Source organism: Acinetobacter entericus, assembly GCF_026168575.1.
In the GTDB taxonomy this organism is placed as follows: Bacteria; Pseudomonadota; Gammaproteobacteria; order Pseudomonadales; family Moraxellaceae; genus Acinetobacter; species Acinetobacter bouvetii.
In genome coordinates this window covers 169,374-227,044 of sequence record NZ_JAPEQW010000003.1, presented here as the reverse complement: position 1 = coordinate 227,044, position 57,671 = coordinate 169,374, and the positions used below count along the sequence as shown (strand labels likewise).

The following is a 57,671-nucleotide window of genomic DNA, read 5'->3' as shown; positions in this document are numbered from 1 at the left end:
TTAAAATCTCCATAGCCCATGCCTTCTTTGCCGGTCACAATTTTAAAGAGGTAGTAGACAATCCAAAGGCAAAGGAAGCCAATGATATAACCCCAAATCGATGATACCGGAGAGGTATAGATAGCGAAGCTGTTGATGCCTAAACCTAGAGCCGCTAAGGGGAGGGTATAGCGGTCAGGAAGCAGCTGAGTATCAAAATCAATAAATGTCAGGGCGATTAAGACCCAAGTGAACAGCAAGCCGAACAGCATTTGCAGTGTTGGGCCAAAGACGGTGACGACAATCAATGAACACCCTGCAGTCAGCAGTTCAATCAGCGGATAGCGGATGCTGATCGGGTTTTGGCAGGCGCCGCATTTACCGCGCAATATCAGCCAGCTGATCACAGGGATATTTTGATACCAGTGAATCGGACTGTGGCACTTTGGACAGGTTGAAGCGGGTTTGCTCAGGGTGATTTTGCTTTCATCAATAATGGGCTGCTCAGGATGCAGCAGAAACTGGCAATCAGTGCGCCACTCCTGTTCCATCATTTTTGGCGTGCGGTAAATAACCACATTCAAAAAACTGCCTATGCACAGGCTGAATAGGCCAACAGCAATATAAAGTGCTGTTGGATTTTCGATAAAATAGGAAATGATATTGGAGAACAATTTTAATTTAAGCCTTTTTAGATTTAACCAACCACAGAGCCCATCTGGAAGATTGGCAGGTACATGGCAATCACCAAGCCGCCAACCAGCACACCCAGAATGGCCATAATTAAGGGTTCCATCATTGAGGTTAAGCCGTCAACGGCATTGTCGACTTCATTTTCATAATGCGTTGCCACTTTATCCAGCATGGCATCCAGAGCACCAGACTCTTCACCAATGGCCACCATCTGTACAGCCATAGAAGGAAACTTATCAGTCACCCGCATGGCAAACTGCAGCTGCTGGCCGGTTGCCACATCTTCGCGGATCTTCATGACCGCAGTTTCGTAGACGACGTTGTTGGTGGCGCCTGCTGTGGATTCCAGCGCATCAATCAGCGGAACGCCGGCAGCAAAGGTGGTTGCCAGTGTGCGGCTGTAGCGTGCAATAATCGCTTTATATACCAAGTCTCCAAAAATCGGCGCTTTCAGCGCAGCTTTATCCAGAAAATCTCGGAACTTCTTGCTGCGTTTTTTGGCTTCTAAAAAACATGCTATGACTGCAGCAACTACAATAATCAAGATAAACCAATATTGCTGGAACCAGTTTGACATGGCAACAACCATTTGCGTAAATGCGGGAAGTTCTGCACCGAAAGATGAAAAAAGCCCTTGGAATACAGGAACAACCTTGACCATTAGGATAATGGTGACAATAGCTGCGACAACAAGAACTGTAGCTGGATATTTCATGGCTTTTTTAATTTTTTGCTTCAGCAGTTCGCTTTTTTCTTTGTAAATCGCTACACGGTCCAGCATAGTTTCCAGTGCGCCGGACTGTTCACCTGATTCAACCAGAGAACAGAATAGGTTGTCAAAATACTGCGGATATTTACGCAGTGCGCCGGCAAAAGTATTACCGCCTTCCACTTCACCTTTAATACCTAAGACAACTTCACGCATAGCTGGGTTTTCAAGGCCTTCAGCAACAATTTCAAAACCTTGCACCAAAGGAACCCCCGCTTTCATCATCGTCGCAAGCTGGCGGGTAAAAATAGTGATGTCCAATGTAGACACTTTCTTTTTCATCAATCCTTCGAGAATGTTCTTGCGCTTCTCCCGAATATTCTTAATGGTGATGCCTTGCTTGCGCAACGTCACTTTTGCCAGCGCCATGTTGCGTGCCGGCAGTTCCCCCTTGAGTTTGGCCCCTTTACGGTCAATCCCTTCATAACTGAAGGTTGGCATCATCTGCGCTTTTTTGACAGCCATGAATTTATCCTTATTTTAAATATTAAAAACAGCCATTATTCACTGGTTACGCGATTGACTTCCTGAAGAGAAGTCACCCCCTGCATAACCTTAACTAAGCCTGAACGGCGCAAATTGTTAAATCCTGCTTGATTTGCAGCCTCTGCAATAAGAAGTGCGTTGCCGTCTTCCATAATAATGCGTGAAATCTCCGGCGTCACTTTCATTACTTCATAAATGCCGACACGGCCTTTATAGCCTTCACGGCATTCTGGACAGCCGACAGGCTGGTAAACTTGAAAGTCTGGATTTTTCAGATCATCTTCTGTAAAACCCATTTCCAGCAGGCTTTGCTGGGGAATTTCCGCTGCTTCTTTACATTGTGAGCACAGGCGGCGCGCTAAGCGCTGTGCAATCACCAGATTGACTGAGGTTGCGATATTGAATGAAGGCACACCCATATTGCGCAGACGCGTCAACGTTTCAGGCGCGCTGTTGGTATGCAGCGTCGACATCACCATGTGGCCTGTCTGCGCCGCTTTAATGGCAATTTCAGCTGTTTCTAGATCTCGAATCTCACCAACCATGACAATATCCGGATCCTGGCGCAGGAAAGATTTTAATGCAGCGGAGAAGGTTAAGCCCACTTTATTGTTGACATTGACTTGATTGATTCCTTCCAGATTAATTTCTACCGGGTCTTCTGCGGTGGATATATTGGTGTCTTCCCGGTTTAAAATATTCAGGCCAGTATATAAAGATACCGTTTTACCTGAACCCGTCGGGCCCGTAATCAGCAGCATGCCTTGCGGTTTTTCTAGAGCCTGCATAAACAGTTCTTTTTGATCAGGCTCATAACCCAGCGCATCAATCCCGAGCATGGCGCTGGATGGATCGAGGATACGCAGCACCAATTTCTCACCGAACAGCGTAGGCAGTGAGTTTACACGGAAGTCGATCGCCTTGCTTTTGGATAATTTTAGTTTAATGCGGCCGTCTTGCGGAACGCGCTTTTCAGAAATATCCATCTGCGACATCACTTTTAGGCGGGATGCCAAACGGTTCGCCAGCTGCAAGGGCGGGTTAGCAATTGATCTCAGCACGCCATCGACGCGGTAGCGGACACGGTAAGATTTTTCATAGGGTTCAAAGTGCAAATCCGAAGCGCCCATGCGGATGGCATCAACCAGCAGCTTATTGATGTACTTAACAATAGGCGCTTCTTCGCCTTTTTCTTCTTCATCATCATCGGCGTTTTGGTCAGGGGCATCTGTCGTAATATCAAGATCGAAATCATCATCAAAATCAAAAGTGCTTTCTTCCGCGAATTGCTGCTCAATCAGCTTTTCCAGTTTATGGTGCTCAACAATAATGGTTTCCGTGTTCATTTTGCTGCTGAAGCGGATCGCATCCACAGCTTCAATGTTGGTCGGATTGCTGGTTGCCACATACAGTGTGCTGGCATGTTTGTAAATCGGCAGCACGCGGTAGCGCGTGATCAGCTTCTCGTCAATATCTTCGCGGATAATCAGATTGGCATCATAAGCTGCAATGTCAAAAATCGGCTCGCCAAATTCTGCTGAAATAGTTTCCGCCACAGTCAATGACGGAATATTCAGCTCCTTGGTCAGGTACGCGACAATATCTTGATTGGCTTTTTGAGCGCTTAAGAGCGCTTCACGCATTTTTTCTGCAGATACGTGTCCTTCTTCGACCAGGCGCCGAATAAACCCTGTAAATCTTGGAGATCCCTGTAGTGCTGTCATGCTTGAATAGGCCTATACTTCAGTTTGTTTATAATTGGTATTTGAAAATTATACTTTTGTTATTTAAAAATACCATATCTTAAAGTGTTGTCACTACCTAAGTATTGATCAAAACTTTGAACCAGTCCTTAAATCGCTGCTTTTTTTTGGGAAAATTGTGCCGAAAATTGAATTTCTTATTTTTCAGCTAAAATTGTAAGCTGAAAATTATCATCAAAATTTTCAATTGCGTGTAGAATGTGCCCGTTTTCATCTAAAGTTTCTGCAGGTTATTTATGTCGGGTTCGGCGATTACACCTTGGGTTGTTGGCAATTGGAAAATGAACCCAATGCGGGCAGATGCCAAACAGCTGGTTCAAGAATTAAAACAATTGCTTCAAAATCAAAATATTGAAGAAGCTAAATGTCATATTGGCGTTGCGCCGGTTGCGCTTGCGCTAGAAACTGTTCAAACGCAATTTTCAGATTGCAGCCGTGCTGTCAGCATCTTTGCGCAAGATCTATCCCGTGTTGCCGGCACGGGCGCTTATACAGGCGAAATCAGTGCGGAATTATTGAAAGACAGTAAAATTGAATATGTGCTGATTGGCCACTCTGAACGGCGTGAAGTTTTTGGCGACAGCCCAGCGATAATTAATGAAAAAATTAAAAACGCTTTAAACGCTGGCTTAACAGTGATTTATTGTGTAGGTGAAAGCCTTGCGCAGCGTGAAAATGGTCAAGCTGAGCACACCGTGCTGCAGCAGATCTGTGACATTGCAGCCGTGGTCAAGAGCGAGCAATGGAGCAATATCATTGTGGCTTATGAACCGATTTGGGCGATTGGCACGGGCAAAACAGCTTCGCCGGAGGACGCACAGGCAATGCATGCGAAAATCCGTGAAGGCCTCAGTCAAATTACCCCTGCCGGCAAAGGCATCGCGATTTTATATGGCGGTAGTGTAAAACCTGAAAATGCAGTAGAGTTAGCAGCCTGCCCAGACATCAATGGTGCATTGGTTGGCGGCGCATCTTTAAATGCAGAGGCTTTTTATCAAATTGCCCAAGCATTTGCGAATACAAAATAATTAGGAGTACAGCATGCAAACTTTTGTGCTGGTGGTACATATTATCTTAGCCGTTTTGATGATTGTTTTGATTTTAGTTCAGCATGGCAAAGGGGCGGACGCAGGTGCATCTTTCGGCGGCGGCGGTGCAGCAACAGTATTTGGCGCATCTGGCTCGGCTAACTTTTTGACCCGCTTAACTGCTATTTTGACTGCATTATTCTTTGTGACCAGCTTAACGCTGGCTGTTTATGCGAAGAAGCAAACCGCCGATGCATACAGCCTGAAATCAATTTCTTCTGCGCCGGCAGCGCCTGCAAAATCGGCTGAAACTTCACCAACTGCGCCAAAAACAGCTGAATAATCCATTTAGTTCTTTCTTTTTTGAGGTGATGCGTCTAGAATGCGTCACAGCTGCGGTGGTGGTGGAATTGGTAGACACGCTACCTTGAGGTGGTAGTGCTTTCGGGCGTGGGGGTTCAAGTCCCCCCTTCCGCACCAACTTGTAATCCAGAACATAAGTTGGTGTGTGCAGCAAATCTGTTGATGCGGGATGGAGCAGTCTGGTAGCTCGTCGGGCTCATAACCCGAAGGTCGTTGGTTCAAATCCAGCTCCCGCTACCAATCAATCTTATTTTAGATGCAAACTGAAATAGGCGCTTTAAAGTATTTAGAGTGGGATGTTTTTTTGCATATTGATGCGGGATGGAGCAGTCTGGTAGCTCGTCGGGCTCATAACCCGAAGGTCGTTGGTTCAAATCCAGCTCCCGCTACCACTCAATCTTATTTTAGATGCAAACTGACATAGGCGCTTTAAAGTATTTAGAGTGGGATGTTTATTTGCATATTGATGCGGGATGGAGCAGTCTGGTAGCTCGTCGGGCTCATAACCCGAAGGTCGTTGGTTCAAATCCAGCTCCCGCTACCAATCTTATTTTAGATGCAGACTGAAATAAGCGCCTGAAGTTTGAAGGTGAATAAATTTTTGCATATTGATGCGGGATGGAGCAGTCTGGTAGCTCGTCGGGCTCATAACCCGAAGGTCGTTGGTTCAAATCCAGCTCCCGCTTCCAATTCTGATTAAGGTGCAACGTAATCGGGTACAGTTGATCAGTTTTCATTGAAAATGATAGGAAATATGTATATAATTTTTGCACGATGATGCGGGATGGAGCAGTCTGGTAGCTCGTCGGGCTCATAACCCGAAGGTCGTTGGTTCAAATCCAGCTCCCGCTACCAATTCTGATTAAGGTGCAACTTAATCGGGTACAGTTGATCAGTTTTCATTGAAAATGATTGGCAATTTGTATATAATTTTTGCACGTTGATGCGGGATGGAGCAGTCTGGTAGCTCGTCGGGCTCATAACCCGAAGGTCGTTGGTTCAAATCCAGCTCCCGCTACCAAGTTTCTAAAAGAGGCTCACAACTAGGTGGGCCTTTTTGCACAGTGGACTATGGTTTTCTGTGCACAATTGGGGCGATTTACGCCCTTTTTTATTGGCTATTGCGTAGTACTGGCATAAATTTGGTCAAATTGCCATATTTTACGACTACAATAGCTGGCATTGGTCTGCAGTGGTCATTCCGGCCATCAAATCTCATAATTTTGACGAGAGTAAATGAAGCTATCAAATAAAACTCAAGCACTTCAGGACTTAATTGCACCCGCTGTGCAGGCATGTAATGTAGAGCTCTGGGGCATTGATTTTGTGCCGCAAGGCAAGCGCTCGCTATTGCGTATTTATATCGACAAGCCGGTAGATGAAAATGCTGCGCCAATCATCAATGAAGAAGGCGAAGAAGAGCTGGGCCGCGGTATTGGCGTTCAGGATTGCGTGCGTGTGACGCAGCAAGTGGGCGCGATGCTGGATGTGCATGATCCGATTTCTGGTGAATATGCACTGGAAGTATCATCTCCAGGCTGGGACCGCCCATTCTATAAGCTGGAGCAAATGACCGGCTATATTGGTCAGCAGGTTGCATTGCGCCTTATCAGTGCTGTAGATAATCGCCGTAAATTCCAGGCAAAACTTGTGGCCGTTGACCTTGAAAATGAAATGATTCAGGTTGAAGTTGAAAAGCAGCAGGTGCTGGAAATCGACAGTCACAATATTGATAAAGCAAATTTAATCTACCAAGATTCATTCAATAAATAAGAATCTGAACGAATAGGTGACTTATGGCACGTGAAATTCTTACCGTAGTAGAAACGGTTAGTAACGAAAAAGGTGTAAGTCGCGATGCAATTTTTGAAGCGCTTGAACAAGCTCTGGTTGCCGCGACTAAAAAGAAATTCTATGAAGGCACAAATTCTGAAGAAGCGCGCCTTCGCGTAGAAATCGACCGCCGTACAGGTGACTACAGCACATTCCGTCAATGGGAAGTGGTGGCGGATGAAGATCATGAAATGCCTGCTTGTCAGGATGCGATTTCTGATGTTGATCCTGCAAAATGGTCAATTGGCGATATCCGTGAACTTGAAGTTGAATCCATTGATTTCGGCCGTATCGCTGCGCAGATTGCAAAGCAGGTTATCGTGCAGAAGATTCGTGAAGCAGAGCGCGCATTAATTGCCGATGCTTATGAATCTAAAGTCGGTGAGCTGATTTACGGTGAAGTGAAGAAGCAGACTAAAGACGGCTTCATTATTGACTTAGGTGATAATGCTGAAGCCTATCTTGCACGCGAGGAAATGATTCCAAAAGAAATTTTGCGTCCTAAGCAGCGTGTCAATGCGATTCTTTACAGCGTTAACCGTGAAGGCCGCGGCGCTCAATTGTTATTGTCGCGCTCTAAGCCTGAAATGCTAATTGCTTTGATGAAAAAGGAAATTCCTGAAATTTCTGAAGAAATCATTGAAATTAAAGCGGCTGCGCGTCAGCCTGGCGTCCGTGCTAAAATCGCGGTGAAAACCAACGATCACCGCATTGACCCAGTGGGCGCATGTATCGGCATGCGCGGTACGCGTATCCAAGCGGTTCAGCAGGAACTGAATGGCGAGCGTATTGATGTTGTGGTGTGGTCTGATGATGCTGCGCAGTATATCGCCAGCGCTTTGGAGCCTGCTGATGTATCCGGCATTGTGATTGATGAAGAAGAGCGTACTGCCGACATCATCTTTGCTGCCAGCGATCAGCTGGCGCGCGCGATTGGCTCTCAAGGTCAAAATGTGCGTTTAGCATCTGAATTGACGGGCTACAAGCTGAACATGATGCTGGAAGATGAGTATCACGCACGTCAGCAAAATGAAGCGCAGCAGTATTTAGACATGTTTGTAACACGTCTGGATATTGAGGAAGACCTCGCGATGGCGCTGGTGGAAATGGGCTTCACTTCAGTCGAAGAAGTTGCTTATGTTCCAGCGGAAACATTCGAAGAAATTGAACTTGATGCTGAAACTGTTGAATTGCTGCAAGGCCGCGCGAAAGAAGTCGCATTGGCGGATGCATTGAAACAGCAGGAAAACATTCAAGAGCCGAGTCCTGAACTTGCTGCAATGGAAGGAATGACTCAAGAGATCGCGTATGCGCTTGCTGCCCGCGGTGTAATCACAGTAGATGACTTGGCTGACCAAGCCACTGACGATATCGAAGATATTGAAGGCTTGGGCGCAGAAAAAGCAGGTCAACTAATTATGAAAGCGCGCGAATCATGGTTTAACTAGGAGGTAATATATGACGGACAAGTCGATTAAAGAGTTGGCGCTCAGCGTGGGTACCCCAGTTGAGAAGCTGCTGGAACAGGTTCGTGATGCAGGTTTGCCGCAAGGTAAAGCTGATGACATTATTACCGCCGAACAACAAAATGTACTCGTCAACCATTTGAAGAAAGTTCATGGTCAAGACGATGGACACGCAGGAAAAATCACGTTGAAACGTAAAACGACCAGTACAGCTAAAGTAGCAAGTACATCAGGTAAGGCGAAAACCATTAACGTAGAAGTTCGCAAGAAACATACGTTTACAAAGCCTGATCCAGAACAGATTAAAGCTGAAGCTTTGGCTAAAGCTCAGGCAGATCAAAAAGCGCGTGAAGAAGCGGCAAACCCGTCTTCTTCAGCGCAGCAAGAAGCGCCAAAACAGGGTGACTCTAAAGCTAAGCAGGCGCTTGAAGCTATGCGCGCTGCAGCCAAGCAGGAAACTGCGAAGCAGGAAGTGCCTAAAGCTGCAGTTGTGGTGAAGCGCAAGTCAAACAATAAGCCAATTGTGAAGCAAGTGGTTAAAGTGACTGAGACTGCTGAACAGAAGAAAGCGCGTGAAGCACAGACTGCACAGCTGAAAGCGACTGAAGAAGCAGTGCGCCGTAAAGCGGCTGAAGAAGCGCAGCAGCGTACGCTTGAGCAAATGCGTCAGATGGCGTCGAAATACACGTCTGAAGACACGACTGCTACGATTCGTGTTGTGGATGATTCTCCATTAGCCGCAGGCCTTGTAGGCCAAGCTTATGAAGACTCATTTGCCAAAGAAGACCGTGAAATCAAGCGCGGCGGCAACACCACAAATACGCGTTCGCCGAAAAAAGGCGGCCGCCGCGGTCAAGAAGAGCAATCTTTCAGTCACAATCAGCATAAACGCGGTTTGAAAACAAGCCAGGCAAACAAGCATGGCTTTGAAAAACCAGTTAAAAAGCAAGTGTATGATGTAGAAATCGGTGAAACGATTGTTGTTGCTGACCTTGCACAAAAAATGGCGGTTAAGGTTCGTGAAGTTATCAAGTCACTGATGAAAATGGGTGAGCTGGTAACGCAGAACCAAGCGATTGAGCAAGATATTGCAGCGCTGGTTGTTGAGGAAATGGGCCATAACCCAGTTCGCGTATCTGATACGCAAGCTGAAGACAACTTATTGGAAGCTGCTGAAGAAGCGCGCGGCGCACAAACGACGCGTCCTCCAGTAGTGACTATCATGGGTCACGTTGACCATGGTAAAACGTCGCTTCTTGACCGGATTCGCCGCACCAAAGTGGCTGCAGGCGAAGCGGGCGGCATTACACAGCATATTGGCGCTTACCATGTGAAAACTGAGAAAGGCATTATTACTTTCTTGGATACTCCGGGACATGCGGCATTTACTGCAATGCGTTCACGCGGCGCGAAAGCGACAGATATCGTAGTGCTGGTTGTAGCGGCGGATGACGGTGTTATGCCGCAAACTGCTGAAGCGATTGATCATGCCCGCGCTGCAGGCACGCCAATTATTGTTGCAATCAATAAAATGGATAAAGAGTCTGCAGATCCAGACCGCGTATTGAATGAATTGACTGCGAAGCAGATCGTGCCTGAACAATGGGGCGGTGATGTTCCTGTTGCCATGGTTTCTGCGCACTCAGGCATGGGAATCGATGAGCTGCTTGATTTGATTTCTATCCAAGCTGAAATGCTTGAGCTGAAAGCATCTGAAGAAGGCGCAGCGCAAGGTGTTGTTATTGAAGCGCGCGTAGACAAAGGCCGCGGTGCGGTTACGTCTATCCTGGTTCAAAACGGTACTTTGAAAGTAGGTGACTTGGTTCTTGCCGGTTCATCTTATGGCCGTGTTCGTGCAATGACAGATGAAAACGGTCAGCGCATCAAATCAGCGGGCCCTTCAATTCCTGTAGAAATCCTTGGCCTTCCAGAAGCGCCGATGGCGGGTGATGAAGTTCTTGTCGTTGATGATGAGAAAAAAGCGCGTGAAGTTGCCGATGCGCGTATGGACCGTGAACGCCAGAAACGTCTTGAGCGTCAAAGCGCAATGCGTCTTGAAAACCTGATGGCATCTATGGGCAAGAAAGATGTGCCTATCGTGAATGTGGTTCTTAAGACTGACGTGCGCGGTACTTTAGAAGCATTGCATGTTGCGCTGGCTGAGCTTGCAACAGATGAAGTGAAAGTGCGCGTCATCAGTTCAGGTGTCGGTGCGATTACTGAGTCTGACGTGACATTAGCCGAATCTTCTGAAGCTGTGCTTCTTGGCTTTAACGTTCGTGCAGATACAACTGCGCGTCAAAAAGCAGATGCAGACGGCATTGATATCCGTTACTACTCAATCATTTATGAATTGATTGATGATGTGAAAGCGGCAATGAGCGGTAAGCTTGCGCCAGAACACCGTGAAACAATTCTGGGTGTTGCTGAAGTGCGTGAAGTGTTCCACTCAAGCAAATTCGGCGCGGCAGCAGGCTGTATGGTGCTGGAAGGCATGCTGCACCGCAACAAGCCAATCCGTGTATTGCGTGATGATGTTGTTGTATTCCAGGGTGAGCTTGAATCTCTTCGCCGTTATAAAGAAGTGGTTGAAGAAGTTCGCGCCGGTATGGAATGCGGTCTGGCTGTTAAAGGCTACAAAGACATCAAAGTTCAAGATAAGATTGAAGTGTATGACGTTCAATTGATTAAACGGAGTCTTTAATGGCGGGTAGTCAGCGTCTTAAGCGTATGGCAGATACAGTTCAGCGCGAGTTGTCTGAACTGATCCGCCAGGAACTCAAAGATCCGCGTTTAGGTGGCCTTGTGACCATCTCTGCGGTGAAAGTCAGTCCAGACTTGGGTTATGCTGAAGTTTATGTCACTGTGATGGGGCGTGAATTAGGTGATGAGCAAAGCGAAGCGGCGAATAAAGAAACTTTAGAGGTCTTGAACAAGGCATCCGGTTTCTTGCGTCATGAGCTGAGCCGCAGCATCAAGACACGTATAACGCCGCGTCTGCGTTTCCACTACGACAAAACCAATGCATATGGCAACTATATGTTTGGCCTGATTGCAGAAGCAGTGAAGGACTTGCCTCCTGAAGATGCAAAAAAAGATACTGAAGAATAAGTCCTGCTAGGACACTAAAAAAGCCACCTTCGGGTGGCTTTTTTATGACTTATAATTAGATATAAAGTAGTGAGGGATCTTAAAAATGCTATATCTGAGTGAGTGCCAATTATTGGTGATCCGAAACCTTGATCCGTTAAATAAATCCAAATTTGAATATAATTCTAATCGATGGAGTAATCTACATCCAGACTTGAAATGTGCTGCACAAAATTATTGTGATAATGATATTTCAAGGGAACATGTGATTGAAAGTTTTAAAAAATATTTTGATCATAAAGTTGGGGTGGAATTCCCTTTTGTACTGACAATGATTTGGGGTTTTGCCGATACTGGCTATGGTACATATAGAACAAATAAATATTATACTTCAGAGAATGTAAAGCGCATGCAGTCAGCGTTTATGCATGTAAAAGAGGAGAATATTCAACAAGCATATAAAATATTAAAATCGATTAAAGGATTGAATATTAGTTATATTTCTAAATTACTTTATTTTTCAACCCGCGCTTTGGGGCACTCAGATTACTTTTTAATATTTGATATCCGAGTTGTTAGGTCATTAATCAGATTGAGTTGCCCGCCAACACTGGTAAATTTAATTGATGTGAAACCATCTGATAAATTTGAACATTACAGTCAGTACAATGTTCAGATGCACCAATTGGCGCAACAACACAAAGTTAGTGCTGAAGCGCTAGAAATGTATTTATTTTTGTACGATGAATAGCATTATCTTTTTTACAGCTGATTTTCGCTGTCTTCATGCTTATCGTGAAATGCGCGGCGGCGGGTACGCTGCCAAGGCAAAGGGCGGTTTAAGGTTTCCGGCACATCCCCGCTCATAGAGCGCAAACGCAAATGCAATGCCGCCTGTGCTATTAAATTGGCGGATACTGGCGCAGTAATAAACGCCAGCAGAGTCAGCAGCAATTCGGCAAAGCCAAGGCGGCCATGAAAGGCAGCATAAATAATGGCCGCAATTAGAAAACTGCCCAGACCTAAGGTACTGGATTTGGTTGGGGCATGCAGGCGCATGAACAAGTCAGGCAGCCTCACCATGCCGATGCCGCCGACCAGCATGAAAAAAGCGCCAATAATCAGAAAAATAGAAACGGTGATTTCCATTGCGAGCTGCATTGAATATTCTCCTAATCAATCACATGGCCAGTGGTGAAATAGCGTGCCAGCGCGGCGGTAGAGACGAAGCCCAGCATTGCAACCAGCAGCGCGCCTTCAAACATGGCAGTACTGGCCCAGTAAATTTCCAAAATCACGATGAGGCATGTTGCGTTCAAAAATAGAGTATCTAAGGCCAGCAAGCGGTCAACGATAGATGGCCCGATAATCAGCCGAATTAAGCAGAAAAGCATTGAAATCGTGACAGCGCCCAAGCAGATGGCCAGCGCATAAGGCAAAATGGTCATGATGACTCTCCTGACTGAACACCGAAAATCTGCATCAGCGGTTTTTCATAGCGGTCTTTGATATTTTGAATTTCAGCTTCAGTATCATCGGCACTTAGAGCATGCACTAAGATATCGCCGCGATCCTGATCAATGCCTGCAGACACCGTGCCTGGCGTAGTGGTGATGATCATTGCCAATAGGGTATTCACTTCTTCATGCTGTGTTTCCAATGGAATCCGAAACCATTTTGGGTGCATTTTATGCATTGGGCCTAAGACCAATTTTGCGACTTTGACATTGCTGACAATGATGTCCCACAGCACCACAAAAAATAATTGAATGGCTGGGAGCCAATCAATATTGGGTGTACGCGCAATAAATGGGCGAACCAAGCGTGGAATGCCGACCGCCAAAATCAGCGCCATTAAAATAGTGCCTGCATCTAAGCTGTGGTTCAGCATCAGCCAGCTGAGTCCGACAATGACAGAAACCAGCGGATGAGGGAACCAGCGTTCGAAAACTGAAGCGATTTTCATCTATTGCGCCTCCATGGGCTTAAGCTGAGCATCTGCAGCGGATTCTTCTTCAACCTTTTGCTGCAGCATCTGACGCTTTTTATATTCGGAAATATGTTCTCCATCCAAGGTTTCAGGCGCAATTAATTGCGGTATCAAATGCGCATTCGGATCGGCTGTTTCTCCGCCGTATTTGGTTTCTGGCAGGTTTTCAGGGTCAAATGGCTGGACACTGATTATCTCGCCATGCTCATCTTTTTTCAGCAGCACATTTTCATACATTACATTATTTTGGATTTGCTGCGCAGTACTCAGCACATACTGATAAATAGGCGCGGCGCATGCCATATAGGCAAGCAATCCTGCCAGCAGGATATAGATGGCTGTGTCATTGCGTTTCGGCGCTGTTGCGGGCAAAGCCTGATAAGCTTTGAATGCGATGGTTTCGGGGTTGTCTTCGGGCTTGCTGGCGCGCCAGAACAGAATGAAACCGACCCGCGTCATGGCAATAATGCTGAGCAGGCTGACAGCCAGCACCGTTAAAATAATCAGCAGCTGATGCGGTGATGAAGACGTTGCCTGTAAAATAAAAACTTTACCGAGGAAGCCGCTGAATGGCGGCAGGCCAGCCATCATCAGTGCAATAATGAAGTACGTGAGGGCGACAGTTTTGTGCTGTTTCATCTGCGGGGCAATTTTAAAATGATCTTTAAATTCACCGCGCTGAGAGGTAATCCACCCGCACAGCAGATAAAAAGCAGCCCCAGCCAAAGTGCTGTGCACCAGATAATACAGTGCTGCTGCCCAAGCCTGCGTATTGAACAGTGAAATGGCGATCAAGATGGTGCCGATCGAGGATAAAATCATAAAACCGACAAAACGGCGCAGGCGTTCTGCGCCAATTGCGCCAATCACGCCGTAAACTGAGGTGATTAAGCCAATTGGCAGCAGCCAGTTTTGCAAAATTTGCCGGCTGACCTCATCATCAAAGACTGTAACGTTGACCCGCAAAATGGCATAAATGCCGACTTTGGTCATAATGGTAAATAGTGCGGCCACTGGCGTTGCAGCCACAGCATAAGTTTTTGGCAGCCAAAACCCGACAGGAAGCATGGCGGCTTTAATGCCGAAAACCACGAAAAGCAAAAGCCCGCCTGCTACGGCCAGACGGTGCTGATCATGCTCCAATAATGGCATTAAGCGGGCAACATCCGCCATATTCAGGCTGCCGACACTGCCGTAAATCAGGCCTAAGCCAATCAGGAACAGCGCAGAAGCCAGCAGGTTAATGGTGACATAATGTACGCCCAGTTGAAACCGGGCCTTGCCTTGGCCATGCAGCAGCAGCACATAAGAAGCCATCAGCAGGATTTCAAAGAAAACAAAGAGGTTGAATAAATCTCCGGTGAGAAATGCGCCGCATAGCCCCATCAGCAGAAAATGGAACATCGCATGGAAATAGCGCCCGCGTTCGTCCCATTCTTTACTGGCGTACCACATGATGGGCACGGCCAAACCATAGGTCAGCACCAGCATGAACGCTGACAGCTGATCCAGCACCAAGACAATGCCAAATGGCGCAGCCCATTCGCCCAGATTATAAACACTGATTTGCCCCGAACTGGCAAAAATCAAATAGCTGACGGCAGTCAGCAGCCCGAGAATTGACGATACAAAACTGATGCCGCGCCGCCAAGGCTGACGCCAGTCTTGAGCGAGTGCGCCAGAACCGGGATTGCCTAATAGAACGAGCAAAAATGCAGTCAATGCCGGAATTAAAATACTGAAAATTGGAGTGTGCTGGGCCCAAAATTGGATGAAGTCATTCATTATGGCTCATCCTCCCGCGGATCAAACTGCGATATTTCCTCTTTAGCATCGACGTGATCTGTTCCTGATTCAAAACGGCTGCGCAACGCCAGCTGTACAATGAAGGCTGTTGTAGCAAATCCAATCACAATTGCCGTCAGCACCAGCGCCTGCGGCAATGGATCGGTGGATTTGGCTGTTTCAGTCAATACAGCAGGGGCGTTGATTTGAATGCGTCCCATGGCAAATAAAAATAGGTTGACGGCATAGCCGATCATCGCCAAGCCAAGCACCACAGGAAAAGTACGTGCCCGCAGGATTAAGTAAATGCCTGTCGCAGTCAGTAAGCCAATGGCAGTAGTCAATAAAAATTCTAAACTGATCATGTGCTTATCCTTTAGGTACTGGACCAGACATGCTGGAATGCCGGGAATCGCCCAGAACGGAAATCATCAGCATGGTTGCGCCGACAACTGTGATATAGACCCCGACATCAAATAAGGCTGCACTGGCTAAATGCATCTCGCCGATAACAGGCGGATGAACATAAATGTGCGCGCTGGTGAGGAATGGACGGCCCCAGAACCATGCGCCAAGGCCAGTGAAACCTGCAACCACAAGGCCTATGCCGATCCAGATTTCATACAGGCGTCCGGATTTGGCATGAAGCAGGCGTTCAGCCTGGTCCTGGCCGAGGGCAATATATTGGATGATCAGCGCCAATGAAGTGATCAGTCCTGCAATAAATCCGCCGCCGGGCAAATTGTGTCCGCGCAGGAAAATGTACAGACTGACCACCAAGGCCAGCGGCAGTATCCAGGATGCCGTGATGCGGAACATCAGCGGTGAGGGATTAAAACGGTAGCTCAGCCCTTGGGTAATCGTGGTGCCGTGCGCCCGCATGCCATCCATCAGGCAGAGCGCGCCAATTGCGGCGATCCCCAAGACCGTGATTTCACCGAAGGTATCGAATCCGCGGAAATCAACTAAAATGACATTCACGACATTGGTGCCGCCGCCCAGCGGAATAGACTGCTGCATGAAAAACCATGAAATTGAATTGTGGTCACGGGTCAGAATCAGCCAGGTAATCCAGGCAATGCCCGCGCCCCCGCCAATTGCAATCAGGGCATCGCGCCAGCGCCGCGAAACGCTGGATTCATAAGGTGTTAACTGAGGAAGTAAAGACAGGCTCATCAGCAGCAGCACTGTGGTGACAACGTCGACCGTAATTTGCGTTAAGGCCAAGTCCGGCGCAGAAAAGCAAATAAAGACCATGGTCACTACTAGACCTACAGCGCCGCTGATCAGAACCGCTTTAATGCGTTCATGATGGAACCACAGCATCATCCAGCAGGCAGAGAACAGCAGCATCCACAAAACAATGGCGATGGCAGGCGCATGAGTCAGTTCACGGGTGCCTGTGCTAATGCCTTGCGAGGTCAGCGGCACGGCAACAACCGCGATGCTGAACAGGATAATCCATATCAAGTAGCTTTGCAGTGATCCGTTTTCTGTTGCCCGCTTGAATTTGCGTGACTGCAGCAAAAGATGCTTTAAAAAAAGGTCAAATAGAATTCTGCCCTGAAACTTGCCCAGCGCCGGATCAAGGTCAATTGAACGGATACGCCCGCCTTTGGCCAATAAAAAATAGAAGATGATGCCGCCGAATAGCGCAATCAGGCTCATGACCAGCGGAATGTTGAAGCCATGCCAGAGGGCGATATGCACGCCTTCAAAGGCAAAATTCTGGGTGCTGGCCTGTGCTGAGCTATTCACGATTTGCTCTATCAGCAGGGCAGGGAATAGGCCTACTAAAATGCAGAGAATAGCTAAAAGCGTTGCAGGCGCACGCATTCCGAATGGCGGTTCATGCGCACTTTTATTGGGGACATCTTTGCCGACCGGGCCGTCAAAAAAGACCCCATGCACTAGGCGGATAGAGTAGGCGACGGCAAAGATCCCCGCCAGTGTTGCTGTAATTGCGGAGCCAATCAAAATAGGCCCAGACAGTTCACGTAGCAGTTCGGTAAAGAACATCTCTTTAGACAGGAAGCCGTTGGTCAGCGGTACGCCAGCCATAGAGGCGGCGGTGATCATGGTCAGGGTGGCGGTAAAGGGCAGCAGCTGCCATAAGCCGCTGAGCTTGCGCAGGTCACGGGTGCCGGATTCATGGTCGATAATGCCGGCAAGCATGAACAGGGCTGCTTTAAACGTCGCGTGGTTAATGATATGGAAAATGGCTGCGGCTACGGCCAGCGGCGAACCGATGCCTAACAGGCAGACAATCAGGCCCAAATGGCTGATGGTCGAGTAGGCCAATAAGCCTTTTAAATCTTCTTTGAAAATCGCAAAGAATGCCGCCATGCATAAAGTAAACAGGCCGACAAAGGTCACAATATTATGATAGAGCGCTGCGCCGGCAAAAATCGGCAGCAAGCGCGCCAGCAGGAAAATTCCGGCTTTGACCATGGTTGCAGAGTGCAGGTATGCAGAGACCGGTGTAGGCGCGGCCATGGCATTCGGCAGCCAAAAGTGGAACGGGAACTGCGCGCTTTTGGTAAATGCGCCGATTAAGGTCAGCAGCAGAATCGGCACAAACAACGCATGGTTTTGAATGAGTTCCCGCATGCCGAGAATTTGGTCAATTTGATACGTGCCGGTCACTTGGCCAAGTAAAACAAAGGCCCCCAGCATGCATAGCCCGCCCATGCCGGTAATGGTGAGCGCCATGCGTGAACCGCGCTGGGCGGCTTCATAATTGCTCCAGTAACCGACCAGCAGGAAAGATGAAATACTGGTCAGCTCCCAAAAGACCAGCAGCAGCATTAAGTTGTTTGACAGTGAAATGCCCAGCATGGCTGCCATAAACAGCATGAGCATCATATACAGCTTGCTGAGGGAATTTTTAGGGCTGAGGTAATAATACGCGTAGATATAAATCAGTGTGCCGATACCGGTGATCAGCAGGGAGAACAGCAGGCCCAGTGAATCTAAGCGGAAGCTGAAATCCAGGCCCAGCTGGGGAAGCCATGACCATGTTTGAATGAGCACTTGGCCATTAAAGACGTCTTTTGCCTGAGTCAGGAGCAGCGCTAAACTGCTGATGCTGACCCCAATAGCCCCAAAGGCTGTTGCTCCGCGGGAGAACTGCTTGAGCCAGGAAGCAAGGAATGTGCCCAGCACTAGCGGTAACAATATAATAATCGGCAGCACACTCGTATCCATTGTCGTGATTAGGTTATGCACCTAGAGTGAATCTTCATCTTTCAAGAGTTTCAGGACAGCAAGGAGCAATCCAAAGTGTTTAATCTTGAAAGCCAATGTATTGAAAATTAAAGCAGCTGTATTGCGCAGCATGTAAATGATTGCAAATTCCGATTTTAATCTAGAAATTGCAAATAAAACCGATCATATTACAGCACAGCCTCAACTTCAATCTTTTTTCTGCATCTGTTCAACATTATACGCCTGCTGCAATTGTCTGTGGGGTGATGGTCTGAACAGCCTGCATTTTCTGCCAAATATGAATTTTCCCAGCAGTTTATTGAGCGCTGCTGCATGCTTTAAAGCAGGGGCCCGCTGCTGAGGCTGGGGCCGCTGCCATTCAAGAGGCGGATTAATTCCTGCTGCTGTTCGCCGTCCAGCTGCTGCTGAATTTGCAGCAGAAGCGATTCTGCTGTCGGCATATCTGCTGGCGGTTCTTGTAAAAGAGAAGGCTGGCTGTCAGTTTCTGCAGGCAAAAGAGAGCCCTCTGAATAAAGCTGCGCATAAATCTCTTCAAACTGCTGCGGCTCTGTTTGAATTGACGACAGCTGTTTATTTTCAAGTTTGAAGCATTGAAAGGCGGGTGTTTGCTCCAGCAGTTCCGGACGATTGCCTGTGGCAATGATCTGCAGGCGCGGGAAGGCTTGATGCAAAGCGGGTAAAATGGCTTGCGCCATATTCTGATCCAGCTGATGGTCAATGGCATCAATCAGCAGAATGCCTTCACCTTCTTCACAAGGATAGAGGCTGGCTGGATTAAGCAGGCACATGCGCCGCACAATATCACCAACCAAGGCTGTCAAATTGCGGATGCTGTTGGACAGCTGCTGAAACAGCATGGTTTGGCCTTGATAAGTCACCATCAGCTGCAATTTGGGATGATATTGCAGATAGATGTTGCTGAATTCAGGCAGAACAATGGCTAAGGCGCGTCTAAGTGACTGCAATGCAGGCGCATGCATTTCTGCAAGGGCTTGGGTCATGCGGCTGGCAAAGAAGCTGTCGGATTTTATTTCAGCTGCTGCGCCTGATTTGCTTTTATGCAGAATGTCTTGCACCATCTGAGCGCTTTGTGCATTTTCGATGTCGCAGATTTCACGGAACCATTCAAAAAACCGGCTGAAGGTGGTGAAAGGAATAGCTGAAATTTCGTAAGCATGCGCGGGCTGAAAAATGGCAGGGTTGTTTTTATTCAGCAAATTCACTTCATTGACAAAGCGTTCCGCAGGATAATAGGCGATGAGCGGCAAGCCGAGCAGCGGGTCATCTTTTAAAGTGCGCTGATAGCGTGCCGCCAATTCTTCCAGCTGCGGCGTTTCCGCTTTGCTGATGCCCATGCCTTGGCTGTTTAAGGTTTTATACAGTTGCCAAGAGCAATAAAAATGATCGGTGTCTGATGCAGCCTGCTGGCTTTCCGGCCCGTTTAAAGGCAGGTCATGGCTGCTGGATAATTTCCCCATTTCAGCAGGATAACTGATCCGCACATCAATTTTAGCCTGCAGGCGGTTCAGCATGATGTCCTGATCCAGCATCACCACACCCGCGGTGCGCAGGTCTTTATAGCGGGCGGCAAACCAAGTCAGCGCCTGATAGGTGAAGCGCAGGATAGAGGTTTTTCCTGAACTCTGATCGCCTAAAATTAAGGCGACCGGCTGCTCATGGCAGTTGAATTCTGCCTGCAGATCGGTGAAGTGCAAGGTGTGCTTGAGCTGGATGGATTCAATTTTCATAACACACCTTCAGCTGATTTGGGGTTGACTGGAATGCTTAGCTCACCGCACGGCGCAATGACTGCGGCATCTCCCGCTTAAGCATCTGCATCAGGTCATAAATATGGTGAATGTTTAAACTTACTTTAGCACGTGTGCAGGCTACGTACAGCAATCGTAACTCTTCGTCACTAATTTTATAGTCTTTCTCGTTCAGCCTGAATTGATAGTCATCTTCAATATGCACACGTTCCCATTCTAAGCCTTTGGCTTTGTGCGCCGTTGAGATGATGTAATCCGCCTGATCAATGGGAGTGATTTTGGCCAGCGCGCGTTTTAAAGGGTCGGTGCCGTGATCATCCACCAGTTTCACCAGCGGCTTGATGTCGCTGCCATCATTGGTTTCACAGTATTCATGCACATCATGCCATGAATTGAACCATGCCAGTTCAGGCACATCGGTCACGCGCTTGCCCTGCTTCAGCATAGAGGCGGCATCGACAAAACGGTTGAGCTTGGCATGGTCAGCCTGCAGGCTGACTTTTTCGCCATGCACCAGGCCAGCCAGCAGCAGCTCCATGGCGCGGGCATTGGTGCGGCATAAAATCGCATCGCGCTGTTTGGTATGCGGCTTATTGACGACTTTTGAGTTCATCAGCGGGTTGCCCAGCAACGGCACTGTTTCGTTGAGAGCGCCTAAAATAGCATTGGCATTCAAAGCGATTTCTTCACCAAAACGGAAGGAGGTTGTCAGGCGGGATTCCGGCAAAGGCAGCTGCTGCATGGCATTGACAGCGCCGCGCCAGGCATAAATCTGCTGATGCGCATCGCCGACATAAATGACTTGCGTGCTGCGCTGCTTCAGCAGGATGCCAAGCATCAGCGGATCAGCATCCTGCGCTTCATCAAACAGCACATAATCGGCAGGAATGTTCGGCTCAGACAATGCCCAAAGTTTCAGGTAAATGTCATGGCTGATGCCTGCTTCATGACGCGGGTCGATAGACTCCAGCCAGCGCCGTTCAATGGCCGGGTATAAATGTGTCTGCAAGGCGCTAATGTCGTCAGGATGAAGCCAGCTCGGCGCCTGCAGATGGCGCGGAGCAGGGTGTTGCGAATTGGTCGAGCAGAAATAGCTGACCGCATTGGCCACTAGGCTGGCTAGGCGGGAGGGCATCAGCACATACTGTTCATAGCGCCCGCCCATCATGCGGCGCAGCGTAATCGGCGTTAAGCGGTATTCTTTGGCCATAAAGCTGGGGCTTAAACGCGGCAGGCGCAGCTTGTCAGTGACTCCACGTGGAACGCTTCGGTAAGCTAAGGAGTGAAAGGTGCGGCAGTCGACGTTGCCATGAAATTTCTGCTGCGCTTCGCTGGCAATCGCTTTGTTAAAGGCCAGATACATGCCGCGGCGCTGCGGCATGGCATCACTGATCATTTGCAGGGTGGTGGTTTTGCCTGTGCCGGCATAGGCAATGACTTTAAAGGATTTGCCTAGGCGAGCGTTATCGATGGCAGTGGCCTGCTCATAGGTCGCGCTCGGTTTTTTCTGATCAGTCAATGGAGGATGCCGTAACGTTTCAGTGAGAGCGGCTGGCTTTTTCAACCAAGCCCGATAAACCTTGACGGCGCGCCAGTTCGTTCAGTACCAATTGCGGTTCAAGGTCAAAGTAGCCCAGCATGACAATGGTATGGAACCATAAATCTGCCACTTCGTAGATCAGGTCGTTTTTGTTGTCTTCATTGGCCTCAGATTTAAAATCTTTCGCTGCAATAATCGTTTCAACGCCTTCTTCGCCGATTTTTTCTAAGATCTTGTTCAGGCCTTTGTGATACAGCTTCGCCACATAAGAGGAGTCTGGATCTGCTTGCTTGCGCTCCGCCATCATCTGGCCGAGGTAGTTTAGAACTTCGACTTGTTCAGACTGGGCATTTGAGGCATTCATTGCCAGCGTGTGCGGGTTTGCAGACTTTTCACCGTAAATTTGGCTCGGGTCTTTCAGCTGCGCGTCGACAGTTTCCCAGCCGGTTACAGTCAATTTGCGGTAGAAGCAAGATTCCCGGCCAGTATGGCAGGCAATGCCGCCGTGCTGTTCAATCTGCAGCACAATCACATCTGCGTCGCAGTCTAGGCGGATTTCATGCACGGTTTGAAAATGGCCGGATTCTTCACCTTTGTGCCACAGTTTTTGACGTGAGCGCGAAAAATACACCGCTTGATTTTTTTCTGCGGTCAGCGCTAAAGCTTCACGGTTCATCCACGCCACCATCAAAATACGGCCAGTTTGATGATGCTGTGCAATAGCAGGCACTAAGCCTTGTTCGTTAAATTTTACTTCATCGAGCCATTGCAGATTGTTCATGTGGATTACACCCAAATTTCGTTCAAATAAATAAATTGCAGTTTCAGCTGCAAGGCATAGTGTACGGCATCCGGCTTGAATAGAGGAACTAAAACTTAAGCAATTTTCGAAAGGCGGCTGCTGTTTGTCGGTTTGCTGCGATTGCTGGGCAGCCCATAAAAAAATAAGCCCAAGGCTGGGCTTATTTAAAAAATCCGTGATGCTTAAATCAGAAGCGGCTTACCAGTGTTCGCCTGGGAATAAGCGGGCATAGGCTTTCTGCACAAAATTCAGCTTTTCCTGTTTGCCCACAGATGCGGATGAGCTTGGGAATAAGTTGTAGCCAATAGACATTAATTTGTTGTTGATGTCTGGCGCTATAGAATAGGTAATTGATGCTAAACGGCCTAAATTGGTCGCCACTTTCTTCGGACGCTTCACAATGGCGTAGGCGATTAAATCTGAAGCCTGTTCAGGAGAAAGTGTCGGCACATATTTATATATTTTCGTCGGCGCAATCATTGGCGTGCGCACCAGCGGCATATAAATAGACGTAATGGCAATTTTATGCGAATGCACTTCGGCAGAAAGGCAGCGGCTGAACGCATCCAGAGCCGCTTTAGATGCGACATAAGCGGAGAAGCGTGTCGCATTCGCCAAAACGCCAATCGAGCTGATATTGATGATATGGCCTTCGCGGCGGATCATCATTTGCGGCAGGATATTCATGACCAGGCGGATGGCGCCGAAATAATTCAGCTGCATGGTGCGTTCAAAGTCATGAAAGCGGTCGGTGGATTCATGGACTGCACGGCGGATAGAGCGGCCCGCATTATTGATGAGGATATCAATATGATCAACAGAGGCCAGAATCTGCTTAGAAACCTCATCAATGGAATCCATATCGTTCAAATCGCACGGGAACACAGAGGCTTGACCGCCTTTGGCTTCAATCTCGGCTTTAACTTCGTCTAATGTTTCTTTGGTGCGGGCGACCAGCAGAACATGTGCGCCGGCATCTGCTAAGCGGTGGGCCGCAGTTAGGCCGATGCCGCTTGATGCGCCGGTAATGAGGACAGTTTTTCCATTCACTTTTTCTTGAAAGAGTTTTTCTAATCTTTGTTTCACGCTTAGTTCCCTGATTTGAATAAATGTGATTCAGTGCATTTGTTTTTATTGCCTGACTGTACTTGCTTCTTTATGAAGTCAGCAGTATTCCATGTGGCTATGATAGCGTATTTAACTTGAAAAGCTATAAATTAACTTATTGAATTTAAAAATAAATTTAGAGTAAAAACTCTATTTTCATCTGCTCTGTTAGTGGATTTTTACCATATAGAAAAAGGAAAGAAAAGCTTTTTTCAGAATTCATTATGCCGATGATTTTTTGAATGATTTTCAGCAAGAAAGGCGTATTGAAATACCCTTGGAAAATGCCTAAAAAAAGGCCTTTTTATTCAATTTTGCCGCTGCTTTTTGATTTTGAGTAAATTCTATTGAGTGGGCGCTCTTGAAAATCATGCGCGCTTTCAAACCGATGGATGCCCTTTAAGGGGGCTCTTCAGTCATGCAGGGCAGGAGCTGACGGTGCATTTTACAGAAGGTAAAGCGCTGGCGGCAGGGGATAAATACAGGCTGATTATTTTAAACTGTTCATAAAAAGAGCCGCATTTCTAAGACTGAAAATGCGGCCCTTTGGGGGATTAAACTTGGGACAAAGCCTGTTCTAGGTCTGCAATCAAATCATCTATATGTTCGATGCCTACAGACAGGCGCACCATATCAATGCTCACTCCCGCAGACTTTAATTCCGCTTCATTCAGCTGACGGTGTGTGGTGGTGGCAGGGTGGCAGGCCAGGCTTTTGGCATCGCCAATATTGACCAGGCGGGTGAAAAGCTGAAGAGCATCAATAAAGCGGGTACCGCCTTCGCGGCCATCTTGTACCCCAAAAGATAAAATTGCGGAAGGCTTTCCTTTAACGTATTTTTGCGCCAACGCATGCTGAGGATGGTTTTTCAGTCCGGCATAGTTGACCCATTTCACTTTAGGATGGGCTTGCAAATATTCTGCGACTTTCTGCGCATTTTCAGTATGGCGTTCCATACGCAGGTTCAGCGTTTCTAAGCCTTGCAGAATCAGGAACACACTTAAAGGACTAATGGCTGCGCCGGTATTGCGTAATGGCACCACGCGGGCACGCGCGATATAAGCTGCTTCGCCTAGAGCTTCGACATAGTTCACGCCGTGATAGCTTGGGTCTGGCGTATTCAGTACTTTAAAGCGCTCAGGATACTTGCCCCAAGGAAATTTGCCGCTGTCGACAATCGCGCCGCCAATCGAGTTGCCATGACCGCCAATATATTTGGTCAGTGAATGCACCACGATGTCAGCGCCATATTCAAAGGGCTTCAGCAGTGCAGGAGTTGCGACGGTATTATCGACCACCACAGGCACGCCATATTCATGTGCGATTTTGGCAATCGCTTCTAGGTCAATGATGTTGCCGAGCGGATTGCCAATCGATTCAACAAAGACCAGCTTGGTTTTTTCATCAATTAAACCGCGCAGAGCTTCAGGGTCTTGATAATCAAAGAAACGCACTTCAATGCCTTGTTTCGGCAGAGTGTGGGCAAACAGGTTATAGCTGCCGCCGTACAAGGTCGACACGGAAGCAATGTTATCGCCTGCTTCGGTAATGGTTTGAATGGCATAAGTAATGGCTGCCATGCCAGAAGCCAAGGCCAACGCGCCAATACCCCCTTCGAGTGCGGCTAAACGCTGTTCCAGCACCGCAGTGGTCGGGTTCATAATTCGGGTATAAATATTGCCTTGGACTTTAAGGTCAAATAAATCCGCACCATGCTGCGTATCGTCAAAAGCATATGAGGTGGTTTGATAAATGGGCACGGCCACAGCCTTAGTGGTGGCTTCTGGGCTGTATCCTGCGTGAATGGCTAAAGTTTCATCTTTATAAGTCATGATTGCGTCATCTAAGTGAGTTATTTATCAAGGCGGTTATTCAATCAGTCTATCATTATTGAATATGAGTAAAAGTGAACATTATAGGAAAGAAAATCTGTTTTATTCATATATGTGATTTTAAAATGCATTAAATCCAATGGATTTAAGTGTGCAATAGCGCGTTGAAAAAATAAACACACCTTTAGTTGTAACAAACTATGGAAGTTGTTCGGCATTTCTTATGTTTTCAGCGCTTTTATCGTATAATGTTCCGATTATTTTTTCGCTCATTTGAGCAGGGGGCGCTTTTTGCTGTCCCCCAATCTGGTTTTCTATTGAGGAGTCCTGCGTGGCCCAATATATTTATACGATGAACCGAGTGTCTAAGATGGTTCCGCCGAAGCGCGAAATCTTAAAAGACATCTCTTTGTCATTTTTCCCGGGTGCAAAAATTGGTGTACTTGGTTTAAACGGTGCAGGTAAATCAACCTTGCTTCGTATTATGGCGGGCGTAGACAAAGATTTCTCTGGTGAAGCGCGTGCGCAGCCCGGTATCAAAATCGGTTACCTAGAACAAGAGCCGCCGCTGGATCCAAATAAAGATGTGCGTGGCAACGTAGAAGATGGTTTACGTGAACCCTTGGATGCTTTGGCGCGTTTGGACGAAGTATTTGCTGAATATGCAGCAGAAGATGCAGACTTTGATGCATTGGCAAAAGAGCAAGAGAAACTTGAAGCGATTATCCATTCATGGGATGCGCATAACCTGAGCAACCAAATGGATCAAGCAGCGGCAGCGTTGAATCTTCCAGCTTGGGATGCAGACGTGACCTTGCTTTCAGGTGGTGAGCGCCGTCGTGTTGCATTGTGCCGTTTGCTTTTATCTAAGCCAGACATGTTGCTTCTAGACGAACCGACGAACCACTTGGATGCAGAATCTGTGTCTTGGTTAGAGCGTTTCTTGAAAGACTTTGCGGGCACTATTGTGGCAATTACGCACGACCGTTATTTCTTGGATAACGTAGCAGAATGGATTCTTGAGCTTGACCGCGGCATGGGTATTCCGTATCAAGGCAACTATTCTTCTTGGTTAGAGCAGAAGAATGCGCGTCTAGAACAAGAGAACAAGCAAGAAGAATCTTTTGCTAAAGCATTGAAGAAAGAGCTTGAATGGGTTCGTTCAAATGCGAAAGGCCAGCAAAAGAAAAATAAAGCGCGTATGGAGCGTTTTGAAGAGCTTAACTCACGCGAATTCCAGCAGCGTAACGAAACTTCTGAAATCTATATTCCACCTGGTCCACGCCTAGGCAATAAAGTCGTAGAAGTGGAAGGCATCAGCAAATCATTTGATGGCCGCGTACTGTACGAAAACCTGAGCTTTACCGTACCGCCTACCGCAATTGTGGGTATCGTGGGTCCAAATGGTGCGGGTAAAACCACACTGTTCCGTATGATGACTGGTGAACAACAGCCGGATACAGGTACGGTGACTTTGGGTGAATCGGTTAAAGTGGCGTATGTGGGTCAGATTCGTGACACTTTAGATAACAACAAAACTGTTTGGGAAGAAGTTTCTGGCGGTTTGGATATCTTAAGAATTGGCGACTATGAAATTGCATCACGTGCTTATATCGGCCGCTTTAACTTTAAAGGTCAAGACCAGCAGAAGCGTGTAGGTGAGTTGTCAGGCGGTGAGCGTAACCGTTTGCAGCTGGCGAAAATCCTGCAAATGGGCGCAAACGTGATCTTGCTGGATGAGCCATCGAACGACTTGGATATCGAAACCTTGCGTGCGCTTGAGGATGCAATTCTTGTATTCCCAGGTACGGTAATGGTGGTGTCGCACGACCGTTGGTTCCTTGACCGTATTGCAACGCATATCTTGTCGTTTGAGAATGAACAGCCTGAATTCTACGAAGGCAACTATGCAGAATACGAAGCCTATCGTTTAGCGCGTTTAGGTGATGCTGCAGTTCAAAAACGTACCAAATACAAGAAAATTGGCGGTTAATTTCCCCGCATAAAAAAACCAGCCTTCGGGCTGGTTTTTTTATTTTGCAGGATTCAGCTGAATACGATTTTTTCATATGCATGGATAAGCGCATTATTTGCAGGGGCATATCCTTGATCGGCTGCTTTTTTCAGCCATAATTCGGCAAGACTGAAATTCCTTTCTAAGCCTAATTCTCCATTGAGATAGCAAATTCCTAATTTATATTGAGCTTCTTTATGCCCTCTTAGGGCGGCATTTAAAAAACTCCAAATTGCATTGCGGAAGTCAATGTTAGAGGGGTCAGTTTGACTATCGGTATGATGCAATAAAAATTCTTGATGGTGTTGAATGGCGAGATGTTCAAAATATTCACCTTGAACATAATTATTGTTGGCTTCCAAAATCAGTGAATGCATTCCTTGCATTTCTTCATTTGAAGAGTGTAACAAAGCAGAACTGATCATTTTTATAACGTATTTGATCATGCTGAACTCCTTTATAAGTGTTACATTTTCTGGCTAGCTGTTGTTTAATTTATAATGCGTAAAGTTATATATCACGTTACTTTTTGTTGAAATTTATAACTGTACTGGTTGAAATTTAACATGAATAAATAGACTAAGTAAGTGACTGAGCAGTTTTTTTTATCACTTAATATTGCGTAAATTCTGATGTTTAGTTGTCATCACGGGTGTTTCTTCAAAAAAATAACAGTTTGAATTAATTTGGATGTAAGCTAATTTTTAAAAGTACGGTATGTTCTTGTTTTGTAATTAACCCCAAACCTGCTGAATGCAGTGTTTCCATTATTGGAGTGCCGTCAAATATGAGGGCCTGAGTTGTGTGCCTTACACGCTAACTCAACTGCGGGTTGCGCTCTTGCTTTTATTCAAGTCAATTTTTTTATCTGAGACTCGGCTAAATTAAAATTCGAATTGACGGCTTCATTAAAATTGAATTTGTATAAATCCTGCAAATAGTTGCCTGAGTGTAATGTTATTACTTATTCAGCTCTTGTTAATCTTAAAGTTAATTATCTGCGAATAAAGTTGACAATAATGAGCCATGATCATGACCATTCACATGCGGCCGTTGCCGAAGGAAATGCTAAAAAGTTAACTTTTGCACTTATTTTAACCTCTATTTTTTTAGTCATAGAAATTATTGCCGGTTTTATGACGCAAAGTTTGGCGCTGCTGTCGGATGCGGCGCATATGTTTACCGATGCCGCTGCGCTGGCGATTGCACTGGCGGCCATCAAGATCGGAAAGCTGCCTGCGGATAATAAGCGCACTTTCGGCTATCAGCGTTTTGAAATTTTAGCAGCGCTGTTTAATGCATCGATGCTGTTTATGGTTGCCATTTACATCTTATTTGAAGCTTATCAGCGTTTCAGCCACCCGCCTGAAATTCAAAGCATGGGTATGATGATTGTCGCGGTTATCGGGCTGGCTATTAATTTAATATCCATGCGGATTTTATTTTCCAGTTCGAAAGACAGCCTAAATGTGAAAGGGGCATATTTGGAGGTGCTGAGCGATGCTTTGGGTTCGGTTGGCGTTATTATTGGCGCGGCAGTGATTTATTTTACCGGCTGGATGTGGGTGGATACTGTTATTGCGGTGCTTATCGGTTTTTGGGTGCTGCCGCGGACATGGATTTTGCTGAAGCAAAGCGTCAATATTTTGCTGGAAGGCGTGCCGGAAGAAATTGATATTGAACAGCTTCGCAAGGATTTATTGAGCTTAAAAGGGGTGGAGAGCATTCATCAGCTGAAAGTTTGGGCCATTACCTCTAAAAATGTGCATTTGACGGTGCATTTTCTGGCGCCGTGTGCCGACCGCAATGCCTTATACCGCGAGGCTTTGGAGCTGTTGAGCCATGAGCACGGCATTACAGAAATAACGCTGCAGATTGAAGATGATGTCTGTGCGGCGCATGAGCATCAGCATGACGCGCAAGCAGTAAAGCATGCTGAACAGCAGCATGCAGAGCCGCATCAGCATTAAACGGTAATACGGCTTTTAGGGGGGGGCTGTGATCAGCTTTCCCATTCGTGATTGCATTCGCGGCATTTCCATTTCTTTTGCGACTGCATGAACGCCTGCATGGAAATTTTAAAATCAGGCAAATCGCGGTAAAATAACAAACCCGCAATCGCGCAGACCATAAACACAGCAACGGTCGCTGCCTGTAAAATGGTGCCGGCGCCATTGCCAAAAAGCCACATGGCAATGCTGATAATGACCAGAAGCAGCAATACAAAAATAGCCGGAATTAAAAAGACTAGGCTTTTAGGCACCACAGGACGCGCTGCTGGCTCACCTGCTTGTGCAACAGGCATGATTTTAGGGCTCTGACATTTTGGGCAGCGGTATTGCATTGCAACTCCATAATTTTAATGTATCGTCTATTTTAATCAGAATGACGAAGAATGCAAAAACACCTGATTAAAACACTTTGGCTGGCTGGGCATTGTTAAACAGCAGGCAATAAAAAACCCAAGTCGCAATGCTTGGGTTTTTTATTAAGATGTCGCCATCTTGAATATGGCGTCCCTACGGGGATTCGAACCCCGGTTACCGCCGTGAAAGGGCGATGTCCTAGGCCTCTAGACGATAGGGACAAGTGAGGCATACACAGGTAAAACGGTTATTTGGTGGAGTCAAGGAGGATCGAACTCCTGACCTCTACAATGCCATTGTAGCGCTCTACCAACTGAGCTATGACCCCAGTCTGTGTGAGCGCTATATTAGGGATATAACACTCACGCGTCAACTAAAAAATCAATTAAGATTCATCAACTGCATCATTTTTCGGCAATTTTAAGCTTTCATTGAGTTTTTCCCATGCTTTTGCTTCTTTTTTGCTCGGACCGCCGACAATTTCGAGGGCATGGCGCAGGCGGGCAAAGGTCAAGTCAGGGCCAATGGTGACCATAGACTGCATGACCGGCGTTGAAGATGTTGAGCCGGCAATCGCAATAAAGAATGCAGGCATGAAGTCGCGCAGCTTTATTTCCATCTGGCTGGCTAAATCCATAAGGGTTTGACTGACGGTGTCATTATTCCACGTAAACAGGCTTTCAAGGCGCCAAATCGCAAACTGCAGGCTTTGACGGACTTGCTCTTCTGAAAGTTTTTTACTTTCAAACTGTTCTTTGCTTAGCGTAGGGAACTGATTGAAATAGAATCCAGCCCAGTTGACCGCTTCAGACAATAAATTGATACGTGGCTGAATCGCAGCAGCGATTTCTTCCAGCGTTTGGCGGTCAGATTTCCAAGCCAGCAGGGTATTCAGCAATTCGGCAGGGGTTAAGCCTTTAATCCACTGACCATTCAGCCAGTTGAGTTTTTCAACATCAAAAATTGGACCGCCGAGTGATACGCGCTTGATGTCAAAATGTTCAATCATTTCCGCCAAAGTGAATTTTTCACTTTCATCCGGCATAGACCAGCCCATGCGGCCTAAGTAGTTCAGCAGCGCTTCTGGCAACACGCCAATGTCTTTGTAGTAGTTGATTGATGTTGGGTTTTTTCGCTTAGAGAGCTTAGATTTGTCTGGGTTGCGAAGCAGCGGCATGTGGCAGAGCACAGGCATGTCCCAGCCGAAGTATTTGTACAGCAGCTGATGTTTCGGCGCAGAGGGAATCCATTCTTCACCGCGGATCACATGCGTAATTTCCATTAAATGGTCATCGACCACGTTTGCCAAATGATAAGTTGGCAAGCCGTCGGTTTTCAGCAGAATCTGCATATCCACTTGCGCCCATGGAATTTCCACTTCGCCGCGCAATAAGTCATCAAATTGACAAATGCCTTCAGTCGGCACTTTCATGCGGATCACATGCGCTTCACCCGCAGCCAGGCGGCGCGCAACTTCTTCTTGAGAAAGCAGTAAGCCGCGGCCGTCGTAGCGCGGTGTTTCGCCGTGCGCCTGCTGTTCTGCACGCATTTGGTCCAATTCTTCTGCAGTTGCAAAACAGTAGAAGGCATGACCCTTTTCAACCAATTCCAATGCATATTGCTTATAAATGCCCATGCGCTCAGATTGACGGTAGGGTGCATGCGGGCCGCCGATATCTGGACCTTCAGACCAGTTTAAGCCTAACCAGCGCAATGAGTCCAAAATCATTTTTTCAGATTCAGGCGTTGAGCGCAGCTGGTCGGTATCCTCAATGCGAAGAATAAACTCACCGCCATGCTGTTTCGCAAAACACAGGTTGAATAAGGCGATATAAGCTGTACCTACGTGCGGAAAACCGGTAGGAGAGGGTGCAATACGGGTGCGGACTGTCATAACTGGATATTATTCAGAATGTAAATTAGGGCTATTATAGCGAAAAAGCCTAATCACTTAATGTTAAATTCAACATTCCGTGATTAGGCTGATACTCAGGCTTCAAATTGGGGGGAGCCGTCAATTCATCAAGAGTTGTTTTGCAGGAACAGCGACTGTACAAAGCGGGTAAAGCTTTTGTTTTGAGAAGCAAAGAAATTTTGTGTCGGCGCTGATTTAAGCGCAGTTAAAACTTTTAAATTGTCATCGGACTGCTGTTTGCCTTCCGCTTTCTGCTGATTCAGCGCTTTTTCAATGGGCGATTTTTTTTCAGCCGGAATGGGCGCTTTGCTGTTTACCGTTTTGCTGATGGCAGCGGCATGTCCAGCCTGAACGGCCAATGTCAGTCCTAAGCTTAAGCATAAAGCGTGAATTAAAGGTGATCTCATTTTAAACTTCCCCCATGAGCTGATCTAGGAACCATTGTAATTGGCTTTTCTTAATATTAGTACCGCAGTACTGCGATTCAACCATCTTTAGCATCGAAAAGCAGAGCGGAGTCAATTTTTTACAAAAAGACAAATAATCTTCGCTGTAAAGATACCAAATTGGTGAGGTTTATCCTTGCCTACCTGTATTTGTAACAAACAACTATGGAGATAACGTGGAGAAAAGCCTGACCGCAGCTGATTTAGCAAAAAAAGCGCAAATAACAGCAGTATTTTGGATATATTTTAAACAGAAATAAAAGTGATTTAATAATATAAACAGCTGATTGTTCGTACTATTTTTTATTTATATAGTGCATTTAATCAAATAAATGAGCAAATGGCATGAAAAAAATAATCGCGGCGGGAGTTTTGGCTTTTTTAGCAGGCGCGGGCGCGCAAGTGTATGCGGCCAAAGATTTTTTGAATGTGTCTTATGATCCGACCCGTGAATTTTACCAAGAGTATAATCAGGAATTTGGCGCCTACTGGAAAAAGCGCACCGGTCAAGAGGTGAATTTCAAGCAGTCGCATGGCGGTTCCGGCAAGCAGGCGCGCGCTGTAGCGACAGGCCTGCAGGCAGACGTCGTGACCTTGGCCTTGGCCAATGATATTGATGAAATTGTAAATACGGGGCAGATTGATAAAAACTGGCAAAAAGAATTCCCCAATAACTCTGCGCCTTATACCTCAACCATTGTATTTCTGGTGCGCAAAGGCAATCCCAAACAGATTAAAGATTGGAATGACCTGACGAGACAGGGTGTTGAAATCATCACGCCGAACCCGAAAACGGGCGGGGCGCCGCGCTGGATTTACTTATCTGCATGGGGCTACGCGCTGAAACAGCCAGGCGGCAATGATGCCAAGGCCAAAGAGCTGGTACGAAAACTCTATGGCAATGTCAAAGTATTGGATTCAGGCGCTCGCGGCTCGCTGACGACTTTTGCTGAACGCGGCATTGGCGATGTGCTGCTGTCTTGGGAAAATGAAGCGCTGCTGGCGACTCAAGGCTTAGGTAAGGATAAGTTTGATGTGATTTATCCCTCTGTTTCAATTTTGGCGGAACCGTCTGTCGCGATTGTGGATAAAACAGTTGATAAAAATGGCAACCGCAATTTGGCCAAAGGCTATTTGAATTATCTTTATTCCCCTCGTGGGCAGGAGCTGGCAGCGAAGTATTATTTCCGCCCGCGCGACAGCAAAGCGGCAGCGAAATATGCAGCGCAATTCCCGAAAGTGAAGACGTTTACCATCGATAAAGTCTTTGGCGGCTGGGCTAAAGCGCAGCAAGCCCATTTTGTGAATGGCGCGATTTTTGATCAAATTTACAGTGAGAAGAATTAAGGCATTCACACTTTAAAGAAAAGTTAAAAAATGGATAGTCTTGGTTATCCATTTTTTATATATCTAAAGAATAAAATGGTATATATAGTGAATAAGTAAAGTGTTTTGATTTTTTATCATCTAAAACAAAGAATTAAATAACAGCACCATCCCTGTATTTGATAGCCCAGCGTCTGAATGCATTGAAGTTAATAATTTTATTTCATATATTTAGCACTATTAACGATATTTTTTGTACGGCTATGAAAATTCAATTAAAAGCTTTATTCAGCGCAGCTTTGCTGTCTGCCGGTTTTGCACTCAGCGCGGGCTCAGCACAGGCAGCGGACCGTGAATTCCTGAATGTCTCCTATGATGCGACCCGTGAATTTTATGATGACTTCAATAAATCATTTGGCGCATATTGGAAAGAGCGTACAGGCAACACTGTAAATTTCAAACAGTCGCATGGCGGTTCAGGCAAGCAGGCGCGGTCAGTGGTTGATGGTTTAAAAGGCGATGTAGTGACATTGGCCTTAGCCAATGACATCGAAGAAATTGTGAAATCGGGTCAAATTCAGCCCGGCTGGCAAAAAGAATTCCCCCATAATTCTGCACCTTATACCTCAACCATTGTCTTTATGGTGCGCAAAGGCAACCCGAAACACATTAAGGATTGGTCTGATCTGACGAAACCGGGTGTACAGATTATTACGCCAAATCCGAAAACAGGCGGCTTGCCGCGCTGGGTATACCTGTCTGCGTGGGGTTATGCGCTGAAGCAGCCGGGCGGCAATGATGCCAAAGCCAAAGACTTCGTCGGTAAAATGTACCGCAATGTCAAGGTTATGGATTCTGCAGCCCGCGCATCGATGACGACTTTTGCTGAACGCGGCATTGGCGATGTATTGCTGACTTGGGAAAATGAAGCTTTAGTGACCCAGAAAACACTGGGCAAAGGCAAGTTTGATATTGTTTATCCTTCAATTTCAATCTTAACAGAGCCTTCTGTAGCGATTGTTGACAAAACCGTGGAAAAAAACGGCAATAAATGGCTGGCCAAAGGCTATATCAACTATTTATATTCGCCTCTAGGCCAGGACATGGCGGCACGTCACTTCTACCGTCCGCGCAATGCTGAAGTTTTAGCGAAATATAAATCGCAATTCCCGCCTTTGAAGACCTTTACCATTGATGAAGTGTTTGGCGGCTGGGCCAAAGCGCAGCAAACCCATTTTGTGAATGGCGCGGTCTTTGATCAGATTTATAGCTCAAAACGCTGATTGAAAGCATTGGATTCGCATGCTGCAAGGTTTGTAAGGTGACGTTTCAGTTTTTTCAAAGCCAATCAGCGGATTGGCTTTTTTACATCTGACTTTTTTAAATTTGAATGGTTTTAAAGCGCTTTAAACAGACCATATCTTATGGCCAATGCTGCGGTTTGCGCAGTATCAGGAATCTTCTGACCATATGCCAAGTTCATAGCCGTCCACGTCTTTAAAATGAAAGCGGCGCCCGCCCGGAAAACGGAAGATCTCCTGCGTGATTGTTCCGCCAGCCATTTGAACCGCCTGCAAACTTTCCTGCAGATTGGCGCTATAAAGGATCACCAGCGCGCCGCCGTGCGGCTGCACATCATGAGACTGGCTGAATCCGCCTTTGAGCTGTCCTGAATCAAACTCGCAGTATTCGCTGCCGAAATCGGTGAATATCCATCCGAGCTGCGCATAAAAGGCTTTGCTGGATGGAATGCTGGCGACATTGAATTCAATGTAGTTGATTGGATTGCTGCTGTTTGCTGGGTGCGGAGACTCTTGCATATGGGGACTGTCCAAATGTTAAGCTTCAATTTTTTAAATTAGCACGGAAAAGGGATGGATGCCAAAACATGGATCAAAGGCCTGAGAGCGGATGCGTAAAGCGCTTGAAATTTAAAAAACTTTATTGCGTCTGCAAATTGAATGCGCTTTACAGCCGCCGCTGATGCCTAAGAACTGTTAAAGGATAAAAAGTGTTATGATTTTAATCAGTTGCGCTGGTTAAGCTGCAGCAGGAATTGGAATGGCGCATTTATTCGGCAGGATCTCAGCTGAAAAACGGTTTTCCCCATGAAAAGTAATATTTTCCTACAAAAAGACGTTTGGAGCTTTAATAAAACAAGGTAATAATGTGCAGTTACTTTTTTACGTGCTGAAACCATCTATATGTCGCATATTTCTGTATTACTTCATGAAACCGTTGATGCTTTGCTTGCAGGGCGGAGTACAGGAATTTATATAGACGGTACTTTTGGACGTGGAGGCCATACCCGTTTATTATTGTCGAAATTGGATGAAAATTCACATGTTTATGCCTTCGACAAAGACCCGCAAGCGCTAGAAACAGCGGCAGTTCTGGCGGCGGAAGATCCGCGCTTTACCATCATTCATGCCAGCTTTGCAGATATGCAGCAGGAAATGGCGGCGCGCGGCATTGAAACAGTTGATGGCGTCATGGCGGATTTAGGCGTGTCATCGCCGCAGCTGGATCAGGCAGAGCGTGGCTTCAGCTTTATGAAAGACGGCCCGCTGGATATGCGCATGGACAATTCACAAGGGCCGACAGCAGCGCAGTGGCTGGTGGATATTGCCGAAGAAGATCTGGCCAATATCATTTTCAAATACGGTGAAGAGCGCTACAGCCGCCGCATTGCCAAAGCCATTAAAAATGCAGGCTATATTGAAACCACAGGGCAGCTGGCGGAAATTGTTAAAGTGGCGCATCCGAAGTGGGAAAAAAATAAACACGCGGCAACCCGCACATTTCAGGCGATCCGTATTGCCATTAATAAAGAATTAGATGATATTGAAGCTTTCCTGCCTCAAGCAGTAAATGTATTAAAACCTGAAGCGATTTTGGCGGTCATCAGTTTCCATTCATTGGAAGACCGCCTGATTAAGCAGTTTATTCAAAAAGAATCGACCTTGGCCGAAGATACGGGCTGGGGCATGCCTCAGGAACGGGAAGATACCCGCCGTTTGAAAAAAATTGCCCGCGTCCGCGCCAGTGATGAAGAAGTTAAAGCGAATCCGCGTTCACGCAGCGCCTGGCTTCGTGTGGCAGAGCGTTTAGCTTAATAAGGCGAATAATGAAAACTGAAGCAATAGAAAAAATAGCGGATAATTTAAAGCTGAAAAAAGCGGTTGCCTATGCCATTTTACTGGCTTTGGTCTTTTTGAGCGCTGTATTTGTGGTGTTTCAAGTTTTTGAATACCGTCAGGATTACCGTAAGCTCAGCACGTATATGCGTGAGCGGGATGATTTAAATGCAGAATGGGGCCGGCTGCTGATTGAACAGCAGACTTTCGGCGCGACCGCGCAAATTGGCACGCGGGCTGTGACGCAACTGCGGATGTACTCTCCGCCAGTGGCGCAAACCGTTGTTATCTCTTTACCGCAGACTTCAGACGAGAAAAAATAAGGCTAGCTGTACCATGGTGGATAAGAAAATTAAGCAAACTGTACGGAAAAAGCAGCAGTCTGTGACAGGCCGTAATGTCATTAGTGTTGAAATGTGGCGGTTTTACCTGATGTGGGGTGTGGTGCTGCTGTGCTTTATTGCCTTGGTTGGTCGCGCTTTTTATGTGCAGGTGATTAATAAAGACTTTTTGCAAAACAAAGCCAATGCCAATATTTTAAGAACTGAAAAAGTCAAAGCCATGCGCGGCGTGATTTATGACCGGCATGGTGTGCCTTTGGCCATCAGTACGCCGGTGATGAAAGTGGTTATGGATCCGCGTGATTATTTTGACAATAAAAAGCTGTATGAAGACACGATGGCGCAGCTGGAAAAAGAGCCGAATAACCGCAAATTGAAGCGCCAATTGCCGGATAAAAACCTGAATTTGGATGAGCTGGCGGATGCCGTGGGCATCGACCGCAAAGACCTGCGCAAAAAGCTCAATGAACGCCCGCGTTCGCGCTATTTGGTGTTGCAAAAAGAAATTCCGCCGCAGCAGGCCGAGCTGATTATGAAGCGGGATTTTCAGGGCGTGTATATGGAGAAAAACTATAAGCGCTATTATCCGCAGCCGCAGCCGAATTCGCAGATTATTGGCTTGACCAACAGTGAAGGCGCAGGGATTGAAGGTTTGGAAATGCAGCTGAATGGGCGTTTGGCAGGCATTGACGGCGAACAGCAGATTGTCCGCGATAAAAAAGGCAACCGTGTGAAAGACCCGGAAGTGGTGAAAGGGGTCGAGCCGGGGGAAAACATAACCCTCAGCATTGATTCACGCCTGCAGTATATTATGTACCGTGAATTAACTGCAGCCGGCGTGGCCAATAATGCCCGCTCAGCAACCGCGATTGCGGTCGATGTCAAAACCGGTGAAATTTTAGCGATGACCAGCTGGCCTTCTTACAACCCGAATGATAAAAGCAGTTTAGGCAACAAAGACGCCATGCGTAACCGCGGCGCAGTGGACTCTTTTGAGCCCGGATCAACCATGAAGCCGATAACGGTCTCTATGGCGCTGGAAAGCGGCAAATACATGCCGAATACCGTGGTGAATACTTCGCCAGGCTCGATGCGCGTAGGCAACCATACCATCCGCGACACCCATAACTATGGCGCCTTAACGCTGGGCGGCATTATTCAAAAATCATCTAACGTCGGTGTGGCAAAAATTGCGCTGTCATTGCCGTATTCGACTTTGCCGACCTTCTATCAGCGTTTGGGTTTCGGTCAGCGTTCCGCTGTTAAATTTCCTGGTGAAAGTGCGGGCTTGATTCTGCCGAAAAGCAAATGGAATGTCTCAGAAGTGGCGACCATGGCTTATGGCTATGGCTTGAATGCGACAGTACTGCAAATTGCGGATGCTTATGCCATGATTGCCAACAAAGGCGTTAAAATGCCGCTGAGCCTGTATAAGCTTGAAGATCAGCCTCAAGGTGAGCAGATGATTAGCCCTGTCATTGCAGACCAAGTGCTGATGATGATGGAATCCGCCACCATGCCGGGCGGTACGGCAACCCGCGCGAACGTGTCCGGTTACCGCGTTGCGGGTAAAACCGGAACAGCGCATAAATTGCGTCCAGACCGTAAAGGCTATTCGACTACAGAATACCGCGCTTTATTTGCAGGTGTTGCGCCTGTAAGCGATCCGCGCATTGCGATGGTGGTTGTGGTTGAAAACCCGAAAGGCAGCTATTTTGGCGGTACAGTTTCTGCACCTGTTTTTGCGCGGGTTATGCAGGAATCTTTACGCTTAATGAACGTGCCTTTAGATAAACCTTTAGATACTCCCCAATCCAGTAAATAGGTGATGAATGTCCATTACATTTCAAGATCTCTACACCGTCAATGAGCCCGCTGCATGGATGAAAGAATCCTTCAGCGGATTCAATCTGGATAGCCGGAACGTTACAGCAGGGCAAATTTTTATTGCCCTGACTTCATTTTCGCAGCCGGAAAAAACCGTGCAGTTTGCGCAGGCTGCTTTAGATCAAGGCGCGCTGGGTGTGATTTCGGAAACCGATTTAGGCTTGGAAAAAAGTTGCACTATTGCGCATGTGCGCCATTTGATGGGGCAATGGCAGAAACAGTATTTGCAGTCGGCAGAACCGTTACAGCCTGCGCGGATTATTGCCGTGACAGGCACCAACGGCAAAACCACGATTTCCCGCTTAATTGCGGAATTACTGATGCTGCAGGGGCAAAAATGCGCGGTGATGGGGACGACAGGCAACGGCATATTGCCAAACTTGGAAGCTTCATCGCATACCACATTAGATGCGCTGCAGATGCAGAATGCTTTACACCGCTATGCTCAGCAAGGTGCTGGATTTGCTTCTATTGAAGCCAGTTCGCATGGTTTGGAGCAAGGCCGCTTAAATGGCTGTGATATCGAAATTGCGGCGTACAGCAACTTAAGCCGTGATCATTTGGATTATCACAATACGCTGGAAGCATATGCAGAGGCGAAGTCCTGCTTATTTAAATTTGAATCGCTCAAAGCAGCGGTTATTAATATTGATGATGCGCATGCTGATGTCATGCTGCAGGCAGCTCAACATAATCCTGCACAGCCGAAAATTCTGACCTATTCGACTGCGCGGCCTGCAGATTACCGGGTTGAAGCTATTCAATACAGTCTGAATGGCGCTCAGTTTAAGCTGCTGACTGCACAGGGTGAGTTTGATGTTCACAGCCCGCTGCTGGGGCATTTTAATGTCGAAAATCTTGTGGCAAGCCTTATTGCTGCTGAACAGGCCGGTTATGCGCTGCAGGATTTAATTCAGTCTGCGCCGCAGCTGCAAGGCGCGCCGGGGCGCATGCAGGTGATCCGTGATGCAGAGCGCTTATTTATTGTGGACTATGCGCATACGCCGGATGCATTGATTCAAGTGCTGCAGACGCTAAAGCGCCATGTCACCAATGACTTGTGGGCTGTTTTCGGCTGCGGCGGCGACCGTGACCGCGGCAAGCGCCCTTTGATGACACAGGCGGCATTGGATCATGCCGATATTGCATTAATCACTTCAGATAACCCGCGTACCGAGAATCCTGAACAGATTTTTGCGGATATGAAAGCCGGCATTGATTTTGGACAGAAGCATGTGCATGAAATCCGTGACCGTCGTGAAGCCATTAAATTTGCCGTGGCCAATGCCAAAAATGGCGATATTGTGGTCATAGCAGGCAAAGGCCATGAAAATTATCAGGAAATTGATGGCGTCCGCCATTGGTTTGATGACGTGGTTGAGGTGCAATCTGCAATTGACTCACAGCATCACACCGCAGATTCAGCATATCCAGCGCAATAGGAAATAAGATGCATACCTCAACAACAAGTACCGTGCCTTTAGAGCCTTGGACAGCGGAGCAATTGGCAGAGGCCGCTCAAGGTCAATGGCATCAAGGCAGAGTGCCGCAAGGTGACATCAAGCGCATCCTCACAGACTCGCGCCATGCAGAACAGGGCGATGCTTTTTTGGCGCTGAAAGGCGAGCGTTTTGACGCGCATGATTTTATTGCGCAAGTGGCGGGCAATGGCTGCGCAGTGGCTATTGTCAGCCATCCTGTAGATGCTGAGATTTGCCAGCTGGTGGTTGAGGATACCCGTTTGGCTCTTGGCCGGCTGGGCGCTTATCGCCGCGCGCACAATCCGCAGCTGAAGGTGATTGCATTGACAGGCAGCAGCGGCAAGACCACCACGAAGGAAATGCTGGGCAGCATTTTGTCCCGCCTTGCGCCGACACTGATCACCCGCGGCAACCTGAACAATGATTTAGGCGTCCCGATGATGCTGCTGGAGCTGCGTCAAGAGCATCAGTATGCGGTGATGGAGCTGGGCGCCAGCCATCAGGGAGAGATTGATTATACCTCTAATCTGGTTCAGCCTCAGGCCGCAGGGATTATCAATATCGGCACAGCGCATATGGGTGAATTTGGCGGCCGGGACGGCATTTGCCGTGCCAAATCTGAAATTTACAGCCATATCGCCAAAATCGGCACATCGATTGTGCCGGCAGCGGATGATTTTAGCGATAAAATCCGCAGTGCTGTGCAGACTGACAATGTCATGAGTTTTGGCGCAGGCGGTGATGTCTTTGCCACAGAGATCGAGCTGTATCCTCAATCCTCGAGTTTTACTCTAAATACGCCTGTAGGCGTGCGCCATGTGGATTTGCCATTTGCTGGAGAGCATAATGTGCAAAATGCCTTGGCGGCTGCGGCTTTTGCCTTGTCTATCGGCATCGGTTTGGGTGATATTGCTGCCGGCCTGGAAAACGCCACAGGAGCGAAGGGCCGCCTGAATTTTATTCAGCATAAAAATCATTTGTTTATTGATGATACTTACAATGCCAATCCAACTTCTATGCGCGCCGCCGCGGAGGTTTTAGCGCAGCAGGATGGCATTAAAGTGATGGTGATGGGCGATATTGGCGAACTGGGGAGCAGCGCAGCACAGCAGCATTACATGCTGGGGCGTGACCTGGTCTCTGTCAAAGGTGTAAACTTTGTCATTGCTGTCGGTGAATTTTCGCCTGCGGTGCAGGAAGGCGCACGCAGCACCCAGTACGGTAAAAAATTGCAGGCGTTTTTAACGCAAGCGCAGGCGCTGCCTCTTTTATTAAGTCTTGTTGAAACACATCAGCCTCAGTCCATGAGTTTCCTGTTTAAAGGTTCCCGTTATACCCACATGGAAACATTGATGGCTGACTTGATGGAGAAACTCTAAATGTTGTTATGGTTATTTGAACATCTTGCGGGCTATCACAGCTCGTTTCAGGTTGTTCGTTATTTGACATTGCGTTCACTGCTGAGCGTGCTGACTGCGCTGACGATTGGCTTGGCCTTAGGCCCTGTCATGATCCGCAAGCTGCAGGCTTTGAAATACGGCCAAGCGGTAAGCTCATTTGCGCCTGAAAACCATGCAAAGAAAATGGGCACGCCAACAATGGGCGGCATACTGGTACTGCTCTCCATCGGCATTTCAACTTTGCTGTGGGCGGATTTATCCAATCCATATGTCTGGATTGTACTGGCTGTGATGGTGATCTTTGGTGCAGTCGGCTGGGCTGATGACTGGATTAAAGTCCGTTATAAAGATAATGCCGGCCTGCCGGCGAAGAAAAAGTTCTTTTGGACTTCTGTAGGCTCTTTAGGGGCGGGTATTGCGCTGTATGTGATTGCCATACATCAGGCGAATCCTGTGCATACGGCAGATATGCTGGATGTGCTGATTCCATTCTTTAAAGAAATCAGCATTCCGCTGTCTGCGATTCCACTGGGCATTGGCTTTATTCTTTTCACCTATTTAGTGATTAACGGCGCATCCAATGCAGTCAACCTGACCGACGGCTTAGATGGCCTGGCGATCATGCCGATAGTGCTGGTGGCTGCAGGCTTGGGCGTATTTGCTTATTTAGGCGGAGATGTGCGCTTTGCAAATTATCTGCATATTCCTTATGTGAAGTATGCCTCTGAATTAGTAGTGATCTGCGCCGCCATGATCGGCGCAGGCTTGGCCTTCCTTTGGTATAATGCGCATCCCGCTCAAGTCTTCATGGGTGACGTCGGCGCATTGTCTTTAGGCGCAATGCTGGGCACCATCGCAGTGATGGTGCGTCAGGAAATTGTATTCGCCATTATGGGTGGTGTATTTGTGGTCGAGGCAATTTCAGTCTTTCTGCAAATCGGCTCGCTGCGCATGCGCAACAAGCGGGTATTTTTGATGGCGCCGCTGCATCACCATTATGAGAAAAAAGGCTGGCGTGAAACCCAAGTCGTGATCCGTTTTTGGATTATTACAATTATGCTGGTAGTTTTGGGGCTAATGACTTTAAAATTGCGTTAAGCGAATTGAATCTGAAAAGCCGGCATTTGCCGGCTTTTTTTATGCCTGAATGGCTTTGGAGAAAATGATGAATCTGCTGATGTGTCCAGTTTGCCATAAGCAATTAAAGCTGACAGACAAGACATGGCGCTGTGACAACAATCACAGTTATGATGTGGCAAAGCAGGGCTATGTCAATTTACATGTGGTACAGCATAAGCACAGTAAAAATCCAGGAGATACGCCTGAATCTGTACAGGCGCGCCGTGCATTTTTAAGCGCAGGCCATTATGCGCCGCTGCAGCAGGCAGCCGTTGAAAAAATCAAGGCATTGCGCATTGAAAATTTATTGGATATCGGCTGCGGCGAAGGCTATTACACCAATGCGATGCACAGCGAAGTGATGCAGTGTGTAGGGGTGGATATTGCTAAAAATGCAGTACAGGCCGCCGCCAAATTGAATAAAAATATCACATGGGTGGTGGGGACGGGGGCAACGTTGCCGGTGCTGGAGCATTCTGTTGATGTGTGCACCAGTTTGTTCAGCCCGATTCCCAAAGATGAAATCTTGCGGGTGCTGAAGCCACAGGGCTATTTGATGGTGGTCACCCCTGGGCCGCAGCATTTGTATGCGCTGCGTGAGGCGCTGTTTGAAGAGGTGCAGGCGCATGATCCGCATAAATTTGCGCATCAGCTGGAAGATGCTTTTGAACTGGCGGAAGAGCTGATAATTGATGCCCCGATGGTCTTGCCGCAGCAGGATCTTAAAAATCTGATCGCCATGACGCCATATGCCTATAAGGCGAAGCCTGAGCGCAGAGTTGCTCTGGAAGCTCAAGCAGAAATTGAATTAACAGCACAGTTTCAAATATTTATTTTCCAGAAAAAGTAAGGCAGTTTTGAAATGCAAAAAGCCCTCATAAGAGGGCTTTTTGCATGGCGCAATGGTTTTTACTCAACCTGTTCGATGAGTTCTCCCAGTGCGTCTGAATGTGCTTTAGGCGCAGACGGAGCAGGGCGGTTTTGCATTGCAGGCGGTGCGTTATTATTCGGCACTAACATTTCTTCACCAGGCAAATCTGCAAAATCATTTTGTGATGGGCTGCTGGCGGCAGGTGCGGGCGCTGGGCGGTATATTGGCTGCGCTAATGGCGGTGCCGCGCGGTCACGCGCCTGATCAGCAGCAGGGTCATTGCTGGCTGCTTGATTGCGGTTGATTGGCGCTTTGGCATTTTTATCTAAGCGCACCCAAGACTCAGGTGTATCTTTTAATGCATTTGCCATAAAGTTTGTCCAAACAGGCAATGCGGCTACACCGCCATACTCACGGCGTCCAAGCGTGGCGGGCTGATCAAAGCCAACCCATGCAATCGCGACTAATTTGCTGTTAAAGCCCGCGAACCAGGCATCTTTAGCGTCATTGGTGGTTCCTGTTTTGCCGCCAATGTCATTCCTGCCAATTTTCAGCGCAGCACGTCCAGTACCGTGCTGAATAACATCCCGCAAGATGTTGGCCATATCAAAAGCTGAGCTGGATTTTAAAATCCGTGTCGCTTGGCGGTAATCTGCAGTATCAATTTCATTTTTAGGCTGGATTTGGGCAGCGCCAGTGACTTGGAAGGCTTCATCATCAGGTGTAACCGGTTCATTCGCATCCAGAGGCTGATCTTTTTCATTGATGCAGGGAATGCAGGCATACTCAGGGTTGGATTGGTAAATAACCTTGCCGTATGCATCTTCAATCCGGTCAATAAAATGCGGCTGAATGCGGTAACCGCCATTGGCGAAAGTCGCATAGCCTGTCGCCATCTGCACAGGCAAGACCTGCGGTGTGCCGAGGGCAATCGTGTAGTTGCGCGGAATTTGATTTTCCTGCAGGCCGAAATCCATAAATAACTGGCGCGTGCGTTCAATGCCCACCATTTGCAGCAGGCGTACAGATACGGTGTTGCGCGACAAGTACAGCGCGCGGCGCAAAGGAATCATGCCTAAATAGCGGCCATCCGAGTTTTTCGGCGTCCATTTGCCAATGGTGATTGGGCTGTCATTGACCATGCTGTAGGGCGTCATGCCGCGTTCTAAGGCCAAGGCATAGACGAAGGGTTTGATGGTTGAGCCGGGCTGGCGCCAGCCTTGTAATGCGCGGTTGAATTTAGACTGATAGAAATTGTAGCCGCCAGCAATAGCTTCAATTGCGCCATTATTGGGATTCAGCGCGATCAGCTGGCCTTGCGCTTTGGGAATCTGCACTAAGGACCAGGAGGTTTTGTCCTGATTGGGGCGCAAACGGATAATATCTTTCACTTTGACAATTTGCGAAGCATTGCTTGGCGCATTGCCTACACTGTTAGCATTGCGGTAGGGGCGCGCCCATGACATGCCTGACCACGGCACGGTTACCGTAGAGCCATCCTGCATTAAAGCGTCAAAAGTCGATGATCCGACTTTTATCACTTTTGCGGGAAAGGTGTCGGCATAAGCCATAAACTCCGACAGCGGTTTGTCATGCGCTTCCGCGCCGCGCCAGCCGTGACGGCGGTCATAATCTTCCAAACCGTTTTGCACTGCTTCTTCAGCATAGGCTTGGCGCTTGCTGTTGATAGTCGTATACACCTTATAGCCTGAATCAGTCGCCTGTTCACCCAGTGTCTGCACCAGTTCGGAACGGACCATTTCGCCGACATACGGGAAGCGGTTGCTGACGCCCCGTTCAGGCATATCCAGACTGATAGGTTCAGCAATCGCTTTTTGGTATTCGGGCTGATTGATATAGCCGAGCTGAAGCATGCGGCCTAAAATCCAGTTGCGGCGTTCAAGAGCGCGTTTGGGATTGGCGACAGGATTGTATTTTGACGGCGCTTTAGGCAGGCCGGAAATCATCGCCATCTGCGCGGTAGTGAGCTCGTCTAAATTTTTGTTGTAATAGATCTTAGCGGCAGCTGCAATGCCATAGGCATTTTTGCCTAAAAAGATTTTATTGACATACAGCGTTAAAATTTCTTCTTTGCTCAGGTTCTCTTCAATTTTCCGCGCTAAAAAAATTTCAGTCAGTTTGCGCTTTAGGGTGCGTTCAGGGCTTAAATAGTAGTTTTTGGCAACCTGCATGGTAATGGTGGACCCGCCCGTCTGTACATCAGAGCCAGTGACGCTTTCACTGACCGCGCGGCCAATGCCTTTAAAGCTGATGCCGCTGTGCTCAAAAAATGACGAATCTTCGGCTGCTAAAAAGGCATGGATAAAAGTGGGCGGAATTTGATTATATTCCACTGGCACGGACAGTTTGCCCCCATACTCGGCAATCAGCTCGTTATCTGCACTATACACTTGCAAAGGCTTTAGTAACGGCGCCTTTTTTAAGATAGACATTTCAGGTAAAGATGGGGCAATATAGAGATACATGCCATAGAAACCCATCGGAATTGAGACCAATACAATAATTAGGATCAAAAAAAATGGATGAACAAGGCCTGAACAAGATAGCTTTTTCATAACAAGTAAGTTTTAATAAGAGCTAATGGCAAACTAATTAGCGGTCAGTATATCCTTAAGCCGTGCAGATTGTTATATGAGATATTGTATCTGCATAAAATTATAGACCAAATCTAATTAGTGAGTTAATTTTTTGGGGATAAAAAAATAATAGGAATTATATTGTGCTCAGGTTATATCGTAAGCCAAATAAGGGGTTGATGGGAGTCGATATTAGTTCGACTTCTGTTAAGGTTTTGGAACTTTCTGTAAAAAGTGGACGGTATTGGGTAGAAAGCTATGCTTTGGTACCTTTGTCGGAAGGAAGCGTTGTTGAAAAAAACATCTTAAATCCAGAAGCTGTGGGCGATTCACTAGAGCGTGCGATTAATTTAGCCAATACTCAAACAGTGACTGCAGCCTTGGCCATACCGACTTCAATGGTGATTACAAAAATCATTGAGATGGATGCTGATATGACGAGTGATGAGCGTGAAGTTCAAATTCGTATGGATGCGGAGCAGTATATTCCTTTCCCTCTGGATGAAGCGAGCCTTGACTTTGAAGTTCTTCCAGACCGCTTATCCAACCCAAACCGTGTTAATGTTCTGCTGGTAGCCACTCGAATTGAAAATGTTGAAGCACGTTCTGAAGTGCTGGAGCTGGCAGGCTTGTCGCCTAAAATTGCTGATGTAGAAAGCTTTGCTTTGGAAAATGCATTCAAGGTATTTGCCGATACATTGCCAATGGGGGTGAAAACCGTCGGGATCTTGGATATTGGGCACAGCATGACGACTTTGTCTGTGATGCAGAATAATAAAGTCATTTATACCCGCGAACAGGTTTTTGGCGGCAAGCAGCTGACTCAAGAAATTCAAAACCGCTACGGTTTATCCTTTGAAGAAGCAGGGCGTGCAAAAAAGACCAGAGCATTGCCGGATGATTATGATATTGAAGTGCTGGAGCCATTTTTAGAAGCGGTTGTGCAGCAAGCGGCGCGTTCATTGCAGTTTTTCTTTTCATCTTCACAATTTAATGAAATTGACCATATTTTGCTGGCTGGCGGGAATGCCAATATTCCAGGATTAGCAAAATTGCTGCAGCAGAAGCTGGGTTACCGGGTCACGATTGCCAATCCATTTTTGCAAATGGGTTTTTCACCTCAAATTGATATTAAAAAAATTGAAAATGACGCTTCATCGCTCTTGGTGGCATGTGGTCTAGCATTGAGGAGTTTTGATTGATGGCGAAAATTAACCTGCTCCCTTGGCGCGATGCGCTCAGAGAGAAACGAAAAAAAGAATTTATTGCAATTTGCATTGGGGCGTTTTTTGTTGGGGTTTTAGGGGTTGGTTCAACTTGGCTGTATTTTGATAACCGATTGCAGGATCAGGAACAAGCGAATCAGCTTATTGTCAGCACCAATCAAAATTTGGATATTCAGCTGAAGTCGCTGGAAGGCTTGCAGGAACAGCGCAATGCGATTGTTGAGCGGATGAAGCTGATTCAAGGCTTGCAAGGCCAGCGGCCAATTGCTGTTCATTTGATTGATGAGTTGGTACGTGTTACGCCAAGCAATATGTATATTACAAAATTTAGTCGCTTAGGGGATAAATTCACATTGGAAGGCAAGGCGGAAAGTCCAAATACGGTTGCGGAACTGCTCCGTAATCTTGAGGCTTCCTCATGGTACCGCAATGCATTCATGAGTTCTTTCTTAGCAACAGAAGAGAAAAAAGATCAGGCGGCTAGCTCCATTGTGCCCCGTATCGAAGATAGCTATGGAACATTTACTGTAACTGCTGATTTGGATGCTATTGCACAGCCTGAATTGTCTGGAGCTGATTCTGCTGCTGCGGCACAATCAGGCACTGCAGCGTCTACACCGGAGGCTGTCAAATGAGCCGTGAAGAATTTGAAGAGTTAAGTCAAGAAGCCGTACTTGCGCCAAAGAAAAAACTGACTTTGGATAAATTTTTACAGCAATTCAATACACTGGATACCAACAATTATGGCAGCTGGCCATTATCAGTAAAAATTACCTGCTGGATTTTTATTATTGTGTTTGTACTGGCTGCAGGTTATTTTTTGGCGATTAAAGGCAAGATGGATGAAATCTCTAATGCGAATGCGCAAGAGCAAAACTTGCTGAATGAATTTAGGGAAAAGGACTCTAAACTCCGCAACTTGCAGCAGTATCAAATACAGCTGCAGGAGATGGAAGCACGCTTTAATCAGCAATTGGAGCAATTGCCAAAAGAAACTGAAATCCCCGGTTTGGTTGAGGATATTAACTTGACTGGTGTGAATTCTGGCTTGAAGTTTAAAAATATCCGTCTCGAGCCTGAAGTGAAGCAAGAGTTCTTTATTGAACAGCCGATCGCGATTGATGCGACGGGTGATTATCATTCATTTGGCGCATTTGTCAGTGGCATTGCGGGATTATCTCGGATTGTCACCTTGCATGATTTTGAGATAACGGCAACGGAAAATAAAGAACAAAGAACAGATATTCCTAAGGTTAATTACAGCTTAAAAGCGAAGACGTATCGCTATATCGGTAATAGTGATGAAGCAGGTGATGCTAAGGTAAATCAAGCGGCGCCAGAAGGAGGAACAAACTAATGAAAATTCAAAAAATTTCTATGTTTGTAATGCTGGGTGTCGTGCTCTCAGGTTGTGAGTCGCGTATAGATGTGGTTAATCAGGAGATGGCGAATATCCGCAATCAACAACCGATTCCAATCGAACCGGCACCTGATTTCGTGCCTGCTGAGAGCTTTAATTATGCAGCGCAGCAATTAAGAAGCCCTTTCATGCCTGGTTCATTGGCATCTGAATTGAAAATAATGGCAGGAAAGCGGGTTTATCCAAATTTAAACCGTCAATTGCAGCCGCTGGAAAGTTTCCCGATTGAAAATTTAAATTTGAAAGGAAGCTTGCGGAACCAATCAGGACAAATTATGGCATTAATTCAAACGCCTGATGGTCAAGTTGAACGTGTACAGGTGGGCAGCTATATGGGGCTTAATCATGGCCGTATTATAAAAATCACGCCAACTCAAATTGATGTAATGGAGATTATTCCAGATGGGCGAGAAGGTTATGTTGAACGTCCTAGAAGTCTTATATTAATTGGACCAGCACCTTAAGTTTAAAGGAATAAAAATGAAAAATAGTGTTAAAGATTTTATTTTTGGGGATGGCAATACAATGAATCAAGTGTTTCGTCAGTTTTCAATGGGTGCAGTTGCAATAGCGGTCATGCAGGCTGCCAGCGCTCAAGTCAGTATGACGAATATCGTGCCAATGCAGATTCCAGGTCAGGGCACTGAAATTCGTGTGATGTTTAATGGTTTGCCTCCACAGCCTCAGGCCTATCAGCTTGAACAGCCTTCACGTTTGATCTTGGATTTTGATAAAGCGGATCAAAAGCTAAAGCAGAATTCAATTCCGGTTGCAACCAGTGAAGCGGATTCGGTTGATATTAGTTCGGATGCGCAGCGTTCACGCTTAACGGTGAATTTGGCCAATGCCGGGGCTTTCACAACTCGAGTTGAAGGCAATACCTTTATCCTGAAAATCAATTCAGCAGCAGATGCCCAAATACAGCCGGCAATGAAGGAGCAAGCGCAGGGTATTTCTAATATTGGCTTTAATCGCGGAGCGAATGGCGAAGGCCAGATTGTCGTAGATTTGCTGGGTGGGAATACGCCAGTAGATGTACAGCAGCAAGGCAGTAAAATTGTTATTCGTACATTGGGTAATAAAGTGCCTGCGCATTTAACTCGCCGCTTGAATGTGAATGATTTTGCTACGCCTGTTTCGACTGTTGATGCGCATAATGATGGTGGAAATGGCATTATTACCATTCAATCATCAGGCAACTTTGAGTATATGGCATATCAAACTGACAATAAGCTGACGGTCAGTTTGAAACGCCCAGAGGAAAGGAATTCTTTGCGCCCTAAAGCAACGAATGCTTATACTGGTAAAAAGATTTCACTTGATTTTCAGGATATTGAAGTCCGCCGCGTATTGCAGCTTTTAGCTGACTTTACAGATATAAATATGGTGGCTGCGGATTCTGTGCAAGGGAATATAACATTGCGTTTAAAAGACGTTCCTTGGGATCAAGCTTTAGACATCGTATTAAAAACTAAAAATTTAGATAAGCGCCGCAATGGCAATGTGATTTGGATTGCTCCTGTATCAGAATTAATTAAATCTGAAGATGATGAAGCGAAAGCAATTGCGCAAAGTGTAAAGCTATCACCATTGCAGACTGAATATATTCAGTTGAGTTATGCAAAAGCTGTAGATATCGAGAAATTAATTACACAAGGTAAAAATTCAGGAAATACAAATAGTTCGAGCTCAGGGGCATCAAATCCTGATCCTTTAGGGGATAGCGTAGGCAGTTTATTAAGTCCGCGCGGAACTATTTCAGTAGATCCCCGCACTAATACAATCATTGTAAACGATACGGCTAGAAAAATTGATCAAATCCGTAAAATGATTGATCTGCTGGATGTTTCTGTTAAGCAAGTTATGGTTGAGGCTAGAATTGTCCGAGCATCAACTGAATTCAGTAAGCAAATGGGAGTGAAGTGGGGTATCCTTTCACAAGGTATAACCAATAATAATAATCTGTTGGTTGGCGGCAGTGATACAACGCTATGGGATTTACGCGATCCTGATGATGACGGCAAGTATACAATTCAACGGCCAGATAATTTAAATGTAGATCTAGGTGTAACAGCAACAGGAGCAAGCAAGATTGCATTTGGGCTAATTAGCTTATCTGATTTTATGCTGGATCTTGAGCTTTCTGCATTACAGGCAGACGGTTACGGAGAGGTAATTTCGACTCCGAAAGTTTTGACTGCTGACAAACAGCAAGCAAAAGTGGCATCTGGCACACAAATTCCGTATCAGTCGGCTGAAGGTGGCGGTCAAAATGCTGTGTCAAGAACAGAGTTTATTGATGCGGCTTTGAGTCTGGATGTGACACCAAGCATTACGCCGGAAGGCCGAGTTCAAATGAATCTGCAGATTAAAAATGATTCAATCGGCAGTGTGACTCCAACAGGACAGTACACTATTAATAAAAATGAAATTAATACTAATGTATTGGTGGATAATGGTGAAACTATTGTACTTGGGGGGATTTTTGAACAGCAGACAATTAATCAGCAAACAAAAGTTCCATTCTTAGGAGATCTTCCTTATCTAGGGCGCTTATTCCGTAAAGATGTGAAGACCGATAATAAGAGTGAGTTGCTAATTTTTGTAACACCTCGAATTGTTAATGACAGTGTTGTTAGAAATCATTAATATATTTTGAATTTAGCAAAATAAATAGGTGACTCCTTGCCAAGCAAAGAGTTTGACTCCCTGCCAAATATCTATTTGGTAGGGCCAATGGGGGCAGGAAAAACAACAGTTGGGCGGCATTTGGCCGAATTGTTAGGGCGTGAATTTCTAGACAGCGATCATGAAATTGAGCGTAAAACAGGCGCAACCATTCCGTGGATCTTCGAAAAAGAAGGTGAGCAGGGATTTCGCAGCCGTGAAACTGTTGTAATTGACGAGTTGACTGCGCGGCGCCAGCTGGTATTGGCGACTGGCGGCGGTGCGGTGACTCAAGCTCCCAACCGAGAGTTTTTAAAAAAGCGCGGTATTGTGGTTTATCTTTATACACCGGTGGAGATTCAGCTGCAGCGGACTTACCGAGATAAAAACCGCCCCCTTCTTCAAGTCGAAAATCCAGAAAAAAAATTGAAAGACTTGCTTGAAATCCGAGATCCTCTTTATCGGGAAGTTGCAGATCATATTATTGAAACGAATCAAGGCGCTGCCCGTGATTTAGCGCAAAAGATCTTAAATTTAATTCTTTCTCGAAATGCCTAAATTAAATACACTGGTTAAAGTCATGCAAACCCTACATGTTGAACTCGGTGAACGCCGTTATCCTATTTTTATTGGCAGCCAGCTTGATCCAAAAGCGCTTTTAGAGGCATTTATTCATGGCCGGCAAGTCATGATTGTGACCAATGAAACAGTCGCGCCTTTATATCTTTTGCATTATCAAGCTGCGATCGAAGCTTTGGGCAAAACGGTTGCTGTCTGTACGCTGCCGGATGGTGAAAAATATAAAAATATAGAGCATCTCAATTTAATTTTTGATGCGCTTCTGGAGGCTGGCTTTAACCGGGATTGCACAGTTTTAGCCTTAGGCGGAGGTGTGATTGGCGATATGGCCGGTTTTGCTTCGGCGTGCTTTCAGCGCGGCGTGTATTTTATCCAAGTGCCTACAACACTGCTTTCTCAGGTGGATTCCAGTGTAGGAGGGAAAACGGGCATTAATCATCCTTTGGGCAAAAATATGATTGGCGCTTTTCAGCAGCCGCAAGTGGTCATGGCGGATATGGCGCAGCTGATTACGCTGCCTGAGCGGGAGCTGTCTGCAGGTTTGGCGGAAGTGATTAAATATGCGCTTTTAGGTGATCTGGATTTTTTGAGTTGGCTGGAAATGAATATGGATGGCCTGGTAGGGCGGAATCCGGTTTTGCTGGCAGAAGCCGTATACCGGTCTTGCGCGCACAAAGCCAGAATTGTTGCCAATGATGAGAAAGAGCAGGGTGAGCGCGCTTTACTGAACTTGGGGCATACCTTTGGCCATGCGATTGAATCCTATATGGGATATGGGGTTTGGCTGCATGGTGAAGCGGTTGCAACAGGCATGGTGATGGCTGCTGATTTGTCGCATCGTATGGGCTGGATCAGCTTGGAAGATTTAGAGCGTACAAAAAAAATCATTTTACGCGCCAATTTGCCAATTAGATGCCCTAAAATTCCACTGGATGATTTCTTGGCCTATATGTCACATGATAAAAAAGTGATGAATGGCCAGCTTCGACTGGTATTGATGAAGCAATTAGGTCAAGCGGTTATCACTAAAGAATTTGATGCAGAGTTGATGAAACAGGCCATTCTGGCAAATCAGCAATAGTTTAAAAGGAAATACACCGTGGCTCTCCGTACACATTGGCAGCAGATACAAAATTATATTTGGCTTGTGTTCGGTGGGGCCTGTTTATTTTTTGCCTTGGTCTTTTGGGCTATTTCAGATACTAAAGAACTGGTTGAAGTGGAAAAAAAAGCTGAAACTGAAGTCGAACTGCAGATTCAGCCTGAAAAAGTATCTGCGATGAACCATCTTGGTGCATTATTTGATGAAGTCAAGCCTCTGGATATGTCTGCTCGTGTCGTATCTGCCGCCCAGCATGAAGCTGAATTCCGCGGAACCAAGTTTGTGAATGAGCAGAAAAAGTCTTACACACTTGAATTGTTTCGTGTTTCAGATGAAGCTATCTTAAAAAAATTCCTCAAAAAGCAATCTAATAGAAGCAATTTTTCGTATTTGAGGCTATCCGGTGAAAATCATGCCGAGCAATATGTGCTGCTTTATGGTGTTTACCGCAATTCGGATGATGCCAAGGCCGCTTTGGCTGATTTGAACGTTGCTTTACCGGCATCGATTAAGCCTGCAGTTGTTGAAATTCAGCAATATCAGCCCTTTGTAAATGATCTTGGCTCGGATGAGCTGAAAGCCAGCAGTAAGCTGTATGCTGTGAATCTGAAGACGGCGCCTTTGCCGCAGGTAGATGAAGCGCAAATAGCGGTAAAACGCGCTGAAGTTCAAGCGCGGCAAGCAGCGGAAGCGAAAACGGCAACCACTACGACAACAGTAACCCGCCGTGATGCAGATGGCAACGTCGTCAATGTGCAGCAGTCTCAGAGCAGTGCGGATGCGGCCCATCCTAAAAATGCGCCTGCGCAGACCGAGGTGACAGACCCGTTTAATTAGCGGTTCTAAAATAGCGCATTTTATTGATTAAAAAATTTGAAATGCGCTTTTCTGGTGCAAAAAAGAGCAAAATTAATGCACTATTGAATGTTTTTATAATTTAAATTGTTTTAAATCAGTACGCTTAGAGTTTTTTGCTTTAAATTGGCATGTTTTTTGCTTTAATGGTGCGTGAATTGAATTAATCTCCCTATTTTGGCGCGAAAATGATTCGATGAGTGTGCGAAACAGTCATGCTGACAGGTTAAACTCAGTCGGAAGCAATTTGTTTCCTGATGTTCATGCATAAAAGGTAAATTCGGTTTATCTTAAGTGTGCGAAAGCAGGAAATTACTTTGCACAGCATCACAATTCATGTGAATGGATTAAGACTAAATCGCAAAAAAGAAATTATTGTTAGTGGCTCGAAAGAGCAGTGTAGAAAAGAAGGGTACGCTATGCACATGCCATCGCCTAATACTGTAGCTCCCGCTCAAGGTTTATACCAACCGGATGAGTTTAAAGATAACTGTGGTTTCGGTTTAATTGCCCATATGCAGGGTGATGCAAGCCATGATCTCTTGAAGACCGCTATTCATAGCTTAAGCTGTATGACCCATCGCGGCGGTATTGCTGCTGATGGTAAGACAGGGGATGGCTGCGGTTTGCTTTTGGCGATGCCGAAGCAGTTTTTCCGCGAAGAAGCAAAGAAGATCAGCGATATTACCTTAAGCGAAGTTTTTGCTGTCGGTACGATTTTCCTGAACTTGGATCCAGCGATTGCCGCACACTCAAAACAAGTTTTAACCAAAGAAATTGAAGCTGAAGGCTGTAAAGTCTTAGGCTGGCGTGTCGTGCCGACCAATAATGGCGCTTTGGGCTCAATTGCGATGCAGTCTTTGCCTGGCTTTGAACAGATCATTGTCAACTGCCCAATGGGTGTGACAGAGGTTGAATTCAACCGCAAGCTGGTTATGGCGCGCCGCCGTGCAGAAGAACAGCTGACTGCTGACCCGTATTTCTATGTAACGACTTTGTGCTCAACTGTGATCAGCTACAAAGGCTTGATGATGCCTGCTTATATTGCGGACTTCTATATAGACTTGGCTGATGAGCGCTTAGAATCGCATATTGTAGTCTTCCATCAGCGCTTTTCGACCAATACGCTGCCGCGCTGGCCTTTGGCGCAGCCGTTCCGCTATTTGGCGCACAACGGTGAAATCAACACCATTACTGCCAACCGCAACTGGGCAATGGCGCGTACGCCTAAATTTGAAAACCCGTTATTGCCCGGCATTACTGAGCTGAATCCAATTGTGAACCGCACAGGTTCTGATTCGTCAAGCATGGACAATATGCTTGAGCTCTTGGTTGGCGGCGGTATGGATTTATTCCGCGCATTGCGCATGCTGGTGCCGCCGGCTTGGCAAAACGTGGAAACTTTAGATGCTGATTTGCGTGCATTCTATGAGTTCAACTCAAAACACATGGAAGCTTGGGATGGCCCTGCAGGCTTGGTCATTCAGGATGGCCGCCATGCAATCTGTATGCTTGACCGTAACGGCCTGCGTCCAGCGCGCTGGGTTATTACCAAAAATGGCTATATCACTTTGGCGTCAGAAATTGGCGTGTGGGGCTATGAGCCTGAAGATGTGGTGTCTAAAGGCCGTGTAGGGCCAGGTCAAATTTTGGTCATCGATACGCACACAGGCAAAATGCTGGACACCAATGATGTCAGCAACCATCTGAAACGCATGCGTCCATACCGTGAATGGCTGCGTGAAAACTCAGTGCGCATTCAAGGCAGCCCAGAGCTGGAAGAATATCTGTGTGACCAAGGCTTAAAAGGCGATGACCTGAAAGCATCACAGAAGATGTTCATGGTGACCTTTGAAGAGCGTGACCAGTTGCTTCGCCCTATCGCAGAAAGCGGTCAGGAAGCAGTCGGTTCTATGGGCGATGATACGCCAATGGCGGTATTGTCGCGTCAAGTGCGCCACGTATCAGACTACTTCCGTCAGCAGTTTGCTCAAGTGACAAATCCGCCGATCGATCCATTGCGTGAATCGATTGTGATGTCATTGGAAACCTGTTTTGGCCGTGAACAAAACGTTTTTGAGCAAAGTCCTGAACATGCAGACCGCTTAATCGTGTCTAGCCCAGTATTGTCTAATTCAAAAATGCATCAAATCCGCACGATTGGCCGCAAGGGCTATGAAATTGCGGATATTGATCTGAACTATGCAGAAACTGAAGGCCTTGAAGCCGCGATTGCCCGCATCTGTGAAGAAGCGGCGCAGGCGATCCGCGACGGCAAGACACTGCTGGTCTTATCCGATAAGAAGATCCGTGAAGGCTATTTGCCAGCCAATGCCTTGATGGCAACGGGCGCAGTTCACCATCATTTAATCAATGCCGGCCTGCGTACAGACGCTAATATTATTGTAGAAACGGGCCTTGCGCGCGACGCGCACCAGTTTGCGGTGATCTTGGGCTTTGGCGCAACAGCGATTTATCCATACTTGGCGTATGACGTGATCAATGACTTGATTGCTAAAGGTGAATTGCTGGGTGACCCAATTCATGCACAGGCAAACTTCCGTAAAGGTATCGAGAAAGGCTTGCTTAAAGTGCTTTCTAAAATGGGTATCTCTACTGTAGCGTCTTACCGCGGCGGCCAGTTGTTTGAAGCTGTGGGCCTGTCTGACGAAGTGGTCGGCAAATGCTTTACCGGCGTGCCAAGCCGCATCAAAGGCGCAACCTTCACCGATCTGGAAAATGACCTGAAAAAATTGGCGGATCTTGCGTGGAAAAACCGCAAGCCAATTGATCAGGGCGGGATGCTGAAGTTTGTATTCGGCAAGGAGTACCATGCATTTAATCCAGATGTGATCAATGCATTGCATAAAGCTGTGCGCTCTGGCAATTATGCGGACTTTAAAGAATATGCTGAATTAGTCAACAATCGTCCTATCGCGACGATCCGTGATTTATTCAAGCTGAAAACTGACAATTCTATCTCCTTGGATCAAGTGGAAGCTGTAGAAGCGATTCTGCCGCGCTTTGACTCTGCGGGCATGTCCTTGGGCGCATTGTCTCCTGAAGCGCATGAAGCGATTGCGATTGCGATGAATACGATCGGCGGCCGTTCAAACTCGGGTGAGGGCGGTGAAGATCCTGCGCGTTACGGCACCATCCGCAACTCGAAAATCAAACAAATTGCATCTGGCCGCTTTGGCGTCACTCCTGCGTACTTAACGTCAGCAGAAGTGCTCCAAATTAAAGTGGCGCAAGGTGCAAAACCGGGTGAAGGTGGTCAGTTGCCGGGCGGTAAAGTGAACGGCTTAATTGCACGTTTGCGTTACTCTGTGCCGGGCGTAACGCTGATTTCGCCGCCGCCGCATCACGACATCTACTCAATCGAAGATTTATCACAGT

General features: G+C 46.8%; 47 protein-coding genes and 9 tRNA genes (2 of these 56 cut by a window edge). 34 read left to right on the top strand and 22 right to left on the bottom strand.

The window, feature by feature from the left end:
- The 3 genes in view from OKC24_RS04020 to pilB are tightly spaced (at most 35 nt apart) and all read right to left on the bottom strand, a layout consistent with a single transcriptional unit that may run on beyond the window.
- Positions 1-653: the 5' portion of a prepilin peptidase gene (locus OKC24_RS04020; protein ID WP_130144033.1), read on the bottom strand. It extends 211 nt beyond the left edge of the window; the window shows 653 of its 864 coding nt (coding positions 1-653); it begins with the start codon at positions 651-653; its stop codon lies off the left edge, out of view.
- Between the two features lie 23 nt (positions 654-676).
- The gene (locus tag OKC24_RS04015; protein ID WP_130144032.1) at positions 677-1,906 is read right to left on the bottom strand and encodes a type II secretion system F family protein; all 1,230 of its coding nucleotides are present in this window, start codon (positions 1,904-1,906) and stop codon (positions 677-679) included.
- A gap of 35 nt (positions 1,907-1,941) precedes the next feature.
- A complete protein-coding gene (pilB, locus tag OKC24_RS04010; protein WP_130144031.1) occupies positions 1,942-3,651 on the bottom strand; it encodes a type IV-A pilus assembly ATPase PilB in 1,710 nt (569 codons plus the stop codon).
- A 275-nt stretch (positions 3,652-3,926) separates the two neighbouring features.
- On the opposite strand from pilB, the gene tpiA reads away from it, so the two are divergent.
- From tpiA to OKC24_RS03940, 14 genes are all read left to right on the top strand, one after another.
- Positions 3,927-4,718: a triose-phosphate isomerase gene (gene tpiA, locus OKC24_RS04005; RefSeq protein ID WP_130144030.1), complete on the top strand. Its 792-nt coding sequence runs from the start codon at positions 3,927-3,929 to the stop codon at positions 4,716-4,718.
- A gap of 13 nt (positions 4,719-4,731) precedes the next feature.
- Positions 4,732-5,061 (top strand): preprotein translocase subunit SecG, encoded by a 330-nt coding sequence (gene secG / locus OKC24_RS04000; protein ID WP_005013290.1) that lies wholly within the window; start codon positions 4,732-4,734, stop codon positions 5,059-5,061.
- Between the two features lie 52 nt (positions 5,062-5,113).
- Positions 5,114-5,198: transfer RNA gene (locus tag OKC24_RS03995), tRNA-Leu, on the top strand.
- A gap of 46 nt (positions 5,199-5,244) precedes the next feature.
- Positions 5,245-5,321, top strand: a tRNA-Met gene (locus tag OKC24_RS03990).
- A 75-nt stretch (positions 5,322-5,396) separates the two neighbouring features.
- A tRNA-Met gene (locus OKC24_RS03985) sits at positions 5,397-5,473 on the top strand.
- Positions 5,474-5,548: 75 nt separating this feature from the next.
- Positions 5,549-5,625, top strand: a tRNA-Met gene (locus tag OKC24_RS03980).
- A 68-nt stretch (positions 5,626-5,693) separates the two neighbouring features.
- Positions 5,694-5,770 (top strand) — tRNA-Met (locus OKC24_RS03975).
- An 89-nt stretch (positions 5,771-5,859) separates the two neighbouring features.
- Positions 5,860-5,936: transfer RNA gene (locus tag OKC24_RS03970), tRNA-Met, on the top strand.
- Positions 5,937-6,025: 89 nt separating this feature from the next.
- Positions 6,026-6,102 (top strand) — tRNA-Met (locus OKC24_RS03965).
- Between the two features lie 215 nt (positions 6,103-6,317).
- A complete protein-coding gene (gene rimP, locus OKC24_RS03960) occupies positions 6,318-6,854 on the top strand; it encodes a ribosome maturation factor RimP (protein ID WP_005013289.1) in 537 nt (178 codons plus the stop codon).
- Positions 6,855-6,877: 23 nt separating this feature from the next.
- Positions 6,878-8,362 (top strand): transcription termination factor NusA, encoded by a 1,485-nt coding sequence (gene nusA / locus OKC24_RS03955; RefSeq protein WP_130144029.1) that lies wholly within the window; start codon positions 6,878-6,880, stop codon positions 8,360-8,362.
- 10 nt (positions 8,363-8,372) lie between these two features.
- A complete protein-coding gene (gene infB / locus OKC24_RS03950; RefSeq protein WP_130144028.1) occupies positions 8,373-11,084 on the top strand; it encodes a translation initiation factor IF-2 in 2,712 nt (903 codons plus the stop codon).
- Positions 11,084-11,491, top strand: a complete 408-nt coding sequence (locus OKC24_RS03945; RefSeq protein WP_130144027.1) for a ribosome-binding factor A — start codon at positions 11,084-11,086, stop codon at positions 11,489-11,491. Before infB ends, OKC24_RS03945 begins: the two co-directional genes overlap by 1 nt.
- A gap of 85 nt (positions 11,492-11,576) precedes the next feature.
- Positions 11,577-12,221, top strand: a complete 645-nt coding sequence (locus OKC24_RS03940; RefSeq protein ID WP_131276149.1) for an 8-oxoguanine DNA glycosylase OGG fold protein — start codon at positions 11,577-11,579, stop codon at positions 12,219-12,221.
- Between the two features lie 11 nt (positions 12,222-12,232).
- Here OKC24_RS03940 and OKC24_RS03935 read toward each other — a convergent pair whose 3' ends face one another.
- The 11 genes from OKC24_RS03935 to OKC24_RS03885 all read right to left on the bottom strand — a co-directional run bounded on the left by OKC24_RS03935 (position 12,233) and on the right by OKC24_RS03885 (position 25,523).
- Positions 12,233-12,631, bottom strand: a complete 399-nt coding sequence (locus tag OKC24_RS03935) for a Na+/H+ antiporter subunit G (protein ID WP_130144025.1) — start codon at positions 12,629-12,631, stop codon at positions 12,233-12,235.
- An 11-nt stretch (positions 12,632-12,642) separates the two neighbouring features.
- The gene (locus tag OKC24_RS03930) at positions 12,643-12,918 is read right to left on the bottom strand and encodes a monovalent cation/H+ antiporter subunit F (RefSeq protein WP_005013270.1); all 276 of its coding nucleotides are present in this window, start codon (positions 12,916-12,918) and stop codon (positions 12,643-12,645) included.
- Positions 12,915-13,436 carry a Na+/H+ antiporter subunit E gene (locus OKC24_RS03925; RefSeq protein ID WP_130144024.1) on the bottom strand — a complete coding sequence of 174 codons (522 nt, stop codon included), beginning with the start codon at positions 13,434-13,436 and terminating at the stop codon, positions 12,915-12,917. Before OKC24_RS03925 ends, OKC24_RS03930 begins: the two co-directional genes overlap by 4 nt.
- A complete protein-coding gene (locus OKC24_RS03920) occupies positions 13,437-15,245 on the bottom strand; it encodes a monovalent cation/H+ antiporter subunit D (RefSeq protein WP_131276148.1) in 1,809 nt (602 codons plus the stop codon).
- Positions 15,245-15,610 (bottom strand): Na+/H+ antiporter subunit C, encoded by a 366-nt coding sequence (locus tag OKC24_RS03915; protein ID WP_130144022.1) that lies wholly within the window; start codon positions 15,608-15,610, stop codon positions 15,245-15,247. The genes OKC24_RS03920 and OKC24_RS03915 overlap by 1 nt, the downstream gene beginning before the upstream one ends.
- Before the next feature lie 4 nt (positions 15,611-15,614).
- Positions 15,615-18,452, bottom strand: coding sequence for a monovalent cation/H+ antiporter subunit A (locus OKC24_RS03910; RefSeq protein ID WP_131276170.1), 2,838 nt, complete (start codon positions 18,450-18,452; stop codon positions 15,615-15,617).
- A gap of 338 nt (positions 18,453-18,790) precedes the next feature.
- Positions 18,791-20,221 carry an AAA family ATPase gene (locus OKC24_RS03905; RefSeq protein WP_130144021.1) on the bottom strand — a complete coding sequence of 477 codons (1,431 nt, stop codon included), beginning with the start codon at positions 20,219-20,221 and terminating at the stop codon, positions 18,791-18,793.
- A gap of 37 nt (positions 20,222-20,258) precedes the next feature.
- A complete protein-coding gene (locus OKC24_RS03900) occupies positions 20,259-21,761 on the bottom strand; it encodes a UvrD-helicase domain-containing protein (protein ID WP_130144020.1) in 1,503 nt (500 codons plus the stop codon).
- Positions 21,762-21,780: 19 nt separating this feature from the next.
- On the bottom strand, positions 21,781-22,563 hold the full coding sequence (gene hisIE, locus OKC24_RS03895) for a bifunctional phosphoribosyl-AMP cyclohydrolase/phosphoribosyl-ATP diphosphatase HisIE (RefSeq protein ID WP_130144019.1): 783 nt from the start codon (positions 22,561-22,563) through the stop codon (positions 21,781-21,783).
- A gap of 219 nt (positions 22,564-22,782) precedes the next feature.
- A complete protein-coding gene (locus tag OKC24_RS03890) occupies positions 22,783-23,670 on the bottom strand; it encodes an SDR family NAD(P)-dependent oxidoreductase (RefSeq protein ID WP_005013241.1) in 888 nt (295 codons plus the stop codon).
- A 575-nt stretch (positions 23,671-24,245) separates the two neighbouring features.
- A complete protein-coding gene (locus OKC24_RS03885; protein WP_130144018.1) occupies positions 24,246-25,523 on the bottom strand; it encodes an O-acetylhomoserine aminocarboxypropyltransferase/cysteine synthase family protein in 1,278 nt (425 codons plus the stop codon).
- Between the two features lie 331 nt (positions 25,524-25,854).
- On the opposite strand from OKC24_RS03885, the gene ettA reads away from it, so the two are divergent.
- Complete coding sequence (gene ettA / locus OKC24_RS03880) at positions 25,855-27,516, top strand: energy-dependent translational throttle protein EttA (RefSeq protein ID WP_004691537.1); 1,662 nt, start codon at positions 25,855-25,857, stop codon at positions 27,514-27,516.
- A 53-nt stretch (positions 27,517-27,569) separates the two neighbouring features.
- Here ettA and OKC24_RS03875 read toward each other — a convergent pair whose 3' ends face one another.
- Entirely contained in the window at positions 27,570-27,983 is a 414-nt protein-coding gene (locus tag OKC24_RS03875; RefSeq protein WP_130144017.1) for a tetratricopeptide repeat protein, read from the bottom strand.
- A 573-nt stretch (positions 27,984-28,556) separates the two neighbouring features.
- Between OKC24_RS03875 and OKC24_RS03870 the strand changes: the two genes are divergently transcribed.
- Positions 28,557-29,507, top strand: coding sequence for a cation diffusion facilitator family transporter (locus tag OKC24_RS03870; protein ID WP_265464818.1), 951 nt, complete (start codon positions 28,557-28,559; stop codon positions 29,505-29,507).
- 32 nt (positions 29,508-29,539) lie between these two features.
- Here OKC24_RS03870 and OKC24_RS03865 read toward each other — a convergent pair whose 3' ends face one another.
- The 5 genes from OKC24_RS03865 to OKC24_RS03845 all read right to left on the bottom strand — a co-directional run bounded on the left by OKC24_RS03865 (position 29,540) and on the right by OKC24_RS03845 (position 32,225).
- On the bottom strand, positions 29,540-29,881 hold the full coding sequence (locus tag OKC24_RS03865; protein WP_130144015.1) for a zinc-ribbon domain-containing protein: 342 nt from the start codon (positions 29,879-29,881) through the stop codon (positions 29,540-29,542).
- A 167-nt stretch (positions 29,882-30,048) separates the two neighbouring features.
- Positions 30,049-30,124, bottom strand: a tRNA-Glu gene (locus tag OKC24_RS03860).
- A 31-nt stretch (positions 30,125-30,155) separates the two neighbouring features.
- A tRNA-Ala gene (locus OKC24_RS03855) sits at positions 30,156-30,231 on the bottom strand.
- Positions 30,232-30,288: 57 nt separating this feature from the next.
- Entirely contained in the window at positions 30,289-31,797 is a 1,509-nt protein-coding gene (gltX, locus tag OKC24_RS03850; protein ID WP_130144014.1) for a glutamate--tRNA ligase, read from the bottom strand.
- A gap of 128 nt (positions 31,798-31,925) precedes the next feature.
- On the bottom strand, positions 31,926-32,225 hold the full coding sequence (locus OKC24_RS03845; protein WP_130144013.1) for a hypothetical protein: 300 nt from the start codon (positions 32,223-32,225) through the stop codon (positions 31,926-31,928).
- A 384-nt stretch (positions 32,226-32,609) separates the two neighbouring features.
- Between OKC24_RS03845 and OKC24_RS03840 the strand changes: the two genes are divergently transcribed.
- Both OKC24_RS03840 and OKC24_RS03835 read left to right on the top strand, forming a co-directional pair.
- Positions 32,610-33,611, top strand: a complete 1,002-nt coding sequence (locus OKC24_RS03840; protein ID WP_130144012.1) for a sulfate ABC transporter substrate-binding protein — start codon at positions 32,610-32,612, stop codon at positions 33,609-33,611.
- 242 nt (positions 33,612-33,853) lie between these two features.
- Complete coding sequence (locus OKC24_RS03835) at positions 33,854-34,873, top strand: sulfate ABC transporter substrate-binding protein (protein WP_130144011.1); 1,020 nt, start codon at positions 33,854-33,856, stop codon at positions 34,871-34,873.
- Positions 34,874-35,041: 168 nt separating this feature from the next.
- Here OKC24_RS03835 and OKC24_RS03830 read toward each other — a convergent pair whose 3' ends face one another.
- Positions 35,042-35,410, bottom strand: coding sequence for a VOC family protein (locus tag OKC24_RS03830; RefSeq protein WP_130144010.1), 369 nt, complete (start codon positions 35,408-35,410; stop codon positions 35,042-35,044).
- A gap of 384 nt (positions 35,411-35,794) precedes the next feature.
- On the opposite strand from OKC24_RS03830, the gene rsmH reads away from it, so the two are divergent.
- The 7 genes from rsmH (at position 35,795) to OKC24_RS03795 (ending at position 43,805) form a co-directional block, all read left to right on the top strand.
- Positions 35,795-36,706, top strand: a complete 912-nt coding sequence (gene rsmH, locus OKC24_RS03825) for a 16S rRNA (cytosine(1402)-N(4))-methyltransferase RsmH (protein ID WP_130144009.1) — start codon at positions 35,795-35,797, stop codon at positions 36,704-36,706.
- An 11-nt stretch (positions 36,707-36,717) separates the two neighbouring features.
- Entirely contained in the window at positions 36,718-37,050 is a 333-nt protein-coding gene (gene ftsL, locus OKC24_RS03820) for a cell division protein FtsL (protein ID WP_005013222.1), read from the top strand.
- 13 nt (positions 37,051-37,063) lie between these two features.
- Positions 37,064-38,893, top strand: coding sequence for a penicillin-binding protein PBP3 (gene ftsI / locus OKC24_RS03815; RefSeq protein WP_130144008.1), 1,830 nt, complete (start codon positions 37,064-37,066; stop codon positions 38,891-38,893).
- A 7-nt stretch (positions 38,894-38,900) separates the two neighbouring features.
- Positions 38,901-40,397, top strand: a complete 1,497-nt coding sequence (locus OKC24_RS03810) for a UDP-N-acetylmuramoyl-L-alanyl-D-glutamate--2,6-diaminopimelate ligase (protein ID WP_130144007.1) — start codon at positions 38,901-38,903, stop codon at positions 40,395-40,397.
- Positions 40,398-40,405: 8 nt separating this feature from the next.
- Positions 40,406-41,815, top strand: coding sequence for a UDP-N-acetylmuramoyl-tripeptide--D-alanyl-D-alanine ligase (locus tag OKC24_RS03805; RefSeq protein ID WP_131276145.1), 1,410 nt, complete (start codon positions 40,406-40,408; stop codon positions 41,813-41,815).
- Positions 41,816-42,934, top strand: a complete 1,119-nt coding sequence (gene mraY / locus OKC24_RS03800; protein WP_131276144.1) for a phospho-N-acetylmuramoyl-pentapeptide-transferase — start codon at positions 41,816-41,818, stop codon at positions 42,932-42,934. It begins immediately after the preceding gene.
- 67 nt (positions 42,935-43,001) lie between these two features.
- The gene (locus tag OKC24_RS03795; protein ID WP_131276143.1) at positions 43,002-43,805 is read left to right on the top strand and encodes a putative RNA methyltransferase; all 804 of its coding nucleotides are present in this window, start codon (positions 43,002-43,004) and stop codon (positions 43,803-43,805) included.
- Positions 43,806-43,864: 59 nt separating this feature from the next.
- Here OKC24_RS03795 and ponA read toward each other — a convergent pair whose 3' ends face one another.
- The gene (gene ponA, locus OKC24_RS03790; protein WP_265464817.1) at positions 43,865-46,402 is read right to left on the bottom strand and encodes a penicillin-binding protein PBP1a; all 2,538 of its coding nucleotides are present in this window, start codon (positions 46,400-46,402) and stop codon (positions 43,865-43,867) included.
- Between the two features lie 164 nt (positions 46,403-46,566).
- Here ponA and OKC24_RS03785 point away from each other — a divergent pair, with 164 nt between their 5' ends.
- The 9 genes from OKC24_RS03785 to gltB form a co-directional block, all read left to right on the top strand.
- Positions 46,567-47,625 (top strand): pilus assembly protein PilM, encoded by a 1,059-nt coding sequence (locus OKC24_RS03785; RefSeq protein WP_130144002.1) that lies wholly within the window; start codon positions 46,567-46,569, stop codon positions 47,623-47,625.
- Complete coding sequence (locus OKC24_RS03780) at positions 47,625-48,284, top strand: PilN domain-containing protein (protein WP_130144001.1); 660 nt, start codon at positions 47,625-47,627, stop codon at positions 48,282-48,284. Before OKC24_RS03785 ends, OKC24_RS03780 begins: the two co-directional genes overlap by 1 nt.
- On the top strand, positions 48,281-49,006 hold the full coding sequence (locus OKC24_RS03775; protein ID WP_130144000.1) for a type IV pilus inner membrane component PilO: 726 nt from the start codon (positions 48,281-48,283) through the stop codon (positions 49,004-49,006). Before OKC24_RS03780 ends, OKC24_RS03775 begins: the two co-directional genes overlap by 4 nt.
- A complete protein-coding gene (locus OKC24_RS03770) occupies positions 49,006-49,533 on the top strand; it encodes a pilus assembly protein PilP (protein ID WP_130143999.1) in 528 nt (175 codons plus the stop codon). Before OKC24_RS03775 ends, OKC24_RS03770 begins: the two co-directional genes overlap by 1 nt.
- 61 nt (positions 49,534-49,594) lie before the next feature.
- Entirely contained in the window at positions 49,595-51,718 is a 2,124-nt protein-coding gene (locus OKC24_RS03765) for a type IV pilus secretin PilQ (RefSeq protein ID WP_416346062.1), read from the top strand.
- Positions 51,719-51,754: 36 nt separating this feature from the next.
- Complete coding sequence (gene aroK / locus OKC24_RS03760) at positions 51,755-52,294, top strand: shikimate kinase AroK (RefSeq protein ID WP_130143997.1); 540 nt, start codon at positions 51,755-51,757, stop codon at positions 52,292-52,294.
- 22 nt (positions 52,295-52,316) lie between these two features.
- Positions 52,317-53,396, top strand: a complete 1,080-nt coding sequence (gene aroB, locus OKC24_RS03755) for a 3-dehydroquinate synthase (RefSeq protein ID WP_131276141.1) — start codon at positions 52,317-52,319, stop codon at positions 53,394-53,396.
- A gap of 18 nt (positions 53,397-53,414) precedes the next feature.
- Positions 53,415-54,254 carry a hypothetical protein gene (locus OKC24_RS03750; protein WP_131276140.1) on the top strand — a complete coding sequence of 280 codons (840 nt, stop codon included), beginning with the start codon at positions 53,415-53,417 and terminating at the stop codon, positions 54,252-54,254.
- Positions 54,255-54,697: 443 nt separating this feature from the next.
- Positions 54,698-57,671: the 5' portion of a glutamate synthase large subunit gene (gene gltB / locus OKC24_RS03745; protein ID WP_131276139.1), read on the top strand. It continues 1,502 nt past the right edge of the window; the window shows 2,974 of its 4,476 coding nt (coding positions 1-2,974); the start codon lies at positions 54,698-54,700; its stop codon lies off the right edge, out of view.

Coding starts and splice junctions, on each gene's coding strand:
- OKC24_RS04015 (WP_130144032.1), bottom strand. CDS start 1,906: ATGGCTGTCAAAAAAGCGCAGATGATGCCAACCTTCAGTTATGAAGGG.
- pilB (WP_130144031.1), bottom strand. CDS start 3,651: ATGACAGCACTACAGGGATCTCCAAGATTTACAGGGTTTATTCGGCGC.
- tpiA (WP_130144030.1), top strand. CDS start 3,927: ATGTCGGGTTCGGCGATTACACCTTGGGTTGTTGGCAATTGGAAAATG.
- secG (WP_005013290.1), top strand. CDS start 4,732: ATGCAAACTTTTGTGCTGGTGGTACATATTATCTTAGCCGTTTTGATG.
- rimP (WP_005013289.1), top strand. CDS start 6,318: ATGAAGCTATCAAATAAAACTCAAGCACTTCAGGACTTAATTGCACCC.
- nusA (WP_130144029.1), top strand. CDS start 6,878: ATGGCACGTGAAATTCTTACCGTAGTAGAAACGGTTAGTAACGAAAAA.
- infB (WP_130144028.1), top strand. CDS start 8,373: ATGACGGACAAGTCGATTAAAGAGTTGGCGCTCAGCGTGGGTACCCCA.
- OKC24_RS03945 (WP_130144027.1), top strand. CDS start 11,084: ATGGCGGGTAGTCAGCGTCTTAAGCGTATGGCAGATACAGTTCAGCGC.
- OKC24_RS03940 (WP_131276149.1), top strand. CDS start 11,577: ATGCTATATCTGAGTGAGTGCCAATTATTGGTGATCCGAAACCTTGAT.
- OKC24_RS03935 (WP_130144025.1), bottom strand. CDS start 12,631: ATGCAGCTCGCAATGGAAATCACCGTTTCTATTTTTCTGATTATTGGC.
- OKC24_RS03930 (WP_005013270.1), bottom strand. CDS start 12,918: ATGACCATTTTGCCTTATGCGCTGGCCATCTGCTTGGGCGCTGTCACG.
- OKC24_RS03925 (WP_130144024.1), bottom strand. CDS start 13,436: ATGAAAATCGCTTCAGTTTTCGAACGCTGGTTCCCTCATCCGCTGGTT.
- OKC24_RS03920 (WP_131276148.1), bottom strand. CDS start 15,245: ATGAATGACTTCATCCAATTTTGGGCCCAGCACACTCCAATTTTCAGT.
- OKC24_RS03915 (WP_130144022.1), bottom strand. CDS start 15,610: ATGATCAGTTTAGAATTTTTATTGACTACTGCCATTGGCTTACTGACT.
- OKC24_RS03910 (WP_131276170.1), bottom strand. CDS start 18,452: ATGGATACGAGTGTGCTGCCGATTATTATATTGTTACCGCTAGTGCTG.
- OKC24_RS03905 (WP_130144021.1), bottom strand. CDS start 20,221: ATGAAAATTGAATCCATCCAGCTCAAGCACACCTTGCACTTCACCGAT.
- hisIE (WP_130144019.1), bottom strand. CDS start 22,563: ATGAACAATCTGCAATGGCTCGATGAAGTAAAATTTAACGAACAAGGC.
- OKC24_RS03885 (WP_130144018.1), bottom strand. CDS start 25,523: ATGACTTATAAAGATGAAACTTTAGCCATTCACGCAGGATACAGCCCA.
- OKC24_RS03875 (WP_130144017.1), bottom strand. CDS start 27,983: ATGATCAAATACGTTATAAAAATGATCAGTTCTGCTTTGTTACACTCT.
- OKC24_RS03870 (WP_265464818.1), top strand. CDS start 28,557: ATGAGCCATGATCATGACCATTCACATGCGGCCGTTGCCGAAGGAAAT.
- OKC24_RS03865 (WP_130144015.1), bottom strand. CDS start 29,881: ATGCAATACCGCTGCCCAAAATGTCAGAGCCCTAAAATCATGCCTGTT.
- gltX (WP_130144014.1), bottom strand. CDS start 31,797: ATGACAGTCCGCACCCGTATTGCACCCTCTCCTACCGGTTTTCCGCAC.
- OKC24_RS03845 (WP_130144013.1), bottom strand. CDS start 32,225: ATGAGATCACCTTTAATTCACGCTTTATGCTTAAGCTTAGGACTGACA.
- OKC24_RS03840 (WP_130144012.1), top strand. CDS start 32,610: ATGAAAAAAATAATCGCGGCGGGAGTTTTGGCTTTTTTAGCAGGCGCG.
- OKC24_RS03835 (WP_130144011.1), top strand. CDS start 33,854: ATGAAAATTCAATTAAAAGCTTTATTCAGCGCAGCTTTGCTGTCTGCC.
- OKC24_RS03830 (WP_130144010.1), bottom strand. CDS start 35,410: ATGCAAGAGTCTCCGCACCCAGCAAACAGCAGCAATCCAATCAACTAC.
- rsmH (WP_130144009.1), top strand. CDS start 35,795: ATGTCGCATATTTCTGTATTACTTCATGAAACCGTTGATGCTTTGCTT.
- ftsL (WP_005013222.1), top strand. CDS start 36,718: ATGAAAACTGAAGCAATAGAAAAAATAGCGGATAATTTAAAGCTGAAA.
- ftsI (WP_130144008.1), top strand. CDS start 37,064: ATGGTGGATAAGAAAATTAAGCAAACTGTACGGAAAAAGCAGCAGTCT.
- OKC24_RS03810 (WP_130144007.1), top strand. CDS start 38,901: ATGTCCATTACATTTCAAGATCTCTACACCGTCAATGAGCCCGCTGCA.
- OKC24_RS03805 (WP_131276145.1), top strand. CDS start 40,406: ATGCATACCTCAACAACAAGTACCGTGCCTTTAGAGCCTTGGACAGCG.
- mraY (WP_131276144.1), top strand. CDS start 41,816: ATGTTGTTATGGTTATTTGAACATCTTGCGGGCTATCACAGCTCGTTT.
- OKC24_RS03795 (WP_131276143.1), top strand. CDS start 43,002: ATGAATCTGCTGATGTGTCCAGTTTGCCATAAGCAATTAAAGCTGACA.
- ponA (WP_265464817.1), bottom strand. CDS start 46,402: ATGAAAAAGCTATCTTGTTCAGGCCTTGTTCATCCATTTTTTTTGATC.
- OKC24_RS03780 (WP_130144001.1), top strand. CDS start 47,625: ATGGCGAAAATTAACCTGCTCCCTTGGCGCGATGCGCTCAGAGAGAAA.
- OKC24_RS03775 (WP_130144000.1), top strand. CDS start 48,281: ATGAGCCGTGAAGAATTTGAAGAGTTAAGTCAAGAAGCCGTACTTGCG.
- OKC24_RS03770 (WP_130143999.1), top strand. CDS start 49,006: ATGAAAATTCAAAAAATTTCTATGTTTGTAATGCTGGGTGTCGTGCTC.
- OKC24_RS03765 (WP_416346062.1), top strand. CDS start 49,595: ATGAATCAAGTGTTTCGTCAGTTTTCAATGGGTGCAGTTGCAATAGCG.
- aroB (WP_131276141.1), top strand. CDS start 52,317: ATGCAAACCCTACATGTTGAACTCGGTGAACGCCGTTATCCTATTTTT.